Genomic DNA, 57,671 nt, shown 5'->3' on the forward strand with positions numbered 1-57,671 from the left:
TATAAATAATGCGATCATGGTCGTCCTTCATGATGTAACAGCCGGGACGATTGGGTAAGATCTTAAGCTTGTTTTCGATGAGTTGATTGGCCAAAATGAGCGTCTCCTTCCTATTTAAACGTTCTGGTATCCATTCATTGTAGCAAGAATTAAAACAGAACGCACGTTTGCCTCATTCAATTGAACGGATCGAGTGAGAGACAGAAAGAATTATGATAGAATGACAGTGATTAACCATTTAGGAGGGACAACATGGGAAACACAACTCCAATTGTAAAACGTCTACTCAAACTTGCTGGAGCAACAGCAGTGGTGGGCGGTTATTACTACTACCAAAACCATACTTTAGGAACAACGAACTACTGGGTTGAAAGTCCAAGCTTTGATAACGGATTAGAAGGGCTCAAGGTCGTACAACTGTCCGATTTGAACCTACCGCATCAACGCGTCTCATTAGATAAAATCATTGAAGGAACAACCAATGAAGCGCCAGATATTATCGCATTGACGGGTAACATGATCGCAAAAGATGACACTTATGATGAAGAAGTGTTGGAAGCGTTTGTGAAGCGATTAGTTGCAATCGCACCGACTTTTGCAGTGTACGGTAGTAACGAAATTAAGAGTCCATTCGCACGCCGCGGTGAACAGATTATGAGCGATGCGGGCGTTCATTTCTTGAATGATGCAGCGGAAACGTTTGATTTCCATGGGACGCCATTAACTGTGATGGGGATTTACGAAAAACGCGACCGTCGTTTGATCAAGAATCGTCCGTTACGTTTCATCAATTTGACAGAAGAACAGAAACATCAACCGAAACTCTTGTTGGCGCATCGTCCAGAAGCGTTTCTTCACTACCACGATGTACCATCACTCTCACCAGACGTTGTTTTAACGGGACATGCTTTCGGTGGTTACGTGCGCTTGCCATACTTCGGCGCATTGTACGCAGATGGTCAAGGCTACCAGCCTGCTTACACGTCAGGTGTTTATGCCTTACCTGAAGATGTGACGAAGACAATGGTGATTTCACGCGGGATCGGTCAGCCGAACGGTGGGATTCGCATCAATAACCGTCCGGAACTCGTTACCGTTCAATTCACGGGTTCCATGAGCGAAAAGGTAGATACATTAGAAGCAGCGGTAGATAGCCAAACGCGCGCAGCGGGTGGATATACCTTCGAACATTTCGAAGAAAACTATCACCGCTTCCGTGCTGAACGTCAAGCAGCACATGAGGAGGAAACGAATGAGTAAACGTTATGCAGTAATTCTCGCCGCTGGGAAAGGGACACGCATGAAGTCTAACCAATATAAGGTCCTTCATGAAGTCGCACATTTACCAATGCTCGAACGCGTCATTCGTGCTGTGAAAGCTGCGAATTTTGACGAAATTTATACGGTAATCAGTCCAGAAGCGGATAGTGTCCGTGAAGTCGCCGAAAAGGATACGAATGTTGCTGTTCAGGCGGAACAATTAGGGACAGGACATGCGGTACGTCAAGTTGAAGATCAGCTCAAGGATAAAGACGGTACGACAATCGTGTTGTACGGTGATGGCCCAATGATTACCGCTGATACACTCAATGAATTGTTGAGTTACCACGAAGAAGCTGGTAAGAAAGCGACAGTTATGACGGGGATTACTGTCGATCCAACCGGTTACGGCCGTATCATTCGAAATGCTGATGGTCATCTCGAACGCATTGTCGAAGAAAAAGACGCGACAGCCGATGAAAAGGTTATCGACGAAGTGAACACGGGGATTTACGCTTTTGACAATCGTTCGCTGTTTGAGTCTTTAACGAAAGTTACCGCCGATAACCAGCAGGGCGAATACTACTTGCCAGATGTTGTCACGATTTTAAAAGACGCTGGGGAACCTTCTGCTGCTTATGTGATGGCTGATTTCCGAGAAGCGATGGGTGTCAACACGCAGAGCGATTTAGCACGTGCGAACCGACTCGTTTACCGTCGTAAAGCTGAACAGTTGATGGCAACGGGTGTGACGGTTCTGGATCCGGATCATGTGTGGATCGACGATGATGTGACAGTCGGCGCAGGCACGACGATTGAACCGAATGTACACTTAATTGGTAATACGACAATCGGTGCGAACTGCCAGATTACGAGTGGTTCGCGTTTGACCGATGCGACGATTGCGGATGATGTAGTGATTAAGAATTCAACAATCGAATCATCAACGGTCGGACGCAACAGCGATGTCGGACCGATGGCGCACTTGCGTCCAAACAGCGAAATCCATGAGCATGTTCACATCGGAAACTTTGTCGAAGTCAAGAACAGTGTGATCGACGATAAAACCAAAGTCGGCCACCTCACGTATATTGGGGATGCCGATCTCGGCAAGGGCATTAATGTCAGCTGTGGTGTGATCTTCTCCAATTATGATGGTACACGCAAGCATCGCAGTACGATCGGTGATCACAGCTTCATTGGGGCTAATGTGACTTTGATTTCACCGGTTAATGTTGCGGATCACAGCTTCCTCGCTGCCGGCTCAACGATCACTGACGACGTTGCGGCTCGCGATATGGCCATCGCACGCGCACGCCAGGTAAATAAGGAAGATTACTGGCATAAACTCGCCGTTTCCGAAAATCCGGAAAATGAATAGAATTGGTCGCGAATTAACATATAAAATATGGTAGAATAGCAAGAAGTGAACAAAGTATATACAAACGCAGTAATGACAGTATAGGCTGACAGGAGGATTACAGCATGACTGCACACAATTTTAAGATTTTTTCCTTGAATGGAAACAAGGGATTAGCACAGCGTATTGCAGATTGTACCGGGGTTCCTTTAGGTAAGATCAAAGTTTCCCACTTTAGTGATGGTGAAATCAGCATTAACATTGAAGAATCCATTCGTGGGGATAATATCTTCATCATTCAACCAACGTCTGCGCCAGTCAATGACAACTTGATGGAATTGTTGATCATGATCGACGCATGTCGCCGTGCCAGTGCCAACCAAATTAACGTCGTATTACCATACTTCGGTTATGCACGTCAGGATCGTAAAGCGCAGCCACGTGAACCAATCTCTTCTAAATTGGTTGCACGTATGATTGAAAATGCGGGTGCCACTCGTGTTCTTACTTTGGACTTGCACGCAGCACAGATTCAGGGCTTCTTTGAAATTCCAGTTGACCACTTATTAGGTTCACCATTGTTGGCTCGTTACTACGACCAGAACCCAGACTACCGCGATGCAGATATCGTTGTCGTATCACCTGACCACGGTGGGGTAGGTCGTGCACGTAAAATGGCTGAATTCTTGCATGCACCAATCGCCATCATTGACAAACGTCGTCCGAAAGCTAATGTGGCAGAAGTGATGAACATCATCGGTGATGTTGAAGGGAAACACGCCATCTTGATCGATGACATGATCGATACAGCAGGTACTATCTGTGCGGCTGCTGATATGATTATCAAGAAGGGCGCGAAATCTGTTTCCGCATGCTGTACGCACGCTGTATTGTCTGGTCCAGCAATCGAACGTTTAGAAAGCTCTAAATTGAACGAAGTCGTTGTGACCGACTCTATTGCGCTACCAGAAGAAAAACACATCGAAAAGATCAAAGTCCTCTCTGTAGCCCGCTTGATCTCCGATGCGATCTTACGTATCCAAGAAAACCGTTCTGTCAGTCCATTGTTCCGTGAAAAATACGAAGGACAAGTTGAATTGGACGCTGACTTCGATTAATAGTATTGAAGCACTCTCGATAACTCGGGAGTGCTTTTCTATTTGCGATTAATAAGAGAAATCAAATGGACCTTGTAAAAAAGTAAGTAAAAACATTGCTCTTTATTGACCATGAGCATACAATAAATGCATACAGAAATGACATGATACAGAAAGGATATTTTAATTATGGGAATGTTTCCTGCTTATACGGATGAAAATGTGATTGCTGAGTTACGCGACGTGGTCAAAGATGGCGACGTCTACGACGATGACGATACGCTATCTGCAAAATCAACGAGTGATAAACAAAGCGACCCAGAAACAAATGGTAAAGCGTTAGCCTACATCGAAGCGAAAACCGTTGAAGATGTACAAGGTGCCCTCGCTATCGCACGTAAATACCATTTGCCAGTCATTCCTCAGAGTGGTTTAACTGGTCTGGTTGCTGGATCTGAAGCGTATGATCATTCATTATTGCTTTCAACCGATAAGATGAATCGTATTCTTGAGATCAATGCGGATGATGGTCTCGCTGTCGTTGAACCAGGTGTTGTTAACAGTGACTTGGATGGAGCGGCACGCAAAGAAGGTTTATTCTACGCGCCAGACCCAGGATCTAAGACAATCTCCCGAATCGGTGGTAATGTCTCCACGAATGCTGGTGGGATGAGCGGTGTTAAATACGGTGCAACCCGCGATAACGTCTTGGGTGTTCAAGTTGTTCTGGCTGACGGCCGCGTGTTGAACCTCGGTGGCCGCACTTACAAACAAGCATACGGCTACGATTTGACGCATCTCTTTGTTGGTTCTGAAGGAACGCTCGGTATTATTACGCAAGTCACTGTAAAATTAATGCCAATTCCAGTCGGTGATTCAATCACTGGTTTAGCATTCTTCGATAAAATGACTGACTTGGCAAATGCCGTTCACGATATCCGTATGTCAGGAATCTACCCAACACGTTTGGAAGCCGAAGACAAGAAAACCGTTATCGCTACCGATAAGCTGTTAGGTACTGACTACAGTGGTGAAAATGGTGGGGCAATGTTGATGTTTGAGATCGACGTTTTGACGGATCAAACAGAGGAAATCTTGAACAAAGTCTTAGATGACAACAACGCCTACAACGTTCGCCTCGCCACTGATGAAAATGAGCAGAAAGAATTCTCCAACTACCGTGACCAAATGTTCCCAGCTATCTCCGAAGCTAACGATGATGACGGTATGATTACTGAAGATATGGCGGTGCCATTGTCTAAACTCGCTGAAATGGTTGACTTCATCGGCGAATTGGATGATGAAATTGAAGCGGAAATCTTCGTCGCAGGACACGCTGGAGACGGTAACGTTCACCCAATCTTGACATATCCGAACGCGTCCGAAGGTATTCCAGATCATGTCACTGATGCCATTACACGTATGTTCCGCAAAGCCTTGGAATTGGGCGGAACGATTTCCGGTGAACACGCGGTCGGCCTCTTGAAGAACGACTTCAACCATGAAGAACTCGGTGAAGACGTTGACATGCTTCAACACCAAATCAAAGCGTTGTTGGATCCAATGAACCTTTTGAATCCAAAACGTAAGATCGACTAACCGATCAATAGATTTATACTTTATCTATATATGTAAAAGCTTAGAGAGAAGTCTGCATGCAGGCTTCTCTTTTTTATGGTGTGAGTGGCTAGCTTGCAGGAGAATAGGGGATTCGCTAGAATAACAGTTAATCGCACACGAACAACTGTACGTCTTTTTGGTGTACAGCCTTTTTCAGTTGGTATCGTGTAGAAAGTGGAGGAATCAATGAAATTAGTAGTGGGTCTGGGGAATCCAGGTAAGAAATATGAAGGTACACGTCACAATATGGGATTCATTGTGGCGGATGAATGGGCGGTACAACATCACGAAACGTTCGATCGTACGGCGATGCAGGGCGATTACTTCGAAACGCGTGTCAACAATGAAAAAGTCTTATTCGTTAAACCAACGACATTTATGAATTTGTCTGGTGATTGTGTTTACGGATTTATGCACTACTACAAGTTAGCGCTGGAAGACCTACTCGTTATTTACGATGATATGGATATGGACATCGGCCGCCTTCGTTTGCGTCAAAAAGGTAGCGCGGGTGGTCACAATGGGATGAAGGACATCATTAAAAAAGTTGGTAGTTCTGAGATTCAGCGTATGAAATTAGGTATTGGACATCCAACTGATACGACGGTGGTGAATCATGTGCTGACGCGTTTCCCTAAGAAAGACCACGATACCATGCTGCAAACGGTCAATCATGCGGTGGATGCGATCGATGCTTGGCTTAACGGCGAAACATTCCAGAACGTGATGAATCAATTTAACGATTAGTCAACAACGAAAGAAGGCAATATGCAGTTAGCGGATTTTTTTGAACGAATGAGCAGTTGGTCGACCGTTAAAGCAACGCTGACGACCAAACAGACTAGTCTCTGGCTTGGCTTAGAGGCAGCATCGAAGAGTTATACCGTAGCGGCACTTAAACAGGCAGCCGCTGAACAAAAAGTAATGATCCTAACTGCCAACCTCTCCAAAGCTAATGACTATGTGACGGAGTTGGAGACTTTTTTACCGGATGAAACCATCAAACTTTTCCAAGCACCAGAAACGGTAGCGGAGGATATGGCGGTTGCTAGTCCGGAAGCTTTAGCGGAACGATTGGATACGATGGCGTGGTTGCTCAATGATGAAGCGCACGGCGTAGTGATTGTTCCGCTTTTTGGCGCGCGCTTACCACTACTTCCTGTGAAAGCGTGGCAAGAGGCCACATTGACGCTCGAATTAGCGCAGGAATGGGCACCGGATGAACTCGCTGAAAAGCTTGTAGGACTCGGTTATGAACGCGTCGATATGGTGCTGAAACCAGGAGAAATGAGCGTGCGTGGCGATATCATCGATGTTTATCCACTCAATCAGGAATGGCCGGTGCGCTTATCTTTAGCATTCGATGAGGTCGAACGCATCAGCGCATATGATCCGTCGACACAGAAGAGTACCACACCACTCGATACCTTATCGCTGATACCAGCTGATGATTTTATCGTGACACCTGAGCAACGCCAAGCACAGGCGACAACGCTCAAAAAAGCGTTGAGTGGTTATGCTGAGAAGATTAAGGACGAAGAGCTCAAGCAAACACTTGAACAGCAGATTGCTGAAGTGCAGGCACTCTGGCAAAACGGGGAAGCCGAACCGAATCCACGGCGGACGCGCGCGTTATTTGCGAAAGAAATGACCACTATCCTGGACTATCTCGGATCAGATAATGTGCTAGTGATCGATGATTATCCACGACTCCTCGAAGAAGAAAAACAACTCAACGATAGTGTGGATGCTTATCGCTTTTCATTGATTGAGCAGGAACAACTGCCATTACCGGAAGCGCCCTACGCCAATCTCGCATCTCTTTTGAAGCGTGATTACGGACGTCGCCTCTACTTTGCGAAATGGCAACGTGGCTATAATCATATTTCGTTTGACCAAGTCGTGCAGTTCCAGACGCGCAATATTACGCCGTTTTATGATCAGAGTGAGGCATTAAAGGTTGAACTAACCGCTTGGCAGCGCGTTGGGCGAGAGATTGTTATCGTGCTGTCGGATGAAGAACAGCGCAAACGTACGAAGCAGATGCTCGAAGATATCGAGATGCCAGCAGTTGAGAGTTCGCTAACAGAAATTATCCCGGGACAGATCAATTTGGCGCTCGGAAACCTCGCAAATGGGGTGGAGTTCGTTGATCAGAATCTGGTATTGATTGCTGAAAAAGAAATCTTCCACCATGCCAAAACACGCAGACGCCGCAAGCAACTGAATATCTCGAATGCCGAGCGCATGATGAGCTATCAAGAGCTTAAACCGGGCGATTATGTCGTACATGTCAACCACGGGATTGGGAAGTTTCTCGGTGTGGAGACCTTGACGGTTAACGGTGTCCATAAAGATTATCTGACGATTGTATTTGCCGATGATGCGTCGATTCATGTGCCGACCGATCAATTGGATCTCGTGATGAAGTACGTGTCGGCAGACGGCAAATCGCCATCCTTGAATCGTATGGGCGGCACCAGCTGGGCGAAAACGAAGCAGCGCGTCCAGAGTAAGATTGAAGATATTGCCGACGATTTAATTGAACTCTATGCCTCACGTGAAGCTCGCGAAGGTTATGCGTATAGCGAAGATACGCCCGAACAGCGCGATTTTGAGCGTGAATTTCCGTATGCGGAAACGCCGGATCAATTGCAGAGTATCGATGAAATCAAAAAAGATATGGAAGGTAAGAAACCGATGGACCGCTTGTTAGTCGGCGATGTCGGCTTCGGTAAGACGGAAGTTGCTATGCGTGCAGCTTTCAAAGCGTTAATGGACGGCAAACAAGTCGCCTTTCTCGTGCCGACCACGATTTTAGCTGAACAACATTACGAAACGTTCCAGAAACGTTTCTATGACTATCCATTTGAAATTGCGCTACTGAATCGCTTTAGAACGTCGGCAGAACAGAAACAGACGATTCAAGGGCTTAAGGACGGTAGTGTTCAGTTAGTGATTGGAACACATCGTCTGCTTTCCAAAGACATTCAATTCCTCGATTTAGGACTCGTCGTGGTCGACGAAGAACAGCGCTTCGGTGTGCAGGCGAAGGAGCGACTGAAAACCTTAAAACAGACGGTCGATGTCTTGACGCTAACAGCGACACCGATTCCTCGTACTTTGAATATGTCAATGACAGGTATTCGTGACCTGAGTGTTATCGAAACGCCACCAGCGAATCGTTACCCCGTGCAGACCTATGTGATTGAACAGAACGAAGCTGCTGTCCGTGATGCGATCCAGCGTGAAATGGCACGTGATGGGCAGGTGTTCTACCTGTTCAATAATGTGGCTCGGATTGAGGAGAAAGCACATGTGATCGAAACCCTAGTGCCGAACAGTCGCGTCGGTATTGCGCACGGCCAGATGACGGCGGTTCAGTTAGAAAATATTATGCGCGCCTTTCTCGAAGGTGAATACGATGTGCTCGTCACCACAACGATTATTGAGACGGGTGTCGATATGCCGAATGTGAACACCTTGATTGTGGAAGATGCAAACCGTATGGGGCTATCGACACTCTATCAGTTACGCGGACGTGTTGGACGAAGTAGTCGCGTTGCCTATGCGTACTTCATGTTTAGAGCAGACAAAGCATTGAACGAGAGTGGCGAAAAACGGTTGACGGCACTTAGAGACTTTACCGCACTCGGTAGTGGGTTCAAGATTGCCATGCGCGATCTATCGATTCGTGGTGCCGGGAACTTGCTCGGGGCTGAACAGCACGGTTTCGTAAACTCGGTCGGTTATGATCTCTACATGCAGATGCTGAAGGAAGCAGTAGCCAAAAAACAAGGTAAAACCGTCGAAAAACCGAAAGAACCGACTGAAATCAATCTCGGTATCGATGCCTACTTACCGACAAGCTACATTCCAGATGAAAATCAGAAAGTCGAAATATACAATCGCATCGTGAAATTACAAACCGATGATGAACGTTGGGCTTTGGATGATGAATTACTCGATCGTTTCGGTGAACCACCGCAGGAAGCACAGTGGCTCTTGGCGATTGGATTAATGCGTAATATCGCCACACAGTGTCAAATTAAATCGATTCAGAAAGTGCGGCAGCAAATTGAGTTGAAAACATGGTCGACCGATCAGCCGGAACAGCTCACCACTGCCGTATTTGAAGCGATTGGTGATCTGCCATTCAGACTCCAGATGCGCTCAGAGGGTAAGCGCCTCGTTATCGCGCTCAACACGGGCGACATGTCGACGGACCGCTGGCTCGATGCACTGTTAAACTTTTTAATGGCTATGTCAGACGCACTCGACAAGACAGATAAAGGAGATAAGTCATGAGATTAGATAAATTTTTGAAAGTATCACGTATCATCAAACGCCGCCAAGTCGCAAAAGAAGTTGCCGATCAAGGACGTATTAAGATCAATGGTCGTGTCGCAAAATCGAGCAGTGCAGTCGCTGTTGGGGATCAATTAGAGATTCGCTTCGGACGCTCACTCGCAACGTTTGAAGTATTGGAACTCAGCGAATCGACGAAGAAACAGGATGCAGATAAAATGTTCCGTTTGATCGATGAACAGCCGATTGAATCTGAAAAACAGGAACCAGAATTTTACGACTAACATTGTGTGTCGGATGTGTATGCTCTAAATGTGGTAGAATCGGAACCATATAGTAAACGTATTCGATAATTAAGGAGGCTGAATGATTATGGGTCGTACCGTAGGAATTTTTGGGCAAGGGAATGTGGGTGCAGCAGTAGCGCATCAATTTGTTGTGTCGGGCATGATCGATCACTTGGTATTGTTTGATACCAACGAAGAGAAAGTCAAAGCTGATGTGCTCGACTATCAGGATGCGATGATGAATTTACCGCATCATACCACACTCAGTTACAACGATAATACCTTGCTGGCGGATTGTGATATTCTAATCTCAACAGTTGGTAATATCGGTCTATCACAGGGCAATGATCGCTTTGGTGAGTTGAAACTAAATAGTAAAGCGGTGGTATCCATCAGTGAAACGATTAAACAGTCCGGCTTTGATGGCACATTGATTGTGATTTCTAATCCGAATGATGTGATTACTAGTCTCTACCAACAGCACATCGGTTTACCAAAAGAACGCGTGATTGGGACAGGAACGTTATTGGATACAGCACGCTTGCATCGTGCACTCGGCGAAATTTTTGATATCGATCCACGTTCCGTTGAAGGTTACGTGCTCGGTGAACACGGCGACTCACAATTTAATGCGTGGTCGACGGTTCGCGTGAATGGCGAGTCAGCAGAAACCTTCCTTCAAGCGAATAATATCGACAAACAACAGATCGGTGATGAGATTCGCTCGGGTGGTTTCACTGTATTACATGGCAAAGGCTACACGAACTATGGTGTCGCAGCTGCGGCGGTTCGTCTGGCGATGGTGGTCTTCACCGATTCTCACAGTCTATTGCCGGTATCTCACTATTTAGAAGAATACCATTCCTATCTTTCCTTCCCAGCCATTGTCGGGCGTGAGGGAATCATTGCGGATGCCAAGATTCAATTGACTGACGAAGAAAAAGTGCAGCTCAAACAGTCTGCTGAATTTATCCAAGAAAAAATTGAATTATCGAAATAAGCGCTCATTGAAAGAGATGCCACTTCCGGATTGGAAGTGGTATTTTCTTTTGTTGTAAAATTAGTTGCGTTGATCGTCGCCTTGATATTGCATTTGTGTGGGCTTTCTCTTAGAATTAAAATAATAGAAATCACTAGAGGGAGCGGAGATCGGGACGTGAAGCAGACACAGCAAAAATCCTCGAAGGTGCATTACTACGAACCGGGTATTGCGAATTATCAGAACGGACGCAAAGCGAAACACAAAAATAAGCAACAACAGATGTATGACTGGATCATGCGTGTGCTGGCTTTTGTGATGATTGGATTTTCATTACTTTTCGTGTTGTTAACAGTGAAAACACATGTTAATACGAGAGCCGTCGTCAACGAAAAACAGCAAGTCGAACAATCTGTCAATACTGAGAAAACAAATCTTAAAAATCTAGAAAACGAGGCCGAATTACTCAAGAATGATGACTACGTGATGAAATTAGCGCGGAGTCGTTACTACATGAGCAAAGACGGCGAAATGATTTTTAGCACGCCTGAAGATAATGCTTCCGACAAGGCGCGACAACTCAACCAACAACAAAATCAAAATTCCTAAAGATCACGAGGAGGATATATAATCAATGACAGTGCAAGTCGGGGATAAAATTACAGGAAAAGTTACAGGAATTACCAACTTCGGTGCCTTTGTGGATATCAATGAAAAAGATAATGGGCTCGTTCATATTTCAGAGGTAGCGAATGAATACGTCAAAGATATAAACGACTTTGTCAAGGTTGGCGATGAAGTGACGGTTGTCGTGACCAAAATCGCAGCGGATGGCAAAGTGGCACTGTCGATGAAACAAGCGCAGCCAAAACCGAAGAAACAGGAGCGTCCAGCGCCTAAGAAACCAGAGCGCCCACGTCAGAAGAAGCAGCGCGGGTCAACGGATGATTTCGATGCAATGATGTCAAGTTTCTTGAAAGATAGCGAAGATCGTCTGACCTCTTTGAAACGAAACACCGAATCTAAACGTGGTGGGCGCGGCGGTCGACGCGGTCATTAGTGATGGACATGAAACATAAGGAAGCTATTTCGGCTTCCTTTTTTTGTCGCTAATGCGAATAATAGACAGGAGGGATAACCGTGGCACAACCATCAACCCCCGATCAACTACTCGACCATTTGAAACATAACTTAACCGCAAATCAGATTGATTTAACGCAAGGTTTCCTACTCGCCGTGTCAGGGGGTGTGGATTCAATGAGTCTACTCGCCTTATTTACAGCGTTGCGTGATGAAGGACTACTAACCTTTGATGTCATGCATATTAATCATCAACTGCGTCCGGATGCGATTGCGGATCAGCGATTAGTGATCGACTATTGCGAAGCGCATGATATTGATTTAGCCGTGCGTATCTGGCGTCACGATGAACTGACTGCAGGCATTGAAGCACAGGCGCGTGCGTTCCGTTACGCAAATTTTGCTGAATATCTGGAAAGCCATCACTGTCGCTATCTCGTCACCGCGCATCATTTGGAGGATGTCAGTGAGACGGTATTGATGCGCCTGATCCAAGGTCATCAATTACGCGCCATTCAAAGTATGCGAGAAACGTCAATGCTCTATAATTATCCCCAAGCGACCGTGTATCGACCGTTACTTGGAATCGAGAAGAACGCCCTCTACGATTTGGCGACGGAATGGCAGATCCCATTTCGTGAGGACACGAGTAATAACGACCTACAATTTACCCGCAATCGTATGCGCCAAAAGTGGCTACCTGAACTCCAAACGGAAGATCCGAACGTGATTGCGCATCTATTTGATTTTTCAAGAGAATTACAGGCTACTTTGAGTGTTTTGGATCGTCAGTTCAGCGCTTGGTGGCAGGATGCAGTGACCTTGATCGATGAGCAGCACTGGTTGATCGATCGTCGAGCGCTCCCAGTATTGACGACACAGGAGCTGGCATTATTTATCCATTATTGCCTGAATCGGATTGATAATGAAACCTTTCAGTCATTCGGACGTAAGGGGCAACAAGCACTCGCAGCGTTTTTACATAGTGATACTCCGCAGGGGGAATGGGCGTTACCGGGCGATTATATACTCAGGAAAGAATATCAATCGATCATCATTAGTCATTTAACAGCCACAGTATCAGTAGCGCGTCCGCAGTTAGCACTGACTATCAGCGATTCGAAGGGAGAAGAGGGGCATCCCATCCCGCCTGAATACAGTAGGGAGACTATCATCTTGAGAGAGCGGCGCCCCGGCGATCGTGTGCGTCTGGCAAATGATCATCATCAAAAAGTGACGCGATACTTGATCAATCAGAAGGTGCCTCAAGCTGTACGCGATCGTTTGCAAGTTATCGTTGTTGGTGAGCAAGAAGTGCTCGGATTGCTCGATTCTAAGACCAGTGAATTGATCTATAGCTATCCAACACAAACTGATGAAACGAAAATATTTTGGTATTTGCGAAATGTAAGCGAAAAAGGTGACTTTTAGGTATAATTTGATAGAATGGGAACATATTTTGCAGTTAGAAAGTAGAGGAACACACATGACAACCCCAGAAAATCCGGATATTGCACGTATTTTGATCGATGAAGAAGAAATTCACCAGGCCGTTGCGAAATTAGGTGAAGAATTAACGGAATATTACAAGGATAAAAATCCGCTCGTTGTTGGTATTTTGAAAGGTTCCGTACACTTCATGAGTGACTTAGTGCGTGAAATGCACTGCCCATTGGAATTAGAATTTATGTCCGTCTCAAGTTACGGTGGCAGTATGGAATCTTCCGGACACGTGAAAGTCTTAAAAGATTTAGATGTCTCTGTCAAAGACCGCCACGTGCTTTTCATTGAAGATATTATCGATACAGGACAGACCATTGAACGTTTACGTGAACTGTTTGAATATCGTGAAGCAGCGTCCGTTCGTGTTGTCGCGTTATTGAACAAGAAGGAACACCGTCAGACTGGTTACACACCAGACTGGGTCGGTATCGAAATTCCGGATGAATTTGTTGTGGGTTACGGTATGGACTATGACCAGAAATATCGTGGTTTACCGTACATTGGTGTGTTGAAACCAGAAGCGATCTAGTCTAGACAACACAGATCTTCTTAACGGAATAATAACATTTAGCGTATGTCTAATATGTTATAATTACTGTTACGAGTACTGTTCAATGACATTTTGAACAAAATTATTGTATAGAAACGGAGCAGTTGAATGCAGAGAGGAAATAAGCCGAAGCGACCAAATAGTTTCCTTAAGAGTGGGCTCTTATGGGTCTTAGTGTTCTTTGCGTTATTAGCCGTTGTCAGTATGTTTACAGGACCAAACTCAGGGTCACAAAGAGACCTGACGCAGTCCGAGTTCGTACAACAGTTACGAGACGGTAAAGTCAAAGAATTTGAAATGCAACCTAAAGCCGGAGCTTTTGAGGTTACAGGTACATACAACGAAAATAGCACGAATGACCAAGATAATCAGGAAGGCTTTACGATCTTTGATAATCAAACCTCTGATCGTCCTGAAGGATTTATCGTTAATGTTCTGCCGAATGACGGGACCATTAGCCAAATTACAGAAGCCGCTGAATCGACGGGCACTCGCGTCAGAGCCCTTGAAGAAAGCCAAACAGGGGTATGGGTCAGCCTATTATTCAGCGCGTTACCGATTCTTCTATTTATCTTCTTGATGTACAACATGACGAGTCAGATGCAGGGACGTGGTCCGGGTAACCCAATGCAAGTTGGTAAATCCAAAGCCAAAGACCGTGCGAAAGAATCCAAAGTACGTTTCTCCGACGTTGCAGGTGCTGACGAAGAGAAACAGGAACTCGTCGAAGTGGTTGATTTCTTGAAGAATCCAGAGAAATATCACGATCTCGGTGCACGTGTACCGAAAGGGATCCTCTTGGAAGGACCTCCAGGAACAGGTAAGACGTTGCTCGCCAAGGCTGTTGCTGGTGAAGCAGGCGTACCGTTCTACTCAATGAGTGGTTCCGAGTTCGTCGAAATGTTCGTCGGTGTGGGTGCGAGTCGTGTACGTGACTTGTTTGACACAGCGAAGAAGAGTGCGCCAGCGATCATCTTTATCGATGAAATCGATGCGGTTGGTCGTAAACGTGGTAATTCCATGGGTGGCGGCCACGATGAACGTGAACAAACGTTGAACCAGTTATTGGTTGAATTAGACGGGTTCGAAGACAAAGACAACGTGATCGTCGTGGCAGCGACGAACCGTTCAGATGTGTTGGATGAAGCGTTGCTCCGTCCAGGACGTTTCGACCGTCAGATTTTGATTGGGCGTCCAGACGTTAAAGGACGTGAAGCCATCCTTAAAGTCCACGCGCGCAACAAGAACTTGGCAGACGATGTCGACTTGAAAGCTGTCGCACAGCAAACACCAGGTTTCACGGGTGCCGAACTTGAAAACGTCTTGAACGAAGCCGCATTGGTTGCCGCGCGTTTGGATAAAAAGACAATCAGCATGATTGATGTCGACGAAGCACAGGATCGTGTTATCGCAGGTCCTGCAAAACCGAGTCGTCAAGTCAACCAGAAGGAACGTCGTATCACCGCCTTCCACGAAGCAGGGCACTCCATCTGTGGTTTGGTCCTGAGCGAAGCGCGTGTCGTACATAAAGTAACGATCGTACCTCGTGGTAAAGCGGGCGGTTACAATATCATGTTGCCGCGCGAAGATCAGAACATGTACTCTGCGAAGGAACTCGACGAACAGATTATCGGTTTGCTCGGTGGTCGTGCCGCTGAAATGGTCTTCTTCGATTCTGCGACGACAGGGGCATCGAACGACTTTGAACAGTCAACGGCGATTGCACGTCAGATGATTACGGAATACGGAATGAGTGAAGAACTCGGCCCGATCAGTTACGAAGGTAACCACAGCATGCGCGGTGCGAATCCGTATGCGGATAAGGCGTACTCCGCAGAAACCGCAGCGAAGATCGATGACGTTCTCCGCAAGAAAATGAGCGCATTGATGGAACGTGCGATTCAAATCGTTCAAGACCATAAAGAACAAGTGACAGCGATTGCTGAAGCCTTGCTCGAATACGAAACCTTGAACGAAAAAGAAATTCGAAGCCTCTATATGACGGGTGAATTGCCAGAGGATGATACAAAAGTTGATGTGCCAGAAAGCAACCCGGCATCATATGAAGAAGCGAAGAAGAAAATGCAACGTGAAGCGCGTGAACGTCAGGAACAAGCGCAGAACGGTGACAACAACGAAAATAACGACAATGAAGTATCAAAACCTTCGACAGAGGATAAAACATCCGGAGTCGAACGTGAAGATACCAAAGAACATGAAGAACAACCAGAACGTCCGAGATCGACAGATGATGATCGTCCGTTGAATCACGATATCGATCAGAACCGTGATATCGATGACGATGATCGTAACTAATGGTTGACTTCACAAGAGAAAAGAGATCGCTCAGGCGGTCTCTTTTTTGTATAGTGAATAGGGAAAAGTAAATCACGCTTGCCATTTGAAAAGTATTTTTAGATAATGGGAAGGTATATGCAAAGGAAACGAGGGAAGTTGAGTGACAGACAGCTTATTGAGAGCATTAGCATTTGATGATCAAATTCGTGTCATGGCGATTGATGCGACGGATACGGTTCGTGAAGCACAGCGTCGTCATGATACCTGGGCAAATGCGAGTGCCGCATTAGGAAGAACATTGGTAGGGACCCTTTTTCTCGCATCGACGATCGGTGACGATGACTTATTGACCGTGCGTATTGCGGGAGATGGCCCACTGGAACAAATTTTAGCAACCGCAAACGGTAAACATGAGGTGAAAGGTTACGTCGTTAAACCGCATGTGGAATTACCATTGAATGATCAAGGTAAAATCGACGTGAAGGGCGCGGTAGGTACAGAAGGTAGCATCACCGTAACGAAGAACCTCGGAATGGAACAGCCGTTCAGCGGTCAGGTGCCATTAGTTTCTGGCGAAATTGCCGAAGACTTTACATATTATTTGGCACAGTCCGAACAGATTCCATCAGCGATGGGACTCGGTGTTTTAGTTGATACGGATGAATCTATCAAACAAGCGGGTGGCTGGATGATTCAGGTATTACCGGGTACAGACGATAAAATTATCGATGCTTTGGAAAAACAAATCCAGACTTTGCCACCAGTTACTAAGATGTTAGAGGCAGGCATGCAGACTGAAGATATCGTGGATGCGATCGCTGGCCGTGATAACTATCGTATCTTGGCAGAGGAAGAAGTTTCATTCCATTGTGACTGTTCGAAGGAACGATTCCGTGACGGTTTGGCATCGATTCAAACGGAAGATATCGAAGCGATGATTCAGGAAGATCGTGGTGCCGAAGTGATTTGCCAATTCTGTGGCGAAAAATATCAATTTACTGAAGACGAACTCAAAGCAATGATTGCGTAAGCGAACGGAGGAGGAATTTCGTGATAAAAATAGGCGATATTGAAATCGAAAATCCGATTGCGGTCGCACCAATGGCTGGTGTATCAAACGTCGCATTCCGTACGATGGTCAAACAGCAAGGTGCGGGACTGGTCGTGTGTGAAATGATTTCCGATCAGGGAATCCACTACCGTAACAAGAAAACATTAGAAATGTTGACGATCGATGACAGTGAATGGCCGTTGTCACTACAAATCTTTGGTGGTAACGAAGAGACATTGGCAGAAGCTGCTGAATTCGTTGAAAAGAATACGAAAGCAGCGATCATCGATATCAATATGGGCTGCCCAGTAAACAAAATCGTTAAGAGCGGTGCGGGCTCCAAAGTGTTATTAGATCCAGAAAAAGTCTATCAGCGTGTCAAAGCAGTTGTTGATGCGACCAACTTGCCAGTAACCGCAAAAATGCGTACGGGTTGGGACAATGACCATCTTTTCGCAGAAGAAAATGCACTCGCTGCACAGTCTGCTGGTGCAAAGATGGTTGCCATGCATGGCCGTACCCGTGCTCAAATGTACGAAGGCAAAGCGGACTGGGAATTACTCGATAAAGTCGGTCAAAAATTGGACATTCCATTTTACGGTAACGGTGATATTCGTACCCCGGAAGAAGCAAAATACGCGCTCGAAAATTACCATGTCGATGGTGTCATGGTGGGACGCGGTAGTCTCGGTAACCCGTGGGAAATTCAGCGCATGGTGCATTACGTTGAAACTGGAGAACTTTTACCAGAGAAGAAAGGTTCCGAACGTATTTTGGCAGCAATCGAGCATTTGAATCGTTTGGAAGACTTACGTGGAAACGATCATGCCACGAATGAATTCCGCAGTATGGTAAGCTATTACTTAAAAGGTATTCCACGTGGGACGAAAGTCAAAGTCGCATGTATGGAAAGTGAAACCGTACAGGACACGCGTGACACCTTGAATGCTTTCTATGAGAAAACTGTTGAACGTGAAAATAAAGCAATGAACCGTGCGTAGAGATATAGGAGGATAGTATGGCAAAGGATAACGAATTAAATGACCAAATGCAGGTGCGCCGCGATAAGGTGGAAATGCTGAAAGAAAATGGCTATCAACCTTACGCGAGTGCCGACGCTTTCAAGCCGGAACAACATTTCCAAGACCTGCAAGAACAATACAAAGATGATGACAAAGAAGCGCTCGAGGGCAAACACATTAACGTCAAAGTCGCTGGTCGTCTGATGAGTAAACGTGGAAAAGGTAAAGTCGGTTTCGGTGACCTTCAGGATGCGACGGGACGTTTACAGCTTTACATCCGTCGTGACGAAGTTGGCGAAGATGATTACCGTGCCATCTGGAAGAAAGCCGATCTCGGTGACATCATCGGTATCGAAGGGGAAATCATGCGTACAGACATGGGTGAACTTTCTGTTCGTGCCGACCGTATCGTTCACTTGACAAAATCCCTGCGTCCATTACCGAAAGATCACTTCGGAATCAAAGACCAGGAAATCATTTACCGTGAGCGTCAATTAGATTTGATCATGAACCGCGACAGCTACGATGTATTTGTGAAACGCTCTAAGATCATCACCGCTGTTCGCGAATACTTGAACAGCAACGATTATCTTGAAGTTGAAACACCAGTGCTTCACAACTTGGCAGGTGGGGCGTCCGCGCGTCCGTTCATCACGCACCACAATGCGTTGGACATGGACTTGTACTTGCGTATTGCTTTGGAATTGCACCTCAAACGTCTAGTTGTCGGTGGTATGGAACGTGTCTACGAAATTGGACGTGTTTTCCGTAACGAAGGGATCGACCATACGCATAACCCAGAGTTTACCGAATTAGAAGTTTATACCGCCTACTACACGATGCACGACGTTATGGATCTTGTTCAGAACATGTTCCAGTATGTTGCGGACAAAGTGAACGATGGTAACCGTACCTTAACTTACGGCGATAAAGAAATTCACTTGGATGGCGAATGGCCACGTATCCACATGGTTGATGCAATCAAGGAACAGACAGGCGTAGACTTCTGGCCAGAAATGACAGACGAAGAAGCACGTGCTTTGGCTAAGGAACACAATGTACCAGTCGAAGCAACAGATACATACGGGCACGTGGTGAATAACTTCTTCGAAGAATTCGTTGAAGATACCTTAGAACAGCCGACATTTATCTATGGCCATCCAAAAGCGATCTCACCATTGGCACGTGGTAACGAAGAAGATCCGCGCTTTACGGACCGTTTTGAATTCTTCGTTGCCGGTCATGAATACGGCAATGCCTTCACAGAGTTATCCGATCCGATCGATCAGCGTGAACGTTTCGAAGCGCAGATGGAAGAAAAAGCGAACGGTAATGATGAAGCACAACCGCTCGACGAAGAATTCCTCCGTGCATTGGAAGTCGGTATGCCACCAACGGGAGGACTCGGTATTGGTATCGACCGCATGGTAATGTTATTTACCGACCGTCAATCCATCCGCGATGTGCTCTTATTCCCAACCATGCGTAACAAATAAGCAAAAAAAAATTAGTGAAATAAAATTGACATACAGGAATAGTGATGATACTCTACATAAGGTGCTTTTTGTATACAGATTCCTGTATATGATTCATACAGTCGTGCTGACTGAGATACATAAGCCACAGCTAGTCGTGGATTGACTAGTGCACCATTTCATTTCTACAAAAAAGCAATGCGGGACATTTCGTCCCCATTTTTTCAGGGTAAAATGACACACCTGGCACTGTGGAACATGGAAATGGCATAGCACAAACGGAAGGAGGAGCAAATTTAATGCCTACAATTAACCAATTAGTACGCAAACCACGTAAATCATCCCACGCGAAGTCTAAATCTCCAGCTTTGGGATACGGTTACAACTCAATGAAGAGCAAACCAACGCGTTCTAACTCTCCACAGAAACGTGGGGTATGTACCCGTGTTGGTACGATGACTCCTAAGAAACCGAACTCTGCGTTACGTAAATACGCACGTGTACGTTTGTCTAACCTTTTAGAGGTGACAGCTTACATTCCAGGTATCGGTCACAACTTGCAGGAGCACAGTGTTGTATTGATCCGTGGTGGACGTGTTAAAGACTTACCAGGGGTTCGTTACCACATCGTTCGTGGTGCATTGGACACTGCTGGGGTTGAAGATCGTCAACAAGGACGTTCTAAATACGGTACCAAGAAACCTAAGAAATAATTAATTACTTAAAATAAAAATATCTATCGAAAGGAGGAAACTGAATGCCTCGTAAAGGTCATGTTGCTAAACGTGAAGTGTTGCCAGATCCAATTTACAAATCTGAATTAGTTAGCCGTTTAATCAACCGTTTGATGTTAGACGGAAAACGCGGAAAGGCAGCAACGATTTTGTACAACGCTTTTGACATCATCAAAGAAGAAACTGGTCGTGCACCAATGGAAGTTTTCCAAGAAGCTATGGAAAACATTCAACCATTGTTGGAGGTTAAAGCTCGCCGTGTCGGTGGTGCGAACTACCAGGTACCAATGGAGGTTCGTCCAGACCGTGGACAGACTTTAGCATTACGCTGGTTAGTTACCGCTGCTCGTAACCGCGGTGAGGGTGAGATGGAAACGCGTTTGAGTCGAGAAATTATCGACGCTTCTAACAATACGGGTGCTGCTGTTAAGAAAAAAGAAGACAGCCACCGTATGGCAGAAGCAAACAAGGCTTTCGCTCACTTCCGCTGGTAGGATGGTGGTTCACTCGTTGTGTCGTCTTGAACGTGCAATGGGTGAGATAGTCTTAAAAGTCGCTTGTAACATTTAATCTTGATAAGAAGGAGTAACTGACAAGATGGCAAAAAGAGATTACCCTCTTGAGAAAACGAGAAATATCGGGATTATGGCGCACATCGATGCCGGTAAAACGACAACGACGGAACGTATCCTGTACTACACTGGTCGTATCCACAAGATTGGTGAAACCCACGATGGTGCTTCACAGATGGACTGGATGGAACAGGAACAGGAACGTGGGATCACAATTACCAGTGCGGCTACAACCGCTCACTGGAACGATCACCGCGTAAACATCATCGATACACCAGGACACGTGGACTTCACAGTCGAAGTTGAACGTTCCCTTCGTGTATTGGATGGTGCCGTAACCGTATTGGACGCACAGTCTGGGGTAGAACCACAGACTGAAACTGTATGGCGTCAGGCTGATACTTACCACGTTCCACGTATCGTTTTCGCGAATAAGATGGACAAAATCGGGGCTGACTTCTTATACTCCGTTAACACCATCAAAAATCGCTTAGGTGCGAACGCTGTGCCAATCCAATTACCAATCGGTTCTGAAGATTCATTCTCAGGTATTATCGACTTGGTAACCATGGAAGCCGAAGTCTACGGAGACGACTTGGGTACTGTGATTAACCAGGAAGAAATCCCTGAAGAATACAAAGAAGAAGCTGAAAAATGGCACAGTAACTTGGTTGAAGCATGTGCTGACCTCGATGACGAATTGATGATGTCTTACTTGGAAGGTGAAGAAATTACACCAGAACAATTGAAAGACGTTATCCGTCGTGCAACCTTGAACTTGGATATGTTCCCAGTTCTCTGTGGTTCTGCATTCAAGAACAAAGGGGTTCAGATGATGTTGGACGCTGTTATCGACTACTTACCAGCACCAACTGACGTGCCTCCAATCAAAGGTGTATCTAAAGATGACCCAGATGCAACGATCGAAGTTCGTGCGAACGACAAAGCGCCTTTCGCTGCTTTAGCATTTAAGGTAGCGACTGACCCTTACGTTGGTCGTATCACTTTCATCCGTATCTACTCTGGTTCATTGAAATCAGGTTCTTACGTACAGAACACTTCTAAAGACACGCGTGAACGTGTTGGTCGTATCTTATTGATGCACGCTAACTCACGTTCTGAAGTTGACGAAGTCTTCTCTGGTGATATCTGTGCGGCTGTCGGTTTGAAGAACACTTCTACTGGTGACACACTCTGTGACGAAGACAACGAAGTATTGTTAGAGTCTATGGAATTCCCAGAACCAGTTATTGAAGTTGCGATTGAACCTGACACGAAAGCTGACCAAGACAAGATGCAGATTGCACTTGGTAAGTTAGCTGAAGAAGACCCTACCTTCCGTGCTTCTACTGACGATGAAACTGGTCAGACAGTTATCGCCGGTATGGGTGAGTTGCACTTAGACATCATCGTTGACCGTTTGAAACGTGAATTTAACGTTTCTGCTTCTGTTGGTGCGCCTCAGGTATCTTACCGTGAGACATTCACTAAACAGACTGAAGCAGAAGGTAAATTCGTCCGCCAGAGTGGTGGTAAAGGTCAATACGGGGATGTTTACATTGAATTTACCCCTAACGAAGAAGGTGCCGGTTTCGAATTTATCAACGAAATTGTCGGTGGTGCCGTTCCTAAGGAATACATCCCTTCAGTTGAAGCCGGTTTGAAAGATGCAATGGCGAACGGTGTGTTGGCAGGCTTCCCATTGGTTGACTTGAAAGCACGCTTATTCGACGGATCTTACCACGATGTCGACTCCAGTGAAGCGGCCTTCAAGGTTGCTGCTTCCTTAGCATTGCGTGAAGCTGCTAAGAAGGCTGAACCAGCAATCTTGGAACCTATCATGAAGGTTGACGTTGTAATCCCAGAAGAATACCTCGGTGATATCATGGGTCACGTTTCTGCACGTCGTGGACGTATCGAAGGACAAGAACCACGCGGTAACGCTGTTCAATTACACTCCTTCGTACCACTTGCTGAAATGTTCGGTTACGCAACAACCTTGCGTTCAGCTACTCAGGGACGCGGTACCTTCACAATGACATTCGATCATTATGAAGCTGTTCCGAAATCTATCCAAGAAGAAATCATCGAACAATACGGTAAACACTAGTATCGTCAGCACAATAAATATCGAGTAATGATACCTTTCGTTGCTTGACTTTTAACAAATGATTTATCTATAATGAAACCAAATCGTTAGTTTCATTGATAGCGAATTTAATGGATTATATATTTTAGGAGGATACATTTACATGGCAAAAGAAGCTTATGATCGTAGTAAACCGCATGTTAACATCGGTACTATCGGCCACGTTGACCACGGTAAAACTACTTTAACAGCAGCAATCTCTACCGTTCTTTCTCGTCGTGGAATCAACAAGGAAGCTGCTTCTGACTACGCTGCAATCGACAACGCGCCAGAAGAAGCAGAACGCGGTATTACGATTAACACTTCCCACATCGAATACGAAACAGAAAACCGTCACTACGCTCACATCGACGCACCAGGACACGCGGACTACGTTAAGAACATGATCACCGGTGCTGCTCAGATGGACGGTGCGATCTTAGTTGTTGCCGCTACTGACGGTCCAATGGCTCAGACTCGTGAACACATCTTGCTTGCTCGTCAGGTTGGTGTGCCTTACATCGTTGTATTCTTGAACAAGACTGACCAAGTAGACGACGAAGAATTATTGGAATTAGTTGAATTAGAAGTTCGTGACTTGTTATCTGAATACGACTTCCCAGGAGACGACCTTCCAGTAGTTAAGGGTTCTGCTTTGAAAGCTCTTGAAGGTGACGAAGAACAAGAAGAACACATTTTGGAATTGATGGCTGAAGTTGACAGCTACATCCCAACTCCAGAACGTGACGTTGACCAACCATTCTTGATGCCAATCGAAGACGTGTTCTCAATCACTGGTCGTGGTACTGTTGCTACCGGTCGTGTAGAACGTGGTAAAATCGAAGTTGGTAAAGAAATCGAAGTTGTTGGTATCCGTGATACTGCAACTACGACTGTTACCGGTCTTGAAATGTTCCGTAAGACTTTGGACTACGCTGAAGCAGGGGACAACGTTGGTGCATTGTTACGTGGTATGACTCGTGACACTGTAGAACGTGGTCAGGTATTGGCTGACCCAGGTACGATTACACCTCACACTACTTTCGAAGCTGAGGTTTACGTATTGACTAAAGAAGAAGGTGGACGCCACACGCCATTCATGGATAACTACCGTCCACAGTTCTACTTCCGTACAACTGACGTAACTGGTATCATCAGCTTGCCAGAAGACACTCCAATGGTAATGCCTGGTGACAACGTAACGATGAACGTAGAATTGATCCACCCAATCGCTATTGAAGAAGGTACTCGCTTCTCAATCCGTGAAGGTGGTCACACTGTAGGTGCAGGTACTGTATCTAAAGTTAACAGCTAATCATTTAGTGATTAACACTTAAACGATAAAAGCTCGGTGACTCCGGTTGCCGGGCTTTTTTGTATGCAAACTTATATCTTTCTTAAACTTAGAATCGTTGAATTTATATTACAGAACGATTACACTATATTATCAGTGAGTTACTGAAAAATAATGAAATTGAGGTGTGCAGATGGCAGGATTTATTGGTTTAATCAACGTGAAGCGTGAGCCACAGATTATGGACAGCATGTTACAGACGATTGCCCACCGTGGTCCCGATTTTCGTGACGATTTTGAAGATGACTACTTAAAATTATCTTATTTAGGTATTGATTTAGATTATCAATTTGATGGTAAAGAATTCTTTGAGAATGACCAGGTCACCGTACTTTTGACGGGTTACGTGACAAATATCGATGAAGTGAAGGACTACTGCCGTCGTTTTGACGCTAATAGTTCTGAACTAACGCCTGCTGCATTGATCGCTACGATCTATGCGCATGAAGGTCTCGATGTCGCAAAAATCATTAAAGGTGGCTATGTTGTCACAATTTATGATAAGAAAACCCGAAAAATTGCTTTTGTTCGTGACCGTTTCGGCTTACAACCATTCTACTACTACCAAACGGCTGACGGTTTGATGGTTGTTTCAGAAACTAAGGCATTACTCGAACATCCACAATTCAATAAGCAATTAAATACGGAAGCGTTAGTACCATACTTGGTTTACCAAGTGCCCGTATTGAATGAAACCTTCTTCAAAGGTGTGTACACCGCACCTGCTGCATCGATTATTGTTTATGATGGTGAGGATATTACGATTGACAGTTACTGGGATATCAAATTTGAACCTGAAGAAATGACAGTGGATGAAGCGGCTGAAGAAATTAATCGTTTGATCGGCAAATCCATCAAAAACAAATTGCAGTACTTCAATCACCCAGAAAAAATTGGGCAATCCCTCTCTGGAGGGGTGGACAGCTCTTACTTAGCAGCGCGTTTGAAACCGGCGGAGACATTCACGGTCGGTTACAATAGCGAAGAATTCTCAGAAATCGATAACGCACGTGCTTTTTCAGATATTATCGGTGCGCATCACACAGCGAAATTATTAGATGCTGATGAGGCGTTCTCTGAATTACGCAAGATTGTCTATCTCTGTGACGTGCCTTACGCGAACCTTTCTGCGATTCCGATGTTCTACTTATCAAAGACCATCAGTGATACCACGCATGCGATTTATTCTGGTGAAGGTGCGGATGAATTCTTCGGTGGCTATCTCGAATACGAAGAACCAAAGAGTATCCAAAATTACCGCAAATTACCGCAGGGGATTCGTGAATTGGTAGGACAACGTGTTTTGAATAGCAATCGTGACTTCAAAGGGCGTAACTTCCTGATCAAAGGTTTACCGGTCGAAAAATGGTACATTGGCCAAAATAAAATTTTTCATGAAAATAATGCGCGCAGTATCGTGACAGACGGTTATAAAGATGCGCCACGCATTAATGATTTAACAGAACCATACTTCCAAAATATCCCGAACTACAGTGATATTCAGAAGAAACAGTATCTCGATTTCCATATGTTTATGCTTCACGATATCGCTTTGAAAGCTGACCGTATGAATATCGCGAACTCGGTACAGCTCGTGACACCATTATTGGATGAAGACTTATTGGACTTTGCACGTCGCATGCCTGATAAATTAAAAGTTGACGGTGAAAAAGCTAAGATTGCTTTCCGTAAAGCGGCAGAAGATTACTTACCAGATGAATGGTCGAAGCGTAAGAAACTCGGCTACGTGACACCGTTGAAATATTGGTTGAAGGAAGATAAATACCGCCGTCAAGTTCATGATGCCTTAACAGGTAGTCTAGCGAAACGCTTCTTTGATACGGAAATGATTGAAGAAATCTTCCAGGATGATGCTTCTGGACGTCGCGCTGGCCACCGTAAGATCTGGACATTGTACATGTTCTTAATGTGGTACGAAGAATACTTCATTAAACGCTAATTACTTAAATAAAAACGATCGACACGCCATCGTCGATCGTTTTTTGTATGTACTTATATAGAAGAAAACTATCACTATTGTAGAAGCAGTTTGTCGTTTGATAAGGACTCGCTGACGCTTTGTTGAAAGAGATGCATTAATTTATCGACGGTGAGACGCTGTTTATCTTCACCTTTGATATCCACAGCAATATGTCCCTGATGCAATATGATCAGGCGATTACCGTATTGGATCCCATCGTTCATATTATGCGTGATCATCAAGGTCGTCACATGATTGGACGAGACCAAATGCTCGGTGATCGTCATGATTTGATGACTAATACGAGGGTCTAGAGCAGCTGTATGTTCATCCAATAGTAAAATTTCTGGTGTTTGGATGGTTGCCATCAGCAGAGTCAATGCTTGGCGTTGTCCACCCGATAGCATATCTGTCGGTGTCTCTAACCGATTTTCTAATCCCATATCGAGTCTTCGCAATACCTCCTTGAATTGCTTGCGTTGTTTAGCAGTCACCGCGCGTTTAAAACCATCGTGGTGTCCGCGTCGGAGGGCAATCGCTAAGCTTTCTTCAATCATCAAGTTTTTTGCGGTACCGGATTTAGGATCTTGGAAGACGAGGCTAATTTTCTTCGCACACTGATGAACGGGGAGATGCTGAATCTGCTCACCGTTCAATGTGATATCACCACTATCCGGGATTAAACTCCCAGCAATTAAGTTCATTAACGTGGATTTCCCAGCACCGTTATTTTCAATCACACTCACAAAATCTCCGTCTTCGATGGTAAGTGATAAGTCTCTAATGACGTGATTTTCGTTATTAGAGCCGATATTGAATGTTTTAGTTAAATGATGAATTGCTAATTTTTCTGTCATGAGTCTACGCCACTTTCTTTTGTTTGCGTCGTGTTGTGAGATGTGAAAGCCATACGATAATTGCCAAAAGGATAGCTGAGAGTAATTTAATATCGCCAGCGTGGATGGATAAGAGTTCTTGACGCATGACGAGGTCAATCGCGATACGGTAAATGATTGCGCCGAGTACGATTGTGAGAAGTCGCTGGCCGAAAGTCAGATTTCTAAACAATACTTCAGCGATAAACACGGCGGCTAAGCCGATGACGATCGTACCTGTCCCCATTCCGACATCAGCGAAACCATTGGCCTGACCGAGCATGGCACCTGAGAGACTGACTAAGCCAGAGGAGAGCATCAATCCTAAACATTTCATGCGGTCAACATGGATGCCATTAGCGGCTGCCATTTCCGGATTATCGCCAGTAGCGCGGAGACTGAGACCGAGTTCAGTGTACATGAAGGTAACGAGTAACATGATGACGATGATCATCGCAATGAGGCCGAGCACGAGGGTGCGGACATTATGCGGGATACCGAGAGCTCCCAACTGTGTAAGCAGTGTTTCTTGATCGAGTAATGCTTGGTTGGATTTTTCCATGACACGCAGATTGATGGAGTAGAGTGCGGTCATGGTGAGAATCCCGGCGAGTAATCTGGGGATATGCATGGCTGTTTGAAGGAATCCGGTAACAAATCCTGTCATCACACCGCAAGAAAACCAGCGATCGTCGCGCGAGAAGCGGTGACCAGCCATTAACGATGAAAGTGGCAGTGACCGCCGTACCGAGAGGGTAGGCCCCCTCAACAGTCATATCTGGAATGTCGAGAATTCTAAAGGATAAGTAGACGCCAATAGCTAGGATTGACCATAGCAAGCCTTGTGAGGTGGTACTGATTAAAAAATCCAACATATTACTCGGCCTCCTCTGGTGTTTTTTCATTATCAGGAATATGAATACTACTTGGATCCATACCGAATGCGTTAAACATCGCGTCGTTTAAATCGAAACGGAAAGTATCGGCGCGTTCGATAGGCATTTCAGATGCTTCATCTTCTCCTTTTAATATTCTAGCCGCCATATGTCCGCTCTGTTCACCAATTGCCTTAAAGTCGACACCGAACATCGCAAGTGTTGCATCGAGGTGAGCGACATCGCTACCGAGCGTTGGGAGTTTCTTATCGCGAACGACTTCAGCAATGATTGGAATCGAAGACGCCACATCGTTATCTGTTGGTAGAATGAGCGCGTCGACTTTATCAGCGACCTCACGAGTATCAGTGGCCACATCATTGGTTGAATTAATGGTTTGAGCGACTGATTCTAATCCACGTTTCTTGGCTTCAGCTTCAAAAGCTTGCCATTGGATGACAGAGTTTGCCTGACTATCGTTAAAAATCATACCGACTTTCTTTGCCTCAGGTGCAAGTAGTAATAAGTGATCTATCAGTTCATCCATCGGCACCATGTCGCTCGTACCTGTTGCATTCATCCCTGGTCGCTCCCAATCTTTGCTTCGATCGGATCGGTAATCGGCGAAAAAACGATCGGCGTTTCTGGATCAGCGTTCATCAAAGCTTGTGCAGCAGGAGTGGCGATCGCAAAATTGAGATCATTTTGACCCTTGAATTGCTGTGCGATACGTGCTAAGTTGGCTTGATCATTGTTAGCGAGTTGAAGATCAACTTTAATGTTCTCACCATCTTCGAGACCTTCTGCTTTTAGTCCGTCGATGAAACCATCGTGCACGAGAATGAGGGCTTGGTGATCGGCGAATTGCAGAATACCGACTGTCTTGGTTTCAGAATCGCTATTACTGCACGCAGCGAGGATAAGGAGTGATGTGATAAGTAATAAACTGAACCATTGTCTAATTGTTGTCTGTTTCATGATGAAGATCCTTTCTATCGATTAAATTTGAGTAACAAAAAAAGCCCACCTAGTTCGATCAAACTAGATGAGCGCGATAGTATGTGTATAGGAAACCCGATGTCTCGAGCCCATATAGAATGATCTTCTACTTGGGCTCCAATCAACCTAAAAAGTTATAGCCTTCATAGATACGTATTTGCCCGTATCCATGAGTAATAGATACAAGCATTATCTATCAAAGCTATAATAATACGCTGTGATATTGAGAATGATGGGTTGTACGGTAGACATCTGATTTCACTCCTTTCAAGAGTTAAACTAACTATAGCCGTTTTTTGAATACAAGTTAACATTATTTTCGAATATTTATAAATGGTATACGTAAGGAGGAGAGCGCTGAAAAATTTCTTCATTATACGAACACCCTTACATGAAATAAATTAAATTTTTTCAACGTTAACCCTTGATTCAAAGGGCAAATCACATTATACTTGTAAGAGTGCTTTTTCTAATCCCAGGGCGTAGTATACGCTCGTAACGGTTAGGATCAGCCGGCTTTGACGTATAAGGTTGCGACACACCCGGGTACATTGTCATGACGGGGTGTCGGGAATTTATACCGAGCAAGTCATAAAATCATTATTGACGAGGAGGAAAACTCATGGCAAAACAAAAAATTAGAATTCGCTTGAAGTCTTACGAACACCGTGGATTGGATCAATCTGCAGAAAAGATCGTTGAGACGGCAAAACGTACTGGTGCACAGGTATCTGGTCCAGTGCCATTGCCAACTGAACGTTCACTCTTTACGGTTATCCGTAGTCCACACAAATACAAAGACTCTCGTGAACAATTTGAAATGCGTACACACAAACGCTTGATCGACATCATCAACCCAACACCTAAGACTGTTGATGCATTGATGAAGTTGGACTTGCCTTCTGGTGTGGACATCGAAATCAAATTGTAATTTAGAGAAAAGCGACAAATTATTTAACTTAGTTAATCAAATTGATTAAAAAATAAATTATTCGGAGGTGTAATCATGACTAAAGGAATCTTAGGGAAAAAGGTTGGTATGACTCAGTACTTTAAAGAGTCTGGGGAACTCGTTCCTGTAACTGTTGTTGAAGCAGCACCTAACGTTGTTCTTCAAGTGAAGACTAACGAAACTGATGGTTACGAAGCTATTCAGTTAGGTTTCGACGACAAACGCGACGTATTATCTAACCAACCTGAACAAGGTCATGTAAAGAAAGCAAACACGACGCCTAAGCGCTTCATTCGGGAAATCCGCGACGTAGAGCTTGGCGAGTACGAAGTAGGACAGGAAGTAACGGTAGAAACTTTCCAAGCTGGGGATATCGTAGACGTTACGGGAACTTCTAAAGGTAAAGGTTTCCAAGGCTCAATCAAACGTCACAACCAACAGCGCGGACCAATGGCTCATGGTTCTCACTACCACCGTGTTTCTGGTTCAATGGGTATGGCTTCTGACCCAGGACGCGTATTCAAAGGTAAGAAACTTCCTGGACAAATGGGTGGTAAACGTATCACCGTTCAAAACCTTGAAATCGTTAAAGTTATTCCAGAAAAGAATGCTTTATTAATCAAGGGTAATGTCCCAGGATCTAAAAAATCATTAGTCGTTATTGAAACGGCAAACAGCGCTAAATAATCGTCGGGAAAGGAGGAAAATCGATGGTACAAGTTAAATTATTCAATCAAACCGGTAGCGAAGCAGGAAACGTTGAATTGTCAGATGACATTTTCGCAATCGAACCAAACGAAAATGCAATCACTGATACAATCTTGATGATCCGCGCTTCCAAACGTCAAGGTACGCACGCCGTTAAGAACCGTTCAGCTGTTCGTGGTGGTGGCCGTAAACCATGGCGTCAGAAAGGTACTGGTCGTGCACGTCAAGGTTCTATCCGTTCACCACAATGGGTCGGCGGTGGTACCGTGTTCGGACCAACACCACGCAGTTACGCGTACAAATTACCACGTAAAGTCCGTCGCTTAGCATTACGTTCTGCACTTTCCCGTAAAGTTGCAAATGATCAATTGATCGTTATTGACGAATTGCAATTCGACGCACCAAAAACAAAAGACTTCAAGAAGTTGTTAGATACTGTTGGAGCTGACAAGAAAGCATTAGTTGTTATCGACAAAGAAAACGAAAATGCCGTACGCTCCGCACGCAACTTAGCTCAAGCTACGCTGGTTGATGAAAATCACGTTAATGTTTACGATCTCGAAAACAGTGAAAAAGTCATCATCACGCGTTCCGCACTTTCTAATGTAGAGGAGGCGTTAGCATAATGCATGCAGAAGACGTCATTATTCGTCCAGTAATCACTGAGAAGAGTATGGACGCTATGGATGAAGATAAGTACACTTTCGAGGTGGCTATCCACGCGTCTAAATCACGTGTAAGACAAGCAATTGAAGAACTCTTCGACGTAAAAGTGAAAAACGTAAACATCATTAACGTTCACGCTAAGAACAAACGTGTTGGACGTTACACAGGCAAAACTGCTCGTCGTCGCAAAGCTATCGTAACGTTAGCTGAAGGTGATAGCATTGAAATTTTCCCATCAATCCAGGATAACGAAGAATAGGAGGAATCGTCTTGGCTATTAAAGTATACAAAGCGACGTCAAACGGACGCCGTAATATGACGGGTTACGATTTCTCAGAAATCACAAAATCCAAACCTGAAAAATCATTATTACAACCACAATCTAAACGCGCTGGTCGTAACAACCAGGGTCGTATCACTGTTCGTCACCAAGGTGGTGGCCACAAACAGGCTTACCGTTTAGTTGACTTCAAACGTCGTCATGATGGTGTTGAAGGTATCGTTAAAGCAGTAGAATACGATCCAAACCGTTCAGCAAACATCGCATTGATCCACTACGTTGACGGTGTGAAGAGCTACATCCTTCACCCACGTGGATTGAAAGTTGGCGATCGCATCGTATCTGGTGACGCTGTCGACATCAAAGTCGGTAACGCAATGATGTTGAAGAACATCCCAGCTGGTACTATCATCCACAACATCGAATTAAAACCTGGTAAAGGTGGCGAATTAGTTCGTGCTGCTGGTACAAGTGCTCAGGTGCTTGGTCGTGAAGATGACAACAAATACACTTTGGTGAAATTATCATCTGGTGAAACACGCTTCATCTTGAACACTGCGCGTGCAACAATTGGTTCCGTTGGTAATGAACAACACGAATTAGTAAACGTTGGTAAAGCCGGACGTAAACGTTGGCTCGGTAAACGCCCTACTGTTCGTGGTTCTGTAATGAACCCTAACGATCACCCTCACGGTGGTGGTGAAGGTCGTGCACCAATCGGTTTGAAACACCAGAAGACCCCTTGGGGTAAACCTGCTCGTGGTGTTAAGACACGTAAGGGTAAAGCACGCTCTAACAAGTTAATCGTACGTCGTCGTAACAGCAAATAAGCGCTGATAAAGAAAGGAGTTTAGAGAATGAGTCGTAGTGTAAAAAAAGGACCTTTTATTGATGAACATTTACGTAAAAAAGTAGAAGCTCAACAAGATGCTTCTAAGAAACAAGTCATTAAAACTTGGTCACGACGTTCAACAATCTTCCCTAATTTTATTGGGCTGACGATTGCCGTTCACGACGGACGTAAACATGTTCCGGTATACATCCAGGAAGATATGGTAGGTCACAAATTAGGTGAATTCGTACCAACACGTACTTTCCGTGGACACGCTAAAGACGATAAGAAAACGACAGCTAGATAATCGGAGAGGAGGAAACATTAAATGGCAGAAGCAATTAACACTGCTCGCGCAACTGCAAAGACAGTTCGTATTACAGCCCGTAAAGCTCGCTTAGTCCTCGACTTGATCCGTAATAAGTCCGTTGGTGAAGCGATTGCTATCTTAGAAAACACACCTCGTTCAGCATCTCCGGTTATCGAAAAAGTTTTGAAATCGGCGATTGCTAATGCAGAACACAATTTTGACCTTGATGTTACCCGTTTATACATCAGCAAAGCTTACGCTGATGAAGGACCAACGATGAAACGTTACCGTCCACGTGCAAAGGGTGCCGCTTCTGGTATCAACAAACGTACGAGTCACATCACTATCGAAGTTAAAGAAGCAGAGGAGGAATAACCAGTGGGGCAAAAAATTAATCCAAGCGGTTTGCGTATTGGCGTCATTAAAGACTGGGATGCACGCTGGTATGCTGAAAGAGACTACGCTGACGTATTAAACGAAGATCTTGAAATCCGCTCATACATCGACAAGAAGTTGAGCGACGCATCCGTTGCACGTGTTGAAATTGAACGTGCAGCTAACAAAGTAAACGTCAACATCCACACTGCACGTCCAGGTATGGTTATCGGTCGTGGCGGACAAGAAGTTGACAGCTTAAGACAACACCTCAACACATTGACTGGTAAAAACGTACACATCAATGTTGTTGAAGTGAAGAAACCTGAATTGAGCGCTAAATTAGTTGGTGAAAACATTGCTGAACAATTGGAAAATCGTGTTGCTTTCCGTCGTGCAATGAAACAAGCTATTTCTCGCACAATGCAAGCAGATGCTAAAGGTATTAAAATTCAGGTTGCTGGTCGTTTGAACGGTGCAGATATGGCACGTATCGAAACATTAGTTGAAGGAACTGTTCCTTTACATACATTACGTGCAGATATCGATTACGCACTTGCTGAGGCAGACACTCAGTACGGTATTATTGGTGTTAAAGTTTGGATCTTCCGTGGTGAAGTCCTTCCAACAGTGACACAAGAAGAGGAGGATTAAGCGTGTTAGTACCTAAACGTGTAAAATACAGACGTGAACACCGCGGTAAGATGCGCGGTGAAGCCAAAGGCGGCAAAGAAGTTGCTTACGGTGAATACGGTTTACAAGCCTTAGATTCTAAATGGATCACTAACCGTCAGATTGAAGCAGCGCGTATCGCAATGACACGTTACATGAAACGTGGCGGTAAAGTCTGGATCAAGATCTTCCCTCACAAATCTTACACTTCTAAGGCTATCGGGGTTCGTATGGGTTCCGGTAAAGGTGCTCCAGAAGGTTGGGTATCTCCTGTAAAACGAGGAAAGATTTTATTTGAAGTCGGCGGTGTTTCTGAAGAGGTAGCCCGTGAAGCATTGCGTTTGGCATCTCACAAATTACCTATTCGAACGAAATTTGTAACTCGTGGAATTGGTGGTGAATCGGATGAATAAATTTAAAGATTTAATCAATCTCTCAGCTGATGAATTGCTTAAACAAGAAAAAGAGTACAAGCAAGAGCTATTCAATCTTCGATTCCAATTGGCTACTGGTCAATTAGAGGACACAGCGCGCATTCGTACAGTGAAAAAACAAATTGCACGAATTAAGACAGCGTTGCGTCAGCAAGAATTAGCAGAATAATTCAATCAGTTAGGAGGGAATGACTAAAATGGCAGAAGAACGTAAGCCACGTCGTATCTTACAAGGACGCGTTGTTTCGGATAAAATGGATAAGACAATCGTGGTTCAGGTAGATACGTTCAAATTTCACCCGACATACGGGAAACGTATTAAATATTCTAAGAAATATAAAGCACATGACGAAAACAACGAAGCTAAGATCAATGATGTTGTCCGTATCATGGAGACACGTCATCTCTCAAAGGATAAATATTTCCGCTTAGTTGATATCGTTGAGAAGTCAGTCATTATTTAATGAGAACCGGAAGGAGGATATAGAATGATTCAGACAGAGACACGTTTAAAAGTGGCAGATAATTCCGGGGCTCGTGAGGTTTTAACCATCAGTATCTTGGGTGGTTCTGGTCGTAAAACCGCTAACATCGGTGACGTTATTGTTGCGACTGTAAAGAGCGCTACACCTGGTGGCGTTGTTAAGAAAGGCGACGTCGTTAAAGCTGTTGTCGTTCGCTCTAAGAGTGGTGCGCACCGTCCAGATGGTTCTTATATCAAGTTTGACGAAAACGCATGTGTCATCATCCGTGATGACAAGACACCTCGCGGGACACGTATTTTCGGACCTGTTGCTCGTGAGTTGCGCGATAACAACTACATGCGTATCGTTTCACTAGCTTCAGAGGTTATTTAATAGGAGAGGGGTGTCTAATAAATGCGAATTAAAACAGGTGATAAAGTAGAAATTATCTCAGGTAAGGATAAAGGTCACCAGGGAACTGTAACAAAAGTTTTCCCTAAACGTGATCGCGTCATCGTTGAAGGCGCTAATCTCGTTAAGAAACACCAGCGCCCTTCCCAAAGCGATCCACAAGGTGGGATCCTTGAAGTAGAAGCACCGATCCACGTCTCTAATGTTCAGATTTTGGATCCGGAAACAAATGAGAAGACACGTATCGGCATCAAAGTTGAAGATGGTAAGAAGATTCGTGTTGCTCGTAAATCAGGCAACAGCCTTGACTAAGAGAGAGGAGGAGTATTGGACTTATGACTAATCGCTTACAAGAAAAATACCAATCGGAAATTGTTTCAGCATTAATCGATAAATTTGGATACACTTCTCCAATGCAAGTACCTAAGATTGATAAGATCGTTATCAACATGGGTGTTGGTGATGCTGTAGCTAACTCCAAGAACTTGGAAAATGCTGTTGAAGAATTGACTAAGATTTCCGGTCAAAAACCAGTTATTACAAAAGCTAAGAAATCTATCGCTGGTTTCCGTCTTCGTGAAGGAATGCCAATCGGTACCAAAGTAACCCTCCGTGGTGAACGTATGTACGATTTCTTAGACAAATTAATTTCCGTTTCTCTACCACGTGTCCGTGACTTCCACGGTGTCAGCAAACGTTCTTTCGATGGACGCGGTAACTACACTTTAGGTATCCGTGAACAGTTGATTTTCCCGGAAATCGACTTCGATGATGTCGACAAAGTACGTGGTATGGATATTGTCCTTGTTACAACGGCAGAAAACGATGAGGAAGCGCGTGAATTATTAACGTTACTCGGTATGCCGTTCCGTAAATAATTAATAGGGAGGTTTACATTTTGGCTAAAAAAGCAATGATCAATAAGAATCAACGTCCAGCTAAATTCTCAACACGTGAATACACACGTTGCCAACGTTGTGGACGTCCGCATTCTGTTTACCGTAAGTTTAACTTATGCCGTATTTGCCTACGTGAACTCGCTCATGATGGACAATTGCCAGGCGTTAAAAAAGCTAGCTGGTAAGAGAGTCAGCAACGAACAAAGGGGGTAAAACAGAATGGTTATGACTGATCCAATTGCAGATTTCTTAACTCGCATCCGCAATGCCAACATTGCCCGTCATGCTAGTGTTGAAGTTCCTGCATCAAAGATGAAAGCTGCCATCGCTAAGATCTTAGCTGATGAAGGTTACATCAAAGGATACGAAATTATTGAAGACGATAAACAAAATGTCGTTCGCGTATTCATGAAATACGGCAATGACAATGAACGTGTAATTACTAACCTCAAACGTATTTCTAAACCAGGCTTGCGTGTTTATGCTAAAGGTGACGAAGTGCCTAAGGTATTAAACGGTTTAGGTGTGGCTATTGTGTCAACATCTGAAGGCGTAATCACTGATAAAGAAGCTCGTGCCAAAAACATCGGTGGCGAAGTTCTCGCTTACGTTTGGTAATCATCTAAGACAGAAAGGAGCAGCTTAATGAGTCGTGTAGGGTTAAAAGCGATTGAAGTCCCAAGTGACGTAACCGTATCAATTGATGGGACAACAGTTAGCGTTAAAGGACCTAAAGGAGAATTAGAACGTACCTTTAGTCCTGTCGTTACTATTGCATTGGATGACAACATCTTAACTGTTGAACGTCAAAACGATGCTAAAGAAAGCCGCGCACTTCACGGAACTACTCGTGCTTTGATCAACAACATGATCGAAGGTGTACACTCTGGTTTCGAAAAGAAATTGGAACTTACCGGGGTTGGTTACCGTGCACAGTTGCAAGGTAAGAAATTAGTGCTTCACGTCGGATTATCTCACGATGTTGAGTTTGAAGCACCAGAAGGCGTTGAAATCGAAGTTCCTTCCAACACAGAAATCAACGTTAAAGGAATCGACAAAGATTCTGTAGGTCAGTTAGCAGCTGACATTCGTTCAACTCGTTTACCAGAACCATACAAAGGCAAAGGTATTCACTATGTTGGCGAACACATTATTCGTAAGGAAGGTAAAACTGGTAAATAGTCACAGCATTGTGATTATTTATTCGTTAGATTTTATAAAGAGGTGACTATTTTGATCAGTAAAGCCGATAGAAATAAGTTACGTCAGAAACGTCATGGACGTATTCGTCGTAATTTATCCGGAACAGCAGAGTGCCCACGCTTGAGCGTATTCCGCTCAAATAAACACATCTACGCGCAATTAATTGATGACGTAGCGGGTGTTACGCTTGCAAGTGCCTCTGATGAAAAAGAATTAAACGTTGGAACAAAAACAGAAAACGCTCAAGCAGTAGGTAAAGCTATTGCTGAAAACGGTAAAGCAGCTGGTATTTCTGAAGTTGTCTTTGACCGTGGGGGCTACCAGTATCATGGTCGTGTTCAAGCATTAGCTGACGCTGCCAGAGAAAATGGTTTGAAATTCTAGTAGAAGGAGGACAGTAGAATGGCTCAAAACTTGGAACAAACAAAAGATAATGTCAACGAACGCGATCTTGAAGACCGTGTTGTAGCGATCAACCGTGTTTCTAAAGTTGTTAAAGGTGGACGCCGTATGCGTTTCGCCGCTTTAGTTGTAGTTGGTGACAAGAACGGTCACGTTGGTTTCGGTACTGGTAAAGCTGCCGAAGTTCCAGCTGCAATCAATAAAGCAATCGAAGACGGCAAGAAGAACTTAATTACTGTACCACGTGCTGGAACAACCATTCCTCATGAAGTTATTGGTGAGTTTGACGGTGGTCAAGTATTATTGAAGCCTGCTAAACAAGGTTCTGGGGTAGCTGCTGGTGGTCCAGTACGTGCCGTCATTGAATTAGCTGGTATTTCAGACATTACTTCTAAAAATATTGGTTCTAACACGCCGATTAGCATGGTTCGTGCAACGGTTCAAGGACTAATGGGATTGAAATCACCAAAACAAGTTGCAGAATTACGCGGTAAATCCGTTGAAGATTTGTTAGGTTAGGAGATTGACAGATGGCTGAAATTAAAATTACTTTAAAACGCAGTTTCATTGGTCGTCCCGACGATCAAATCGCAACCGCTAAAGCTTTAGGACTTACTCGTCCTGGCCGTACGGTTGTAAAACAAAAAGATGCTGCCATTGAAGGCATGATCAAGAAGATTTCACATTTAGTTGAAGTTGAGGATATTAAATAGTAAATTGAATTGAGGAGGTGCGAATAAATGGCATTGCACAATTTAAAACCTGCAGAAGGATCACGCAAAAACCGTAAACGTCTCGGACGCGGTTCTGGTTCAGGAACTGGTAAGACTTCCGGACGCGGACAGAAAGGTCAGTTGGCACGTTCTGGTGGTAAAACGCGTTTAGGTTTCGAAGGTGGACAGACTCCACTTTACCGTCGTATTCCAAAACGTGGTTTTACGAAACCAAACCGTAAAGAATACGCAATCATCAACGTTGAAGATTTGAACGTATTCGAAGACGGTAGCACTGTTGCACCAGCTGACTTCGTTGAAAAAGGTTTAATTAAGAACGAGAAAAACGATGTCAAAGTTTTAGGTTACGGAACTTTAGAACGTAAGCTGACAGTTAAGGCAGCGAAATTCTCTGCTTCTGCTCAATCTGATATTGAGGCTGTTGGGGGAAGTATCGAGGTGATCTAATGTTCCATACTATTTCCGGAGCATTTCGGGACAAGACTATTTCCGGAGCATTTCGGGACAAGGACATTAGAAGACGATTATTCTTCACATTAATGATGTTGATTCTCTTCAGAATCGGGAGTCACATCACTGTGCCATTCGTTAATGCTGAAGCAGTCAATACTTTAGCTAGTTCAGGCTTATTCGGACTTTTAAATACGTTTGGCGGGGGAGCCCTATCGAGTTATTCTATTTTCTCGCTAGGGGTTTCGCCATATATTACGGCATCCATCGTGGTGCAATTGCTTCAAATGGATATCATTCCGGCCTTCACAGAATGGTCGAAGCAAGGTGAAGTTGGTCGTCGTAAATTAAATAGTTGGACACGTTATTTATCGATTGTTGTCGCTTTTGCTCAGGCAATCGCAATTTCACTCGGGTTCAACTCATTAGCACAGTTCGGATTAATTACAAATCCTGGATTGTCTACTTATTTAATGATTGGTTTGATTATGACTGCCGGTTCCATGCTAACCGTCTGGATCGGTGATCAAATTACAGCTAACGGTGTAGGTAACGGTACATCGATGATTATTTTTGCCGGTATTGTTTCGAGAGTGCCACGAGAAATCATGACATTTATCGATCAAGGAATACTCGGCAAGTCGAGCGATGAGATGATGAGAAACACTGGCTTATTGGCATTGTTTATTCTATTGATGATATTCGTGATTGCATTCGTGGTTTATATTAACCAAGCGGAACGTCGTATCCCTGTTTTGTACTCGAAACGTGCAAATGTGGCGACGCAACGTTCACACTTACCATTAAGCATCAACTCAGCAGGGGTTATTCCGGTAATCTTTGCAAGTTCATTGATTATGGTTCCACAGACGATTTTGGGACTTTTGAGTGGTAAGTTCGGCAGCGAGAACTGGTACAATATCGCACTGCAAATTTTCAGTTTGCAGGAATTACCGGGGATTGCGCTTTATGCATTCACCATCATTCTCTTTACATTCTTCTATGCACATATTCAGATTAATCCTGAGCGGATTGCGGAGAACTTCCAAAAATCTGGTGCATATATTCCAAGCGTTCGACCAGGATTGGCAACTGAGCGCTATATTTCAAAAATACTTAACCGTTTGAGTACATTCGGCTCCGTATTTTTGATGGCAATTGCGACAGTGCCATTGCTTGTTTCATATATCTTTGAATTGCCACAAAATATTGCTTTAAGTGGAACGAGCCTTTTAATTGTTGTCGGTGTTGCACTCGATACCTATAAACAAATTGAAGGACGTTTGATTAAACATCAATACGTTGGCTTTATCCATGATGAAGATTTGGAAGATGAGGAAGAATAATATGAAACGTAATATTATCTTGATGGGGTTACCAGGTGCCGGAAAAGGAACACAAGCTGAACGTATCCAAAAAGCGTTTGACATTCCACAGATCTCTACTGGGGACATGTTCAGAGCAGCAATGTCTGAAGGTACAGAGTTAGGACGTCAGGCGCAGACTTATATGGATGCGGGTAACTTGGTTCCGGATGAAATCACAAACGGTATTGTTCAGGAACGCTTGAGCAAAACAGGGGACGAAGGGTTCATGCTCGATGGTTTCCCACGTACGCTCAACCAGGCTGAAGCATTGACAGACATCTTAAAAGCAGTGGAATTACCACTCGATGCAGTGATCAATATTCAGGTTCCTGAAGAAACGTTGAAGGAACGTTTGTCCGGTCGTATTATTTGCGACAACTGTAAGGCAACGTATAACATTCATTTAAACCCACCAAAAGTAGAAAATACTTGTGATCGTTGTGGTGGTCATGAATTCCATCAACGTGATGATGATAAGCCGGAAGTTGTTGCGAATCGTTTAGAAGTTAACAAGAAACAAATGGCGCCGATTTTGGATTACTACGACGAACAACACGTGTTGTACAACGTCGATGGTACCATTGGCATTGAAAATGTTTTTGACGCGATTCAAGACATATTGGAAGCCTAACTAATCACACAAAACTTGCGTGATTAGCGCCAGTATGTTATTCTTCTCTGGTTAATCAACCCTGTAACCAAGATCTATCACGTGTCATCGTTGGGAATACCGGCGCTTTTTATACTTAGGAGGTAGCCTTTTGTCAAAAGAAGATATGATCGAAATCGAAGGTACCGTTACTGAAACGCTGCCTAATGCGATGTTTAAAGTAGAATTGGAAAACGGTTTTGAAATTTTAGCTCATGTATCCGGGAAGATTCGTGTGAATTACATTCGTATCCTTCCGGGCGATCGAGTGAAAGTTGAAATGTCCCCATACGATTTATCAAAAGGGCGCATTACATATCGATTTAAATAATACGTAATCATCGGGAGGTAGAAAGAATGAAAGTTAGAGCTTCTGTTAAGCCAATTTGCGAAAATTGCAAAGTCATTCGTCGTAACGGTAAAGTAATGGTTATTTGCAGTAACCCTAAACATAAACAACGTCAAGGATAGGAGGAAAGCATCTATGGCTCGTATTGCAGGAGTAGATATTCCACGTGATAAACGTGTTGTCATCTCATTGACTTACATCTACGGTATTGGTAATACCACTGCTAAAAAGATTTTAGCTGAAGCTGAAGTTAGTGAAGACACTCGTGTACGTGACTTAACGAACGAAGAATTAGACCGTATTCGTAGCGTCGTTGACACCATCAAAGTAGAAGGTGACTTGCGTCGTGAAGTAAACATGAACATTCGTCGTTTACAAGATATCGGTTCTTACCGTGGTGTTCGTCACCGTCGTGGTTTACCTGTTCGTGGTCAACACACCAAGAACAACGCACGTACGCGTAAAGGTAAACGTGGTCAAGCAATTGCTACACGTAAATAATTCTATTAAATAGTAAGGAGGGAAAACATCAATGGCACAAACAAGAAAGAATAAATCACGTAAACGCCGTAATAAATTAAGAGTTGAAAACGGTGTGGCTCACATTCATTCAACATTCAACAACACCATTGTTATGATTACTGATCAACAAGGTAATGCTGTTGCATGGTCATCTGCTGGTGCTTTGGGATTCAAGGGTTCTCGTAAATCTACCCCTTACGCAGCACAGTTGTCTTCAGAAGCTGCAGCTAAAACAGCTATCGACAACGGTATGAAGAGCGTTGAAGTTACCGTTAAAGGCCCAGGTTCTGGACGTGAATCTGCGATCCGTGCATTACAAGCTGCCGGATTAGAAGTTACTTCTATTCGTGACGTCACCCCAATTCCACACAATGGTTGTCGTCCTCCGAAACGTCGTCGTGTCTAGTCTTCAAAACGCGATACCGTCTTTGGTGACTGCTATAGGATTTAGGGTATATCACGTTTTGAAAGGAGTTACTGCTTAAGATGATCGAGATTGAAAAACCGAGTATTGAAACAGTTGAGGTAAGTGAAGACAACAAGTTTGGTAAATTTGTTGTTGAACCGTTAGAACGTGGATATGGTACAACACTTGGCAATTCCTTACGTCGTGTGTTGTTATCATCACTACCAGGGACTGCTGTAACATATATCCAAATTGATGACGTTTTGCATGAATTCTCTACAATTGAAGGGGTTCGTGAAGACGTTACGCAAATTGTCCTCAACATTAAGCAACTCTCTTTGAAATTGTACGACGTTGACGAAAAGGATATTGAAATTGATGTAGTTGGACCTAAGGAAGTTACGGCGGCTGATATTATTTCTGATTCGGACTTCGATGTCATGAACCCAGACTTGCACATTGCATCTGTTGCTGATGGCGCTCGTCTCCATATGACTATGCATGTGGAAAGTGGTCGTGGTTTCGTACGTTCAGAACACAACAAGGATGAAACGATGCCTATCGGTGTGATTCCAGTTGACGCAATCTACACGCCAATTTCTAAGGTTAATTACCAAATTGAAAATACACGTATTGGACAAGTTAACAAGTACGATAAGCTAACGCTTGATATTTGGACTGATGGGACAATTGGACCAAAAGAAGCGCTCAGTTTAGCTGCTAAAATCTTGACCGAACACTTGACGATCTTCATCGACATGACTAATGAAGCAAGTCAAACAGAGATTATGGTTGAGAAAGAAGATCCTGCAGAGAAGAACTTAGATATGACCATCGAAGAGTTGGATCTTTCTGTACGTTCTTACAACTGCTTGAAACGTGCAAGTATCAACCGTGTTGAGGAATTAGTCAATATGACTGAAGCCGATATGATGAAAGTTCGTAACTTAGGTAGAAAGTCATTAGAAGAAGTGAAACAAAAATTAGCTTCTTTAGGATTATCCTTGAAGGAAGAAGAAAAATAGAGAAGATAGGGGGATGAATCAATGAGTTACCGTAAATTGGGACGTACAAGTTCACAACGCAAGGCATTATTGCGTGATTTAACGACTGATTTATTTATCAATGAACAGATTGTAACGACTGAACAACGTGCGAAAGAAGTTCGTCGTTTTGCTGAAAAAATGATCACGTTAGCAAAACGTGGTGATTTGAAAGCTCGTCGTGAAGCATTGGCATTTTTACGCAACCGCATCGCTGATGTGCGTGCAGAAGATGACGATGTTGTTATCGAAACAGCTGTTCAAAAATTATTCAACGACATTGCTAAACGTTACGAAGGTCGCGAAGGTGGCTACACTCGCATCTTGAAGTTAGGGACTCGTCGTGGTGATAACGCAAAACAGGTTATTTTAGAACTTGTGTAATAACTGTACGTTTTTGAGTGTTATGATGATGAAACGTGTTACGCGTTTCTAGTCTAGCTCACACATTCATTCTTGGAATTATTTCCGAGGATGAATTTTTTTTGCTTAAAAATTGTGTCAACAGACAAAAGTTCATGTATAATGACAGACTATACGTTAGTCTAGTAACGAATGGAGTGGGGGAGACCTCACTTTTTTTAATGAAAACAACTATCTTTATTACAATGTGTGTAATTAAATTGTAATATTTTGTTAAAATTACTCCGTTGAAATATTTTCTGTATTGTGATTTATGGTATAATAGATGGGACTTTTGTAAGGGGGCGTGAAATCCGCGATGAAGAAACAATACTATGGACAGTTGGATACCATACGGCTGTTAGCGATGATTGCAATTATTTGCTACCACTACTTTACACATACCGTGACGGCTGGTTTTTTAGGTGTCGATCTTTTTTTTATCTTGTCTGGTATTTTAATGGCTGATCATCTCGAAAAGCGTTATACGAAACAGATGGATGGGCAGTGGCTCATTCGACTGTTTCGTCGTATTAAAAAATTAATCTGGCCGATGCTTGTGATCGTTATGTTCTGCGTTGTGGGTTTACTGCTATTTAGACGCGAATTGCTCGTTAATATCCGTCCAAGTGTATGGAGTGGCTTACTTTTCGTGAGTAATTGGCGCCAAATTATTGCGGGTGGCTCTTACTTTGCGAACTTTCTCCATCCAGATATCTTTGCGCATCTCTGGTATATTGCGGTCTACCTGCAATTAATCATTTTTATGGAAGCTTTCTATCGCTTCATCCGACGCTTCTTTAAAACCCCTCAGGCAGTTGGGTGGTTCTTTATGGGGTTAAGCATAATCAGTGGTTTACTGATGGCATTACTTTTCACGCCTGGCCAAGACCCAACGCGTGTTTATTATGGCACTGATACACGTTTCTTTAGCTTCGGCTTAGGCGTGGCATGTTACTTGATCATCAGTCCAACAATTGCTGCGTTTCGTCATGATAATCGTGTACACGAGGAACGACGAAAAGATGGGACGGTATACGCCTATTATGATTACAATAATCAGGAAATGGGTGAACCAACAGCTGATCAATCGCCGAAAAGCGTTAAATCCTATTTCTATGCGGTATTAAATAAGGGATTCTTGACATGGATCGTTGATATTATCGCGGTAGTGGCGATTTTAATCTGTACATTTTTGATGTTTAACCTTACAGATTCCGGAACATTTACTTACTACGGTGGGATGTTCTTATTTAATATTGTGGCAGCGATTGGTTTGATTGCGTTAATGCAGCCGAATAGTTGGCTCGGTCTCCTATTGCAATTCCCAATTACAGCAAATCTTGGTAATCAAACCTTCCCAGTGTTCTTGTGGTACTATCCAATCTTCACGATTTTTTATTCGAGCGTACCGAATGGCGACGGTTTTACAGGGAGGCCGTGGTTGCAGATTGCAGTGATTTTCGTATTGGGATTTGCGACTTATCAATTATTAATGCAAAAACGCTATACGGTTCCATTCTTTATTCTTGAGAAGGGTGAGCCGTTGCGTCTCTTCCAAGAAAAAGAAAAACTGACGGAACACACAACTCCACTACCGAAAAAAATCATTTTTGGCCTATTAGCGATCGGTTTTGTGACAGCGACAGGGACAGTCATTGCCGCGCCAACTGATGACACAGCGCAGAAAGAAACACAAAAAGCTTTGGAACAACAGAGCAAAAATGCGCAGTTGAATTCTGAGCGTGCCGCAGTGAGTCAGCAATCCGAACCATTAACCAAGGTCGATCAGGAAGCGGTTAATAATTACTATCAAGGACTAGATCAGGAACAACAATATCTATTGGAATTTGTATCGGACGATGCGAAGAAACATGCATATCAGTTCCCAGTGACCTTTATCGGTGATTCGTTAACAGTCGGCGTCTCACCAGCGATCTATGCACTCTATCCGCAGGCGATCGTTAGCGCTCAGGTGGGGCTCCAGATGTACGCCGTTGCACCGATTATTCAGAGTTTAGCACAGCAGGGGGCGCTGCAGGAAAATATCGTTCTAAATCTCGGTGCGAATGGTCCGTTTACGGAATCGCAATTCGATCAGGTGGATAATGCGCTCGGTGCTAATCACAAAATTTATCTCGTGAATACGCACGTCGATCGTCAGTGGCACGATGAGGTCAATCAGTTCCTAGCTGATAAAGCCAAAGAGAATCCAGAGCGCTTCGTCTTGATTGATTGGGATACCTACTACAAGAGTCAGGATCATACCACATGGCTCGAGCCGGATGGTTTGCATCTCAATAAGGAAGGGTCAAGACACTGGATCGCATTTATCGGTGATGAACTCGCAAAACACTAATTAAAATGAAGCGCTGCCGTTGCAATTTTGACACCGCTCTATTAAACTTGGAGGAAACGGCAGAGTTTCACTAATAGATAGAATGATTAGCGGCATGGCGATAAGTATTTGTGAATGACAATACGCTTAAAGGCCGAAATTATTCAAATAAATAACTAGTTGATACTCTTCTGTAAAAGGATTTACAGAAGAGTTTTTTATTGGAATGGTGGGAAAGATGACAAAGCAAATATTAGCGGTTGATCATCTGCATTTTTCATACGATGAAGACGCAGAAAAGCAAACGCTCAACGATATTAATTTTCATGTAAATGAAGGTGAGTGGCTTGGAATTATTGGTCACAACGGCTCCGGTAAGTCGACCTTAGCGAGAATCATCGATGGCTTATTAGAAGCAAACAGCGGGACTGTCACAGTTGATGATATTGTCCTCACTGAAGAAACGTTGTGGGATGTCCGTGACCGTATAGGATTAGTATTTCAAAATCCAGATAACCAATTTGTCGGCGCGACCGTTGAAGATGATGTGGCATTTGGCTTAGAGAATGCGGGCGTGCCACATGATGAAATGGTGCAAAAAGTTGAAACAGCACTCAAAGAAGTTGGCATGTGGGATTTTCGTGAAAAAGAACCTGGCAACTTATCCGGTGGTCAGAAACAACGTGTCGCATTAGCGGGTGTGATGGCATTACAACCAAAGATTATCATTCTCGATGAGGCGATGAGTATGTTGGATCCGGAAGGGCGCAGTGAAGTGATGCGCGTGATTCGTCAGCTCAAAGAACGTAATAATTTAACCATTATCTCAATTACGCATGATCTTGAAGAAGCCACATCGTGTGATCGGTTGATTCTCCTGAGTCAAGGCGAGTTAGTTAAAGAAGGATTGCCGGATACGATTTTTGAGGATGCAGAAGGATTGATTTCACGCGGCTTACTTTTGCCATTCCCAGAACGCGTGAAGCACGCCTTATCAGATGCTGGGTTTTCCGTGCCTGAAGAATATCTTACAGAAGAAAGTTTGGTGGATTGGCTATGTCCATAATTTTTGATCACGTCAGTTTTGCATATAGTGCGGGCACACCGTTTGAGCATCAAGCGCTGGACGATGTCAGTTTTACCATTCCCGAACAACAATTCACGGCATTGGTTGGACAAACAGGGAGCGGCAAGTCGACCGCCATCAAGCATCTCGCAGCGCTAGTAAAACCAACTGCGGGGACAGTGACTATTAAAGATTTAACACTGAAACCGGATAGCAAAGGAAAAATTCTTCGTGATATTCGTAAACATGTAGGGATCGTTTTCCAATTCCCAGAATCACAGCTTTTCGAAGAAACTGTCCTGAGAGATGTCATGTTTGGCCCTAAAAATTACGGTGCCAGTGAGGAAGAGGCCGAACAACTCGCCAGACAAGCGTTGCAGCAAGTGGGAATCAAAGAAGAACTATTTGAGCGTGCACCGTTCGACTTGTCAGGTGGACAGATGCGGCGTGTAGCGATCGCGGGCGTCTTAGCGATGTCGCCAGATATTTTAATTTTGGATGAACCGACTGCAGGTCTCGATCCAAAAGGACAGCGTGAAATGATGACAATGTTCTATGATCTCTACAAAGAAAAGAATATTACCGTTATTTTGGTGACGCACCAGATGAATGATGTAGCGGAATACGCAGATCATGTGGTGGTCATGGAGAATAAGCAGGCTATTCGTGAGGGGAATCCGCGTGAAATTTTCTCTGATGGGGAATGGCTCGAAGCGCATCATTTAAATTTACCAGATACCTATCGTTTAGCGGCAATATTACAAGAACGTGGCTTATTCCAACCAGACGAATGGCCCTTGCGTTTTGACGAATTAATTCAAGAGATTAAGGCGCGCAAAGGAGGCGAAGACGGTGTCGAATAAATTGATATTAGGTCGTTATTTGCCGACCGGTTCTTTTGTGCATCAATTGGATCCGCGTGTGAAATTGCTCGGCATGTTTTATTTATTGATTGTCGTCTTTTTTGCGAATAACTGGTGGAGCTATCTGATTTTATTCGCATTAGCAATGCTTGGTGTTTGGTTAACGAAAATCTCATTGAAAGTGTTCATTCGCGGCTTGCGTCCGATGATCTTTTTGATCTTGATGACGGTTATCTTACAGCTATTATTCACCCGCGAAGGCACCGTGCTATTTGAACTCGGTCCGATTGCGTTGACGACGGGTGGAATGGTCAATGCGATTTTCATTCTGTTCCGATTTATTTTTATTATCTTCATATCAACGCTATTGACATTAACGACAGCGCCTCTCGATATGACGAACGGTTTGGAGTCCTTGGCTGGACCATTGAAAAAAGTGCTGCCTGTCCAGGAAATGGCATTGATGTTAGCGATCGCATTGCGCTTCGTGCCGACATTAATGGATGAAGCTGAAAAAATTATGGATGCGCAGCGTGCGCGTGGGGTCGATTTTGGTGAAGGTAGTCTGATTCAACGCGTTAAGTCTTTCTTGCCAGTATTAATTCCATTGTTCATCAGTGCGTTCGATCGTGCGTATGATTTGTCGATTGCGATGGAAGCGCGTGGCTATCGCGGCGATAACAACCATCGCACGAAATATCGTTTATTGCATTGGACATCAACCGATACATGGACGTTGGTCGGTATCGTATTGATCGGCGCATTAGCAGTTCTGGTGAGACAATGGTGAGAGAATTACGTAATCACCCTCAGCGCTTTAAAGCGATTGTGGCATATGACGGCACACCTTACGCTGGCTTTCAGGTACAACCCAATCAAAAGACAATTCAAGGGGAACTTGAACAGGCACTAACTAAAATGTCGAAAGGATACACGATTCCTGTCAATGCTTCTGGGCGTACCGATTCCGGTGTGCATGCGCTCGGTCAGGTGATACACTTTGATTATCCGAGTCAAATTGCGGCAGTATCCCTGCAGAAAGCACTCAATAGTCTATTGCCTGAGAGTATTCGTATCACACACTGTGAGGCGACAAGTGCAGATTTCCATGCGCGCTACGACGTGAAGTCAAAACGTTACCTGTATCGTGTGCATTTCGGTGAAGTGGTGATGCCGTTTGATCGTCAGTACATCTTACATCATCCGTATCGTACAAAAGTCGAGCGTATTGGTGAGGCCTTACCGATCATCGTCGGTACGCACGACTTTTCGTCATTCTGTTCGACGAAGACAGATAAGACCGATAAAGTTCGCACGGTAACCGAAGCCCGTTTTGATTACGATCCGAAGACCAGCATCGGACTATTTCATTTTACAGGCAATGGTTTTCTATACAATATGGTGCGTATTCTTGTTGGGACATCGCTTCAGATCGGTGATGGTTTGAAAGAAACGGATGAATTAGCACGACTACTCGATGTCAAAGATCGCAATGAAGCAGGACCGACTGCACCAGCACACGGTTTATTCTTGGAAGAAGTCCGTTATTTATCGGATGATGAACGTGAAGCGAAGAATAGTCGCTATGAATGAAAAGTCTGACTATTGAAATAATAGACGACAATCAGTTACAATAGACAGAAAGAGTAGTGAGAGGGGATTATAATCGTGTCAGTTATTCCAACATTTCCGAAACGTTCCGAAGTCCCAGAAGAAAGCACTTGGGATCTTACGGCGATTTTCAAAACACCAGAAGATTACGAAGTAGCCAAAGAGAAACTGATTGCGGATGCGAAAGCATTCAAAGCAAAGTATGAAGATCACCTGGATAGTATCTCAACTATTCAGGAAGCGATTGATGCATTAGCTGATATTTATCGTTTAGCTTCTAAAGTAGAACATTATACGTTTTTGCCTGTTGAAGCGAATCGTAACGACCATGAAGCGACCGTGCGTTTGCAAGAAGCAGATTATGCGCTTCAAGCAGTCAATAAGCATACGGCATTCTTACGCTATCAGTTACTAGAATCCGATGACGCATTGCTTGATGAGTTAGCAGCAGCGGATGAACGTCTCAATAACTACGTCCGTCTGATCAAACGTGATAAACAGATCTATCTCGGCAAAGATAAAGAAAGCGTGCTGCAAGAATTTCAATCAGTCTTCAATCAACCATCAGAAATTTATAATCAGGCGAAACTAGCAGATATGACCTTCCCATCCTTTGACGTAGATGGTGTGGAATATCCATTGAGTTTCGTGCTTTACGAAGATTACTACATGTATCATCCGGATACTAAATTGCGTCGTAAAGCGTTCGATGAATTCCAAAAGGCGTTGCGCAAATATGAAAACACAGTGGCTCAGGCGTACTACACTCACGTGATGACTGAAAAGGCAGAGGCCAACTTGCGCGGGTTTGACAGCGTGATTGATTACTTATTATTCGATCAGGGTGTATCACGTGAATTATACGATCGTCAAATTGACACGATTATGAATGATCTCGCACCGGTTATGCAGAAATACATCACGCACCTCAAAGAGGAGAACAATCTCGATAAGATGACGTACGCGGATTTGAAAATCGATCTCGATCCCGATTACAGCCAACCGATTACTTGGGAAGATGCTGAGGATTACGTTCGCGAAGCAGCGAGCGTGCTCGGTGAGGAATACGTGAATACAATTATTCCTGCCTTTGAAGAGCGTTGGATTGATTATGCGAAGAATGAAGGAAAATCCACAGGTGGTTTCGCAACGATGGCGGGTGGCGTGCATCCGTACATCTTGATGAGCTTCAACGGTCAATTATCGGATGTATACACATTGATCCATGAATTGGGACATGCCGGTCAGATGATTAATGCGGAAGAGAATAACTTGTTCCTCACAGATGAACCGAGCCTCTATCTCGTAGAATCACAGTCAACCTTCAATGAATTATTGATGGCAAACTACTTGCAGAAGACACAGGAAGATCCGAGAACGCAACGTTTTGCGCGAGCACAGATGCTGACGAATACGTACTTCCACAATTTCATCACGCATTTATTAGAAGCAGCGTACCAGCGTGAAGTTTATCGTTTAGTCGATGCGGGTAAGGGATTCACTGCAGATACCTTATCGCAGTTGAAATATGACGTTCTCCACAAGTTCTGGGGTGACGCCGTAGAATTGAATCCGGGTGCTGAATTGACGTGGATGCGTCAGCCACACTATTACATGGGACTTTACTCCTACACGTACAGCGCGGGATTGACCATCTCTACTGAAGCTTACTTGAATGTGATTAACGGTAAGCCGGGTGCGGTCGATGACTGGTTGAATTACTTGAAACTCGGTAGCGACGAAGTAATTCCAGCGGCTAAACTTGCTGGTGTCGATGTGACGACGCAAAAACCACTGGACGACACGATTGCTTTCTTGGATAAGACGATTGATGAAATCATGGCCTACTCCAAAGTCTTAAACAAAGAGCATGCGGAAGTGGCCGATTACGTTAAGGAACAGCTCGAAGCGAAGGAAGCGATTAAGGTCGCTAGAGAAGATCATCAATCGAGTGAGAAATAGGTGACAGTGATTGAGTGGCATGCAGGTATGGTTAATTATCGCACTGATTGCAGACGTATTACTGTTGATCTCCGGTTGGTATCTCTACCATAAAGAGCAGAAGACACGCTATTTGATTGCGTTATTTATGGGCATACTCCTGTTAGTACTCCTAGCGCTATCACTCGTGATAACCTTTGTTTTGAATTAAAATTAAAGCAGTGGCTAGTCGGTCACTGCTTTTTTGTATACACGAAAAAAAGGCCCGAAACAGGAGCGTCTCGGGCCTTTAGGCTAATTTGCTAATGATTAGTCATTGAGGTAGTATTTAGCGATTAATGCGTATTTTTCACAGTAAGCAAGGTAGTCGTCTAGATACATGAATTCATCGACCTTGTGGGCAAGTGGTGAAATCCCTGGTCCAAAGAGTGCGAAATCAGCATCGCTATTGTCCTTTAATAGGAAAGAAGCATCTGTAACACCATCCGCCTTAAAGACAGGGTGTGGGTTTTCTTCGTATTTCTTAATTAATGTGTCTACATCGATGTCTTTAATTAATTCTTTTGGTAGACCGAGTGAAGCAGGATCTTTTTCCTCGAGTAATTGCTTAAATGCAACGGCCCAAGCTTCATCATGATCTTGTTCTTTGTTAGCTTTTTGAATAGCTTCAACCAATGTGCTATCTTCTGGACGAACGATAGCCTCAGCATCTTCTAAGACATCGACAGAAATTTTCCCTTTTGTATTTTCGCTCACTTCTTCAATAGAAGACTTAACAATGTCTAAAACCGCTTCATTATCAAAGGTATTAGTAGTACGAGCATTACCAAAGAGAATTGTCTTAGCAGGTACACTATTTACCTGATCACCACCGTCCATCCGTGTGAAAACATTGAATGTTTCTCCAAGATCTTCATCTTTGTGATCTTCTAGATAATCAGCAATTTTTTCATCAATCTTATCCATCAATTGACGGGTAAGATCAATAGAATTGATCCCTAACTGTGGCATTGAACTATGTGCTTCTTTACCAGTAACGGTGATTTTATACTGGAAAGAACCTTTATGGGCAGTTACAATCGCACCGTTCGAAGGTTCAGAAACGATCAATGCATCGGCGTCTTTCATATCACCACGTTCATTGGCAGCTTCTGAGCCTGGCATTTCAGACTCCTCACCTGACGTGATAATTAGACGTAACGTCCCATTCAATTTTTCATTGTTCTCTTTTAATTCGACCATCGCGATAGCCATTGCAGCCAAGCCGGCTTTCATATCAGTCACACCACGACCAAAAATACGGCCATCATCCTCCTCAGCGAGTTCGAATGGGTCATGTGACCAGTCTTCTGGATCCCCAGCACTCACAACATCCGCATGACCACTGTAAACTAATGTTTTACCTTCAGCATCACCCTTGAGTTCTGCTACAAGGTTGGCACGATTCTCACCATCTTCAAGTTCCACAACTTCGGATGGAATATCATATTCGTCAAAGAGTGATTTAAAGTACTCACAAACTTCTTTCTCATTATCACCAACAGTTTCCATTGCAATAATATCGGAAAGAATTTGTTGTTTTTTATCGTTATCCATGATATCTAACTCCTTTGAATTGAATATAGAAAAGCTTTAAAAAATATACCTAGATTTATTGTACTACAATCTAAAAGATAGCGTGAATGATTAGATTGAAATATTAATAAAATCATCTAGTTCATTAATTGTAAGAGAATAGTTAAAGTATCATGGATAAATTGGATAGGGGATGTGTAAAAATAAATAACCAGGTTGACTTAGGTAGTAAAAAACGATAGACTGTTAGACGGTATTGTTTGCCCCACGATTAGCCCCGGAACTAATTGTGAATCAGACAATCTTTGAAAAAATAACGGAGGAATACACATGCGTCAAACATACATGGCTAAGCCAAATGAAACAGAGCGCCGTTGGATCGTGTTAGACGCGACTGACATCCCATTGGGTCGTTTATCTACAGTCGCTGCTACGTTCTTACGCGGCAAAAACAAACCGACTTTTACCCCAAACGTTGATACTGGGGACTCGGTTATCATTATCAATGCAGAAAAAGTACGCTTGACTGGTAAGAAAGCTACCGACAAGAAATACTACCGTCACTCTGGTCACCCAGGTGGAATTAAATCCACAACTGCTGGTGTGATGCGTGCAGAGAAACCTGAACGTTTAGTTGAAACATCCGTACGCGGTATGTTGCCACACACTCGTTTGGGCCGTCTCCAAATGAAACACTTGCACGTTTACGCTGGTAGCGAGCACAACCACGCTGCTCAGAAACCAGAAGTTGTTGACATTAACGAATTACTTTAATTAAGGGAGGGGAAAATATATGGCACAAGCACAGTATCAAGGAACTGGACGCCGTAAGAACTCAACTGCTCGTGTACGTTTAGTACCAGGTAGTGGTAAAGTTGTCTTCAATGGTAAAGACATGGAAGAATACCTTCCTTACGAATCATTGTTCTTAATCGTTCAACAACCATTCGCAGTAACAGCTACTGAAGGTCAATACGACGCTTACATCAACGTTAACGGTGGTGGATTCACTGGTCAATCTGGTGCAGCCCGTCACGGTATCGCTCGTGCGTTATTAGAAGTTGACCCAGACTTCCGTAAACCATTGAAGTCTGCTGGTTTATTAACGCGTGACCCACGTGAAAAAGAACGTCGTAAACCAGGTCGTAAGAAAGCTCGTAAATCTCCACAGTTCTCCAAACGTTAATTGTTGGCGATTTACGCTCGATTATGTTTTTTGTACCGCATCTTGGGTTTAGCGACTCACCGACGCTTCACTCGATATGTGGCAGATCATTAGAAAGGTGAATGCAATGTTATTAAAAGCAGAAAAAGACGCGATCATTGAGAAATTCGCGCAACACGAAGGCGACACAGGATCTCCGGAAGTCCAAATCGCTCTGTTAACGGCAGATATTAACAAATTGAACGCACACGCTAAGACACACAAAAAAGACTACGCGTCTTACCGTGGATTGATGAAGAAAATCGGTCACCGTCGTAACTTGTTAGCTTACTTGCGTAACAAAGACGTTACACGCTACCGTGAGTTAATCAAGGCATTAGGTTTGCGTCGCTAATAAAGATGCATGTCAGAGAGCCAAGCAGCTTGCTTGGCTCTTTTTTATTTTTAGGGATATTAATGATCACTCGATGGGAGTGGTCATTTTTCAATTGTGGCAAGTGGTTATCTCTGCTAAAATGAAAGGAGTATTTTTAACGTTGTATCGCTGATTTGAGGCGATTGAGTGTCTTTAGTCACACGACTACAAGAAAAAACGAGTTAATAGTAGAGAGGAAGCAATAGTTAATGAGTGATATTAAAATTCTTTCACTCGGTGGAGTTCGCGAAGACGGCAAGAACATGTATGTCGTTGAAGTGAACGGATCGATGTATATTCTCGATTGTGGATTAATTTACCCACCGGATGATATGTTGGGGATCGATTTTATGATTCCTGATTTTACCTACTTGATTGAACATAAAGATCAAATCGCAGGGGTATTTTTAACCCATCAGCATGCCGATGCGATTGGGGCCGTGCCGTACTTGTTGCGTGAAGTATCTGTGCCTGTGTTCGGTACGGAACTCACGATCCATCGTGTAAAGCAGGAATGCCGTAAACGTGGTGTGCGCCAATTCAAAGATTTCTACGTCATTAATGAAGAGAATGAGATTGAATTTGAAGATGTGACAGTTAAATTCTTTAAAACAACGCACACGGTACCGGATTCAATCGGAATCTCGATCGTGACCGACGAAGGCAGTATCGTCTACACCGGTGACTTCAAGTTCGATATGACGGTGAGTGAAGCATACCAAACTGATTTCCAAAAATTGAGTGAAATTGCGAGTGACGGCGTATTAGCACTCTTGTCTGAATCACAACAGGCGAACAGTTACTTCGATAGTGAACCAGAAATTCAGGTCGAACAGTCGCTCGCTGGTGAAATTAGAAAAGCGAACGGACGTGTGATTGTGGCAAGCGTAGAAAGTAATATTCTACGTATTCAACAGATCATCAACGCCGCGCATGCGATTAAGCGTCATATTTTTGTATCGGGTCGTGATGTCGAGAGTATGATCGATGCTGCTATTCGCTTTAATAAATTAACGATTCCATCCAAAGATCTTTTCAAACCGCTCGATGAACTCGATAAGTACGATGATTCTGAAGTCATTGTACTTGAGACGGGCGATACAGGCGAGCCATTATCTGCACTGCGCCAAATGTCTGCCGGACAATATGGAAAGTTACAGATTAAAGATGGCGATCTCGTGGTCCTGGTGACTACACCGAATGCGGGGATGGAAACAGAGATGGCACGTACCAAAGATGCAGTGTACCGTGCGGGTGGTCATACGGTTGATTTGTTCAGTGACTTGCATACAAGTGGTCACGCAACCCCTAAGGATCTGCAACTAATGATCCGCATCATGAAGCCGGAGTATGTTTTCCCAGTTTCTGGTGAATTCCGTCAGATGCATGCTCATAGTAAACTTGCTGGAACGGCGGGGATTCCGAGCGATCATATTTATTTACTTGATCGCGGGGATGTCGTACAGTACAAAGATCACAACATGACGTTATTATCGAGTGTTCCAGCAGCCAATACTTTGATCGATGGTAGTGGTGTGGGAGATATCGGTAATGTTGTCCTCAAAGACCGTCGCATTTTGTCAGAAGATGGGATCTTTGTGGTGATTGTGACAATTTCTCGCAGCGAGGGTAAAATTCTTGCTGGTCCAGAAGTGATTTCACGCGGCTTTATTTTTATGAAGCAGTCCGATGAAATTATTGCGGCAAGTCAGGACTTAGTGCGTCAAGTTGTCGAGAAACAGTTGAAAGATCAAAAACACTTTGATTGGTCGAAGTTGAAGAATGACATTAGAGATAGCTTATCGCGTTACCTCTACAAAGAAACACAGCGTCGTCCAATGGTGTTACCGGTGATTGAAGAAGCATCTCATCGCCGGAAGAAGCATAATTTTATGAAAGGCTAGGCGATAATTGAATGAGAGCCTCAGATTGGTTAGTCGTTGCTGTGGAAGGATTGATCATGACTGCATTAGCCCTTGCTATCAACACTGCAATGGGCTATGTACCATTAGCGGTCTCTCCGGCATGGCAGCTTGGTAGTTTCTTCGTGATGCTATTCGCGTTTAGACGCGGACCGTTGCCAGGAATGATTAGCGGTTTAGTATTAGGGTTTGGGCAGTTAGGTATCGAATACTTCACCACGGGTGCAGTATTCGATACGCTCGCAGTCCTAACAGCGATTGCTGCGTTATTATTTGGGACTGCTGGTCTCTTTGCCAAGAATTTACAGCGTACATTAAATAATCGTCGAATGTCGTCAGTATATTTAAATCTGGCAACCGGGACGATTCTAGCAACACTCGCTTACTTTTTAGTGAGCGGCTTGATTCGTATGTTATTCCAAGCAGATGTGACATTCCAAAATGTCTTGCAGACAGAAGGGATTCAGGCGCTAGCATCAGGTGCTGTTGCGTTGGTGATTTTATTTGGATTACTGTTCATCCAATCAGATCGTTATATTCCGCGTCACACGCCATATCTCTCACGTCGCGAACGTTCTCGATTATTGAATGATTAGAAAGAGAAGGTGAACAATGAACTTTATTTGGAACATTATTCTCTTTCTCTTAATCGTTAATACGATCGGTGCGATTGTGACCGTCTTTACCGAAGATCGTCCCGTGACGTCGACATGGTCATGGTTGCTCGTGCTGATTCTTTTCCCGGGAATTGGATTTATTGCTTACTTCTTTGTCGGGCGTCGTATTTCGAATAAGCGTATCTATATGCTTGATGAGAGTGCCAAGATGGGGATTGAT

66 protein-coding genes and 2 pseudogenes (2 of these 68 only partly in view) are annotated in these 57,671 nt (G+C 43.9%); 63 read left to right on the top strand and 5 right to left on the bottom strand.

Annotation, left to right across the window (positions count from 1 at the left end):
* On the bottom strand, positions 1 to 94 hold the 5' portion of the coding sequence (uvrC, locus tag ACWOEX_RS03355) for an excinuclease ABC subunit UvrC (protein ID WP_455297967.1). Its footprint begins 1,742 nt before the window's first position; only the first 94 of its 1,836 coding nucleotides appear in the window; the start codon lies at positions 92 to 94; its stop codon lies off the left edge, out of view.
* Positions 95 to 252: 158 nt separating this feature from the next.
* Here uvrC and ACWOEX_RS03360 point away from each other — a divergent pair, with 158 nt between their 5' ends.
* The 21 genes from ACWOEX_RS03360 (at position 253) to asnB (ending at position 26,638) form a co-directional block, all read left to right on the top strand.
* Positions 253 to 1,260 carry a metallophosphoesterase gene (locus tag ACWOEX_RS03360; RefSeq protein WP_455297969.1) on the top strand — a complete coding sequence of 336 codons (1,008 nt, stop codon included), beginning with the start codon at positions 253 to 255 and terminating at the stop codon, positions 1,258 to 1,260.
* Positions 1,253 to 2,641 carry a bifunctional UDP-N-acetylglucosamine diphosphorylase/glucosamine-1-phosphate N-acetyltransferase GlmU gene (glmU, locus tag ACWOEX_RS03365; RefSeq protein WP_455297970.1) on the top strand — a complete coding sequence of 463 codons (1,389 nt, stop codon included), beginning with the start codon at positions 1,253 to 1,255 and terminating at the stop codon, positions 2,639 to 2,641. Before ACWOEX_RS03360 ends, glmU begins: the two co-directional genes overlap by 8 nt.
* Before the next feature lie 104 nt (positions 2,642 to 2,745).
* Positions 2,746 to 3,738 (top strand): ribose-phosphate diphosphokinase, encoded by a 993-nt coding sequence (locus ACWOEX_RS03370; protein WP_455297971.1) that lies wholly within the window; start codon positions 2,746 to 2,748, stop codon positions 3,736 to 3,738.
* 168 nt (positions 3,739 to 3,906) lie between these two features.
* Entirely contained in the window at positions 3,907 to 5,316 is a 1,410-nt protein-coding gene (locus tag ACWOEX_RS03375; protein ID WP_455297972.1) for an FAD-binding oxidoreductase, read from the top strand.
* A 207-nt stretch (positions 5,317 to 5,523) separates the two neighbouring features.
* Entirely contained in the window at positions 5,524 to 6,084 is a 561-nt protein-coding gene (pth, locus tag ACWOEX_RS03380) for an aminoacyl-tRNA hydrolase (protein WP_455297973.1), read from the top strand.
* 21 nt (positions 6,085 to 6,105) lie between these two features.
* On the top strand, positions 6,106 to 9,645 hold the full coding sequence (mfd, locus tag ACWOEX_RS03385; protein WP_455297975.1) for a transcription-repair coupling factor: 3,540 nt from the start codon (positions 6,106 to 6,108) through the stop codon (positions 9,643 to 9,645).
* Positions 9,642 to 9,929, top strand: a complete 288-nt coding sequence (locus ACWOEX_RS03390) for an RNA-binding S4 domain-containing protein (protein WP_455297976.1) — start codon at positions 9,642 to 9,644, stop codon at positions 9,927 to 9,929. The genes mfd and ACWOEX_RS03390 overlap by 4 nt, the downstream gene beginning before the upstream one ends.
* A gap of 88 nt (positions 9,930 to 10,017) precedes the next feature.
* The gene (locus ACWOEX_RS03395; protein ID WP_455297977.1) at positions 10,018 to 10,932 is read left to right on the top strand and encodes a lactate/malate family dehydrogenase; all 915 of its coding nucleotides are present in this window, start codon (positions 10,018 to 10,020) and stop codon (positions 10,930 to 10,932) included.
* 156 nt (positions 10,933 to 11,088) lie between these two features.
* On the top strand, positions 11,089 to 11,520 hold the full coding sequence (locus tag ACWOEX_RS03400; protein WP_455297978.1) for an FtsB family cell division protein: 432 nt from the start codon (positions 11,089 to 11,091) through the stop codon (positions 11,518 to 11,520).
* Positions 11,521 to 11,545: 25 nt separating this feature from the next.
* Positions 11,546 to 11,971 carry a S1 domain-containing RNA-binding protein gene (locus tag ACWOEX_RS03405; protein WP_455297979.1) on the top strand — a complete coding sequence of 142 codons (426 nt, stop codon included), beginning with the start codon at positions 11,546 to 11,548 and terminating at the stop codon, positions 11,969 to 11,971.
* An 80-nt stretch (positions 11,972 to 12,051) separates the two neighbouring features.
* Positions 12,052 to 13,422 carry a tRNA lysidine(34) synthetase TilS gene (tilS, locus tag ACWOEX_RS03410; protein WP_455297980.1) on the top strand — a complete coding sequence of 457 codons (1,371 nt, stop codon included), beginning with the start codon at positions 12,052 to 12,054 and terminating at the stop codon, positions 13,420 to 13,422.
* A 55-nt stretch (positions 13,423 to 13,477) separates the two neighbouring features.
* Complete coding sequence (gene hpt / locus ACWOEX_RS03415) at positions 13,478 to 14,023, top strand: hypoxanthine phosphoribosyltransferase (protein WP_455297982.1); 546 nt, start codon at positions 13,478 to 13,480, stop codon at positions 14,021 to 14,023.
* Positions 14,024 to 14,152: 129 nt separating this feature from the next.
* On the top strand, positions 14,153 to 16,360 hold the full coding sequence (gene ftsH / locus ACWOEX_RS03420) for an ATP-dependent zinc metalloprotease FtsH (RefSeq protein WP_455297983.1): 2,208 nt from the start codon (positions 14,153 to 14,155) through the stop codon (positions 16,358 to 16,360).
* 142 nt (positions 16,361 to 16,502) lie between these two features.
* Positions 16,503 to 17,372, top strand: a complete 870-nt coding sequence (hslO, locus tag ACWOEX_RS03425) for an Hsp33 family molecular chaperone HslO (RefSeq protein ID WP_455297984.1) — start codon at positions 16,503 to 16,505, stop codon at positions 17,370 to 17,372.
* A gap of 71 nt (positions 17,373 to 17,443) precedes the next feature.
* Positions 17,444 to 18,394, top strand: coding sequence for a tRNA dihydrouridine synthase DusB (dusB, locus tag ACWOEX_RS03430; protein ID WP_455298169.1), 951 nt, complete (start codon positions 17,444 to 17,446; stop codon positions 18,392 to 18,394).
* A 17-nt stretch (positions 18,395 to 18,411) separates the two neighbouring features.
* Positions 18,412 to 19,911, top strand: a complete 1,500-nt coding sequence (gene lysS, locus ACWOEX_RS03435) for a lysine--tRNA ligase (protein ID WP_455297986.1) — start codon at positions 18,412 to 18,414, stop codon at positions 19,909 to 19,911.
* Positions 19,912 to 20,189: 278 nt separating this feature from the next.
* The gene (gene rpsL / locus ACWOEX_RS03440) at positions 20,190 to 20,603 is read left to right on the top strand and encodes a 30S ribosomal protein S12 (protein WP_455297988.1); all 414 of its coding nucleotides are present in this window, start codon (positions 20,190 to 20,192) and stop codon (positions 20,601 to 20,603) included.
* Between the two features lie 44 nt (positions 20,604 to 20,647).
* Positions 20,648 to 21,118, top strand: coding sequence for a 30S ribosomal protein S7 (gene rpsG / locus ACWOEX_RS03445; RefSeq protein ID WP_455297989.1), 471 nt, complete (start codon positions 20,648 to 20,650; stop codon positions 21,116 to 21,118).
* Between the two features lie 103 nt (positions 21,119 to 21,221).
* Positions 21,222 to 23,306: an elongation factor G gene (gene fusA, locus ACWOEX_RS03450; protein ID WP_455297990.1), complete on the top strand. Its 2,085-nt coding sequence runs from the start codon at positions 21,222 to 21,224 to the stop codon at positions 23,304 to 23,306.
* 142 nt (positions 23,307 to 23,448) lie between these two features.
* Positions 23,449 to 24,639, top strand: a complete 1,191-nt coding sequence (gene tuf, locus ACWOEX_RS03455) for an elongation factor Tu (RefSeq protein WP_455297991.1) — start codon at positions 23,449 to 23,451, stop codon at positions 24,637 to 24,639.
* Positions 24,640 to 24,811: 172 nt separating this feature from the next.
* Positions 24,812 to 26,638 (top strand): asparagine synthase (glutamine-hydrolyzing), encoded by a 1,827-nt coding sequence (gene asnB / locus ACWOEX_RS03460; protein WP_455297993.1) that lies wholly within the window; start codon positions 24,812 to 24,814, stop codon positions 26,636 to 26,638.
* A gap of 74 nt (positions 26,639 to 26,712) precedes the next feature.
* Here the strand turns inward: asnB and ACWOEX_RS03465 are convergent, their stop codons facing one another.
* The 3 genes and pseudogenes from ACWOEX_RS03465 to ACWOEX_RS03475 form a co-directional block, all read right to left on the bottom strand.
* A complete protein-coding gene (locus tag ACWOEX_RS03465) occupies positions 26,713 to 27,516 on the bottom strand; it encodes an ABC transporter ATP-binding protein (RefSeq protein ID WP_455297994.1) in 804 nt (267 codons plus the stop codon).
* 4 nt (positions 27,517 to 27,520) lie between these two features.
* Positions 27,521 to 28,406, bottom strand: a pseudogene (locus ACWOEX_RS03470) (ABC transporter permease).
* A 4-nt stretch (positions 28,407 to 28,410) separates the two neighbouring features.
* Positions 28,411 to 29,387: pseudogene (locus tag ACWOEX_RS03475) on the bottom strand (ABC transporter substrate-binding protein).
* Positions 29,388 to 30,030: 643 nt separating this feature from the next.
* Here ACWOEX_RS03475 and rpsJ point away from each other — a divergent pair.
* The 36 genes from rpsJ to ACWOEX_RS03655 all read left to right on the top strand — a co-directional run bounded on the left by rpsJ (position 30,031) and on the right by ACWOEX_RS03655 (position 51,968).
* Positions 30,031 to 30,339: a 30S ribosomal protein S10 gene (rpsJ, locus tag ACWOEX_RS03480; RefSeq protein ID WP_455297996.1), complete on the top strand. Its 309-nt coding sequence runs from the start codon at positions 30,031 to 30,033 to the stop codon at positions 30,337 to 30,339.
* Positions 30,340 to 30,414: 75 nt separating this feature from the next.
* Positions 30,415 to 31,047 carry a 50S ribosomal protein L3 gene (rplC, locus tag ACWOEX_RS03485; protein ID WP_455297997.1) on the top strand — a complete coding sequence of 211 codons (633 nt, stop codon included), beginning with the start codon at positions 30,415 to 30,417 and terminating at the stop codon, positions 31,045 to 31,047.
* Between the two features lie 23 nt (positions 31,048 to 31,070).
* Complete coding sequence (rplD, locus tag ACWOEX_RS03490; protein WP_455297998.1) at positions 31,071 to 31,694, top strand: 50S ribosomal protein L4; 624 nt, start codon at positions 31,071 to 31,073, stop codon at positions 31,692 to 31,694.
* Positions 31,694 to 31,993: a 50S ribosomal protein L23 gene (rplW, locus tag ACWOEX_RS03495; protein WP_455297999.1), complete on the top strand. Its 300-nt coding sequence runs from the start codon at positions 31,694 to 31,696 to the stop codon at positions 31,991 to 31,993. Before rplD ends, rplW begins: the two co-directional genes overlap by 1 nt.
* A gap of 11 nt (positions 31,994 to 32,004) precedes the next feature.
* A complete protein-coding gene (rplB, locus tag ACWOEX_RS03500; RefSeq protein ID WP_455298000.1) occupies positions 32,005 to 32,844 on the top strand; it encodes a 50S ribosomal protein L2 in 840 nt (279 codons plus the stop codon).
* A gap of 27 nt (positions 32,845 to 32,871) precedes the next feature.
* Complete coding sequence (gene rpsS, locus ACWOEX_RS03505; protein ID WP_455298001.1) at positions 32,872 to 33,153, top strand: 30S ribosomal protein S19; 282 nt, start codon at positions 32,872 to 32,874, stop codon at positions 33,151 to 33,153.
* A 21-nt stretch (positions 33,154 to 33,174) separates the two neighbouring features.
* Positions 33,175 to 33,531 carry a 50S ribosomal protein L22 gene (gene rplV / locus ACWOEX_RS03510; protein ID WP_455298003.1) on the top strand — a complete coding sequence of 119 codons (357 nt, stop codon included), beginning with the start codon at positions 33,175 to 33,177 and terminating at the stop codon, positions 33,529 to 33,531.
* A gap of 3 nt (positions 33,532 to 33,534) precedes the next feature.
* Complete coding sequence (gene rpsC, locus ACWOEX_RS03515; protein ID WP_455298005.1) at positions 33,535 to 34,185, top strand: 30S ribosomal protein S3; 651 nt, start codon at positions 33,535 to 33,537, stop codon at positions 34,183 to 34,185.
* A gap of 2 nt (positions 34,186 to 34,187) precedes the next feature.
* Positions 34,188 to 34,616, top strand: a complete 429-nt coding sequence (rplP, locus tag ACWOEX_RS03520) for a 50S ribosomal protein L16 (protein WP_455298006.1) — start codon at positions 34,188 to 34,190, stop codon at positions 34,614 to 34,616.
* Positions 34,609 to 34,806 (top strand): 50S ribosomal protein L29, encoded by a 198-nt coding sequence (gene rpmC / locus ACWOEX_RS03525; RefSeq protein WP_455298007.1) that lies wholly within the window; start codon positions 34,609 to 34,611, stop codon positions 34,804 to 34,806. The genes rplP and rpmC overlap by 8 nt, the downstream gene beginning before the upstream one ends.
* A gap of 28 nt (positions 34,807 to 34,834) precedes the next feature.
* Complete coding sequence (gene rpsQ / locus ACWOEX_RS03530) at positions 34,835 to 35,101, top strand: 30S ribosomal protein S17 (RefSeq protein ID WP_455298008.1); 267 nt, start codon at positions 34,835 to 34,837, stop codon at positions 35,099 to 35,101.
* 24 nt (positions 35,102 to 35,125) lie between these two features.
* Positions 35,126 to 35,494, top strand: coding sequence for a 50S ribosomal protein L14 (gene rplN, locus ACWOEX_RS03535; RefSeq protein ID WP_455298010.1), 369 nt, complete (start codon positions 35,126 to 35,128; stop codon positions 35,492 to 35,494).
* Between the two features lie 21 nt (positions 35,495 to 35,515).
* A complete protein-coding gene (rplX, locus tag ACWOEX_RS03540) occupies positions 35,516 to 35,824 on the top strand; it encodes a 50S ribosomal protein L24 (protein WP_455298012.1) in 309 nt (102 codons plus the stop codon).
* A gap of 23 nt (positions 35,825 to 35,847) precedes the next feature.
* Positions 35,848 to 36,390: a 50S ribosomal protein L5 gene (gene rplE, locus ACWOEX_RS03545; protein ID WP_455298014.1), complete on the top strand. Its 543-nt coding sequence runs from the start codon at positions 35,848 to 35,850 to the stop codon at positions 36,388 to 36,390.
* A gap of 20 nt (positions 36,391 to 36,410) precedes the next feature.
* Positions 36,411 to 36,596, top strand: a complete 186-nt coding sequence (locus ACWOEX_RS03550) for a type Z 30S ribosomal protein S14 (protein ID WP_455298016.1) — start codon at positions 36,411 to 36,413, stop codon at positions 36,594 to 36,596.
* A 34-nt stretch (positions 36,597 to 36,630) separates the two neighbouring features.
* On the top strand, positions 36,631 to 37,029 hold the full coding sequence (rpsH, locus tag ACWOEX_RS03555; protein WP_455298018.1) for a 30S ribosomal protein S8: 399 nt from the start codon (positions 36,631 to 36,633) through the stop codon (positions 37,027 to 37,029).
* A 27-nt stretch (positions 37,030 to 37,056) separates the two neighbouring features.
* Positions 37,057 to 37,593: a 50S ribosomal protein L6 gene (gene rplF, locus ACWOEX_RS03560; protein WP_455298019.1), complete on the top strand. Its 537-nt coding sequence runs from the start codon at positions 37,057 to 37,059 to the stop codon at positions 37,591 to 37,593.
* Positions 37,594 to 37,635: 42 nt separating this feature from the next.
* The gene (gene rplR / locus ACWOEX_RS03565) at positions 37,636 to 37,998 is read left to right on the top strand and encodes a 50S ribosomal protein L18 (RefSeq protein ID WP_455298020.1); all 363 of its coding nucleotides are present in this window, start codon (positions 37,636 to 37,638) and stop codon (positions 37,996 to 37,998) included.
* Positions 37,999 to 38,016: 18 nt separating this feature from the next.
* Positions 38,017 to 38,535 carry a 30S ribosomal protein S5 gene (gene rpsE / locus ACWOEX_RS03570; protein WP_455298021.1) on the top strand — a complete coding sequence of 173 codons (519 nt, stop codon included), beginning with the start codon at positions 38,017 to 38,019 and terminating at the stop codon, positions 38,533 to 38,535.
* An 11-nt stretch (positions 38,536 to 38,546) separates the two neighbouring features.
* Complete coding sequence (gene rpmD, locus ACWOEX_RS03575; RefSeq protein ID WP_455298023.1) at positions 38,547 to 38,729, top strand: 50S ribosomal protein L30; 183 nt, start codon at positions 38,547 to 38,549, stop codon at positions 38,727 to 38,729.
* A 27-nt stretch (positions 38,730 to 38,756) separates the two neighbouring features.
* A complete protein-coding gene (gene rplO / locus ACWOEX_RS03580; RefSeq protein ID WP_455298024.1) occupies positions 38,757 to 39,197 on the top strand; it encodes a 50S ribosomal protein L15 in 441 nt (146 codons plus the stop codon).
* Positions 39,197 to 40,546, top strand: coding sequence for a preprotein translocase subunit SecY (secY, locus tag ACWOEX_RS03585; protein ID WP_455298026.1), 1,350 nt, complete (start codon positions 39,197 to 39,199; stop codon positions 40,544 to 40,546). The genes rplO and secY overlap by 1 nt, the downstream gene beginning before the upstream one ends.
* A gap of 1 nt (position 40,547) precedes the next feature.
* A complete protein-coding gene (locus ACWOEX_RS03590; protein ID WP_455298027.1) occupies positions 40,548 to 41,198 on the top strand; it encodes an adenylate kinase in 651 nt (216 codons plus the stop codon).
* A 145-nt stretch (positions 41,199 to 41,343) separates the two neighbouring features.
* Entirely contained in the window at positions 41,344 to 41,547 is a 204-nt protein-coding gene (gene infA / locus ACWOEX_RS03595) for a translation initiation factor IF-1 (RefSeq protein WP_455298171.1), read from the top strand.
* Positions 41,548 to 41,573: 26 nt separating this feature from the next.
* A complete protein-coding gene (gene rpmJ / locus ACWOEX_RS03600; RefSeq protein ID WP_118991351.1) occupies positions 41,574 to 41,687 on the top strand; it encodes a 50S ribosomal protein L36 in 114 nt (37 codons plus the stop codon).
* A 13-nt stretch (positions 41,688 to 41,700) separates the two neighbouring features.
* On the top strand, positions 41,701 to 42,066 hold the full coding sequence (gene rpsM, locus ACWOEX_RS03605; RefSeq protein ID WP_455298029.1) for a 30S ribosomal protein S13: 366 nt from the start codon (positions 41,701 to 41,703) through the stop codon (positions 42,064 to 42,066).
* Between the two features lie 31 nt (positions 42,067 to 42,097).
* Entirely contained in the window at positions 42,098 to 42,493 is a 396-nt protein-coding gene (gene rpsK / locus ACWOEX_RS03610) for a 30S ribosomal protein S11 (RefSeq protein ID WP_455298031.1), read from the top strand.
* Positions 42,494 to 42,573: 80 nt separating this feature from the next.
* The gene (locus tag ACWOEX_RS03615; RefSeq protein WP_455298033.1) at positions 42,574 to 43,518 is read left to right on the top strand and encodes a DNA-directed RNA polymerase subunit alpha; all 945 of its coding nucleotides are present in this window, start codon (positions 42,574 to 42,576) and stop codon (positions 43,516 to 43,518) included.
* Positions 43,519 to 43,539: 21 nt separating this feature from the next.
* Positions 43,540 to 43,920, top strand: a complete 381-nt coding sequence (gene rplQ / locus ACWOEX_RS03620) for a 50S ribosomal protein L17 (RefSeq protein WP_455298034.1) — start codon at positions 43,540 to 43,542, stop codon at positions 43,918 to 43,920.
* A 337-nt stretch (positions 43,921 to 44,257) separates the two neighbouring features.
* Positions 44,258 to 46,297 (top strand): acyltransferase family protein, encoded by a 2,040-nt coding sequence (locus tag ACWOEX_RS03625; protein ID WP_455298036.1) that lies wholly within the window; start codon positions 44,258 to 44,260, stop codon positions 46,295 to 46,297.
* Positions 46,298 to 46,514: 217 nt separating this feature from the next.
* A complete protein-coding gene (locus tag ACWOEX_RS03630) occupies positions 46,515 to 47,342 on the top strand; it encodes an energy-coupling factor ABC transporter ATP-binding protein (protein WP_455298038.1) in 828 nt (275 codons plus the stop codon).
* A complete protein-coding gene (locus ACWOEX_RS03635) occupies positions 47,333 to 48,205 on the top strand; it encodes an energy-coupling factor transporter ATPase (protein WP_455298039.1) in 873 nt (290 codons plus the stop codon). Before ACWOEX_RS03630 ends, ACWOEX_RS03635 begins: the two co-directional genes overlap by 10 nt.
* A complete protein-coding gene (locus tag ACWOEX_RS03640) occupies positions 48,195 to 48,995 on the top strand; it encodes an energy-coupling factor transporter transmembrane component T family protein (protein WP_455298040.1) in 801 nt (266 codons plus the stop codon). Before ACWOEX_RS03635 ends, ACWOEX_RS03640 begins: the two co-directional genes overlap by 11 nt.
* Entirely contained in the window at positions 48,989 to 49,798 is an 810-nt protein-coding gene (gene truA, locus ACWOEX_RS03645; protein WP_455298041.1) for a tRNA pseudouridine(38-40) synthase TruA, read from the top strand. The genes ACWOEX_RS03640 and truA overlap by 7 nt, the downstream gene beginning before the upstream one ends.
* A 75-nt stretch (positions 49,799 to 49,873) precedes the next feature.
* Complete coding sequence (gene pepF / locus ACWOEX_RS03650; protein WP_455298042.1) at positions 49,874 to 51,778, top strand: oligoendopeptidase F; 1,905 nt, start codon at positions 49,874 to 49,876, stop codon at positions 51,776 to 51,778.
* 10 nt (positions 51,779 to 51,788) lie between these two features.
* Positions 51,789 to 51,968, top strand: a complete 180-nt coding sequence (locus ACWOEX_RS03655; protein ID WP_455298043.1) for a hypothetical protein — start codon at positions 51,789 to 51,791, stop codon at positions 51,966 to 51,968.
* A 98-nt stretch (positions 51,969 to 52,066) separates the two neighbouring features.
* Here the strand turns inward: ACWOEX_RS03655 and ACWOEX_RS03660 are convergent, their stop codons facing one another.
* The gene (locus ACWOEX_RS03660; protein ID WP_455298044.1) at positions 52,067 to 53,353 is read right to left on the bottom strand and encodes an ArgE/DapE family deacylase; all 1,287 of its coding nucleotides are present in this window, start codon (positions 53,351 to 53,353) and stop codon (positions 52,067 to 52,069) included.
* Between the two features lie 309 nt (positions 53,354 to 53,662).
* Here ACWOEX_RS03660 and rplM point away from each other — a divergent pair, with 309 nt between their 5' ends.
* From rplM to cls, 6 genes are all read left to right on the top strand, one after another.
* Complete coding sequence (gene rplM, locus ACWOEX_RS03665) at positions 53,663 to 54,106, top strand: 50S ribosomal protein L13 (protein ID WP_455298046.1); 444 nt, start codon at positions 53,663 to 53,665, stop codon at positions 54,104 to 54,106.
* 19 nt (positions 54,107 to 54,125) lie between these two features.
* Complete coding sequence (gene rpsI, locus ACWOEX_RS03670) at positions 54,126 to 54,518, top strand: 30S ribosomal protein S9 (protein ID WP_455298047.1); 393 nt, start codon at positions 54,126 to 54,128, stop codon at positions 54,516 to 54,518.
* A 106-nt stretch (positions 54,519 to 54,624) separates the two neighbouring features.
* Positions 54,625 to 54,891 carry a 30S ribosomal protein S15 gene (rpsO, locus tag ACWOEX_RS03675; RefSeq protein ID WP_455298049.1) on the top strand — a complete coding sequence of 89 codons (267 nt, stop codon included), beginning with the start codon at positions 54,625 to 54,627 and terminating at the stop codon, positions 54,889 to 54,891.
* A gap of 230 nt (positions 54,892 to 55,121) precedes the next feature.
* Positions 55,122 to 56,816 carry a ribonuclease J gene (locus ACWOEX_RS03680; protein ID WP_455298051.1) on the top strand — a complete coding sequence of 565 codons (1,695 nt, stop codon included), beginning with the start codon at positions 55,122 to 55,124 and terminating at the stop codon, positions 56,814 to 56,816.
* An 11-nt stretch (positions 56,817 to 56,827) separates the two neighbouring features.
* Positions 56,828 to 57,430 (top strand): energy-coupled thiamine transporter ThiT, encoded by a 603-nt coding sequence (locus ACWOEX_RS03685; RefSeq protein ID WP_455298053.1) that lies wholly within the window; start codon positions 56,828 to 56,830, stop codon positions 57,428 to 57,430.
* Positions 57,431 to 57,446: 16 nt separating this feature from the next.
* Positions 57,447 to 57,671, top strand: partial view of a cardiolipin synthase gene (cls, locus tag ACWOEX_RS03690; RefSeq protein ID WP_455298054.1) — the beginning only. 1,242 nt of this gene lie beyond the right edge of the window; the window shows 225 of its 1,467 coding nt (coding positions 1–225); the start codon lies at positions 57,447 to 57,449; its stop codon lies off the right edge, out of view.

This window comes from Aerococcus vaginalis, from assembly GCF_053762225.1.

Coding starts and splice junctions, on each gene's coding strand:
- ACWOEX_RS03360 (WP_455297969.1), top strand. CDS start 253: ATGGGAAACACAACTCCAATTGTAAAACGTCTACTCAAACTTGCTGGA.
- glmU (WP_455297970.1), top strand. CDS start 1,253: ATGAGTAAACGTTATGCAGTAATTCTCGCCGCTGGGAAAGGGACACGC.
- ACWOEX_RS03370 (WP_455297971.1), top strand. CDS start 2,746: ATGACTGCACACAATTTTAAGATTTTTTCCTTGAATGGAAACAAGGGA.
- ACWOEX_RS03375 (WP_455297972.1), top strand. CDS start 3,907: ATGGGAATGTTTCCTGCTTATACGGATGAAAATGTGATTGCTGAGTTA.
- pth (WP_455297973.1), top strand. CDS start 5,524: ATGAAATTAGTAGTGGGTCTGGGGAATCCAGGTAAGAAATATGAAGGT.
- mfd (WP_455297975.1), top strand. CDS start 6,106: ATGCAGTTAGCGGATTTTTTTGAACGAATGAGCAGTTGGTCGACCGTT.
- ACWOEX_RS03390 (WP_455297976.1), top strand. CDS start 9,642: ATGAGATTAGATAAATTTTTGAAAGTATCACGTATCATCAAACGCCGC.
- ACWOEX_RS03395 (WP_455297977.1), top strand. CDS start 10,018: ATGGGTCGTACCGTAGGAATTTTTGGGCAAGGGAATGTGGGTGCAGCA.
- ACWOEX_RS03405 (WP_455297979.1), top strand. CDS start 11,546: ATGACAGTGCAAGTCGGGGATAAAATTACAGGAAAAGTTACAGGAATT.
- hpt (WP_455297982.1), top strand. CDS start 13,478: ATGACAACCCCAGAAAATCCGGATATTGCACGTATTTTGATCGATGAA.
- ftsH (WP_455297983.1), top strand. CDS start 14,153: ATGCAGAGAGGAAATAAGCCGAAGCGACCAAATAGTTTCCTTAAGAGT.
- dusB (WP_455298169.1), top strand. CDS start 17,444: ATGGCTGGTGTATCAAACGTCGCATTCCGTACGATGGTCAAACAGCAA.
- lysS (WP_455297986.1), top strand. CDS start 18,412: ATGGCAAAGGATAACGAATTAAATGACCAAATGCAGGTGCGCCGCGAT.
- rpsL (WP_455297988.1), top strand. CDS start 20,190: ATGCCTACAATTAACCAATTAGTACGCAAACCACGTAAATCATCCCAC.
- rpsG (WP_455297989.1), top strand. CDS start 20,648: ATGCCTCGTAAAGGTCATGTTGCTAAACGTGAAGTGTTGCCAGATCCA.
- fusA (WP_455297990.1), top strand. CDS start 21,222: ATGGCAAAAAGAGATTACCCTCTTGAGAAAACGAGAAATATCGGGATT.
- tuf (WP_455297991.1), top strand. CDS start 23,449: ATGGCAAAAGAAGCTTATGATCGTAGTAAACCGCATGTTAACATCGGT.
- asnB (WP_455297993.1), top strand. CDS start 24,812: ATGGCAGGATTTATTGGTTTAATCAACGTGAAGCGTGAGCCACAGATT.
- ACWOEX_RS03465 (WP_455297994.1), bottom strand. CDS start 27,516: ATGACAGAAAAATTAGCAATTCATCATTTAACTAAAACATTCAATATC.
- rpsJ (WP_455297996.1), top strand. CDS start 30,031: ATGGCAAAACAAAAAATTAGAATTCGCTTGAAGTCTTACGAACACCGT.
- rplC (WP_455297997.1), top strand. CDS start 30,415: ATGACTAAAGGAATCTTAGGGAAAAAGGTTGGTATGACTCAGTACTTT.
- rplD (WP_455297998.1), top strand. CDS start 31,071: ATGGTACAAGTTAAATTATTCAATCAAACCGGTAGCGAAGCAGGAAAC.
- rplW (WP_455297999.1), top strand. CDS start 31,694: ATGCATGCAGAAGACGTCATTATTCGTCCAGTAATCACTGAGAAGAGT.
- rpsS (WP_455298001.1), top strand. CDS start 32,872: ATGAGTCGTAGTGTAAAAAAAGGACCTTTTATTGATGAACATTTACGT.
- rplV (WP_455298003.1), top strand. CDS start 33,175: ATGGCAGAAGCAATTAACACTGCTCGCGCAACTGCAAAGACAGTTCGT.
- rpmC (WP_455298007.1), top strand. CDS start 34,609: ATGAATAAATTTAAAGATTTAATCAATCTCTCAGCTGATGAATTGCTT.
- rpsQ (WP_455298008.1), top strand. CDS start 34,835: ATGGCAGAAGAACGTAAGCCACGTCGTATCTTACAAGGACGCGTTGTT.
- rplN (WP_455298010.1), top strand. CDS start 35,126: ATGATTCAGACAGAGACACGTTTAAAAGTGGCAGATAATTCCGGGGCT.
- rplX (WP_455298012.1), top strand. CDS start 35,516: ATGCGAATTAAAACAGGTGATAAAGTAGAAATTATCTCAGGTAAGGAT.
- rplE (WP_455298014.1), top strand. CDS start 35,848: ATGACTAATCGCTTACAAGAAAAATACCAATCGGAAATTGTTTCAGCA.
- rpsH (WP_455298018.1), top strand. CDS start 36,631: ATGGTTATGACTGATCCAATTGCAGATTTCTTAACTCGCATCCGCAAT.
- rplF (WP_455298019.1), top strand. CDS start 37,057: ATGAGTCGTGTAGGGTTAAAAGCGATTGAAGTCCCAAGTGACGTAACC.
- rpsE (WP_455298021.1), top strand. CDS start 38,017: ATGGCTCAAAACTTGGAACAAACAAAAGATAATGTCAACGAACGCGAT.
- rpmD (WP_455298023.1), top strand. CDS start 38,547: ATGGCTGAAATTAAAATTACTTTAAAACGCAGTTTCATTGGTCGTCCC.
- rplO (WP_455298024.1), top strand. CDS start 38,757: ATGGCATTGCACAATTTAAAACCTGCAGAAGGATCACGCAAAAACCGT.
- secY (WP_455298026.1), top strand. CDS start 39,197: ATGTTCCATACTATTTCCGGAGCATTTCGGGACAAGACTATTTCCGGA.
- ACWOEX_RS03590 (WP_455298027.1), top strand. CDS start 40,548: ATGAAACGTAATATTATCTTGATGGGGTTACCAGGTGCCGGAAAAGGA.
- infA (WP_455298171.1), top strand. CDS start 41,344: ATGATCGAAATCGAAGGTACCGTTACTGAAACGCTGCCTAATGCGATG.
- rpmJ (WP_118991351.1), top strand. CDS start 41,574: ATGAAAGTTAGAGCTTCTGTTAAGCCAATTTGCGAAAATTGCAAAGTC.
- rpsM (WP_455298029.1), top strand. CDS start 41,701: ATGGCTCGTATTGCAGGAGTAGATATTCCACGTGATAAACGTGTTGTC.
- rpsK (WP_455298031.1), top strand. CDS start 42,098: ATGGCACAAACAAGAAAGAATAAATCACGTAAACGCCGTAATAAATTA.
- ACWOEX_RS03615 (WP_455298033.1), top strand. CDS start 42,574: ATGATCGAGATTGAAAAACCGAGTATTGAAACAGTTGAGGTAAGTGAA.
- rplQ (WP_455298034.1), top strand. CDS start 43,540: ATGAGTTACCGTAAATTGGGACGTACAAGTTCACAACGCAAGGCATTA.
- ACWOEX_RS03625 (WP_455298036.1), top strand. CDS start 44,258: ATGAAGAAACAATACTATGGACAGTTGGATACCATACGGCTGTTAGCG.
- ACWOEX_RS03630 (WP_455298038.1), top strand. CDS start 46,515: ATGACAAAGCAAATATTAGCGGTTGATCATCTGCATTTTTCATACGAT.
- ACWOEX_RS03635 (WP_455298039.1), top strand. CDS start 47,333: ATGTCCATAATTTTTGATCACGTCAGTTTTGCATATAGTGCGGGCACA.
- truA (WP_455298041.1), top strand. CDS start 48,989: ATGGTGAGAGAATTACGTAATCACCCTCAGCGCTTTAAAGCGATTGTG.
- ACWOEX_RS03660 (WP_455298044.1), bottom strand. CDS start 53,353: ATGGATAACGATAAAAAACAACAAATTCTTTCCGATATTATTGCAATG.
- rplM (WP_455298046.1), top strand. CDS start 53,663: ATGCGTCAAACATACATGGCTAAGCCAAATGAAACAGAGCGCCGTTGG.
- rpsI (WP_455298047.1), top strand. CDS start 54,126: ATGGCACAAGCACAGTATCAAGGAACTGGACGCCGTAAGAACTCAACT.
- rpsO (WP_455298049.1), top strand. CDS start 54,625: ATGTTATTAAAAGCAGAAAAAGACGCGATCATTGAGAAATTCGCGCAA.
- ACWOEX_RS03680 (WP_455298051.1), top strand. CDS start 55,122: ATGAGTGATATTAAAATTCTTTCACTCGGTGGAGTTCGCGAAGACGGC.
- ACWOEX_RS03685 (WP_455298053.1), top strand. CDS start 56,828: ATGAGAGCCTCAGATTGGTTAGTCGTTGCTGTGGAAGGATTGATCATG.